Origin of the sequence: Advenella incenata (assembly GCF_004217095.1) — a bacterium.
Lineage (GTDB): Bacteria > Pseudomonadota > Gammaproteobacteria > Burkholderiales > Burkholderiaceae_B > Advenella > Advenella incenata.
In genome coordinates this window covers 2,021,247-2,078,917 of sequence record NZ_SHKO01000001.1, presented here as the reverse complement: position 1 = coordinate 2,078,917, position 57,671 = coordinate 2,021,247, and the positions used below count along the sequence as shown (strand labels likewise).

General features: G+C 54.9%; 54 protein-coding genes, 1 tRNA gene, 1 other RNA gene and 1 pseudogene (2 of these 57 cut by a window edge). 20 read left to right on the top strand and 37 right to left on the bottom strand.

What is annotated here, in order from left to right:
• The 4 genes from EV681_RS09400 to EV681_RS09385 form a co-directional block, all read left to right on the top strand.
• Positions 1 to 1,085, top strand: the 3' portion of a protein-coding gene (locus EV681_RS09400; protein ID WP_130303797.1) for an ABC transporter permease. It extends 835 nt beyond the left edge of the window; 1,085 of the gene's 1,920 nt are visible here — the last part of the coding sequence; its start codon lies beyond the left edge, outside the window; the stop codon is at positions 1,083 to 1,085.
• Positions 1,082 to 1,897: an ABC transporter ATP-binding protein gene (locus EV681_RS09395; RefSeq protein WP_128394355.1), complete on the top strand. Its 816-nt coding sequence runs from the start codon at positions 1,082 to 1,084 to the stop codon at positions 1,895 to 1,897. The genes EV681_RS09400 and EV681_RS09395 overlap by 4 nt, the downstream gene beginning before the upstream one ends.
• Positions 1,894 to 2,652 (top strand): ABC transporter ATP-binding protein, encoded by a 759-nt coding sequence (locus tag EV681_RS09390; protein WP_128394356.1) that lies wholly within the window; start codon positions 1,894 to 1,896, stop codon positions 2,650 to 2,652. The genes EV681_RS09395 and EV681_RS09390 overlap by 4 nt, the downstream gene beginning before the upstream one ends.
• A 316-nt stretch (positions 2,653 to 2,968) precedes the next feature.
• Positions 2,969 to 3,727: a helix-turn-helix domain-containing protein gene (locus EV681_RS09385; RefSeq protein ID WP_130303796.1), complete on the top strand. Its 759-nt coding sequence runs from the start codon at positions 2,969 to 2,971 to the stop codon at positions 3,725 to 3,727.
• 282 nt (positions 3,728 to 4,009) lie between these two features.
• On the opposite strand, the gene EV681_RS09380 is transcribed toward EV681_RS09385, so the two are convergent.
• From EV681_RS09380 to gyrA, 24 genes are all read right to left on the bottom strand, one after another.
• Positions 4,010 to 4,264 (bottom strand): hypothetical protein, encoded by a 255-nt coding sequence (locus tag EV681_RS09380; protein WP_128394358.1) that lies wholly within the window; start codon positions 4,262 to 4,264, stop codon positions 4,010 to 4,012.
• A 2-nt stretch (positions 4,265 to 4,266) separates the two neighbouring features.
• Positions 4,267 to 4,500: a FixH family protein gene (locus EV681_RS09375; protein WP_130303795.1), complete on the bottom strand. Its 234-nt coding sequence runs from the start codon at positions 4,498 to 4,500 to the stop codon at positions 4,267 to 4,269.
• Between the two features lie 14 nt (positions 4,501 to 4,514).
• Positions 4,515 to 6,011, bottom strand: a complete 1,497-nt coding sequence (ccoG, locus tag EV681_RS09370; protein WP_128394360.1) for a cytochrome c oxidase accessory protein CcoG — start codon at positions 6,009 to 6,011, stop codon at positions 4,515 to 4,517.
• 24 nt (positions 6,012 to 6,035) lie between these two features.
• The gene (gene ccoP, locus EV681_RS09365; protein WP_130303794.1) at positions 6,036 to 6,938 is read right to left on the bottom strand and encodes a cytochrome-c oxidase, cbb3-type subunit III; all 903 of its coding nucleotides are present in this window, start codon (positions 6,936 to 6,938) and stop codon (positions 6,036 to 6,038) included.
• Entirely contained in the window at positions 6,935 to 7,105 is a 171-nt protein-coding gene (locus EV681_RS09360; RefSeq protein ID WP_128394362.1) for a cbb3-type cytochrome oxidase subunit 3, read from the bottom strand. The genes ccoP and EV681_RS09360 overlap by 4 nt, the downstream gene beginning before the upstream one ends.
• A gap of 24 nt (positions 7,106 to 7,129) precedes the next feature.
• Entirely contained in the window at positions 7,130 to 7,789 is a 660-nt protein-coding gene (gene ccoO / locus EV681_RS09355; RefSeq protein ID WP_128394363.1) for a cytochrome-c oxidase, cbb3-type subunit II, read from the bottom strand.
• Positions 7,790 to 7,799: 10 nt separating this feature from the next.
• A complete protein-coding gene (gene ccoN / locus EV681_RS09350; protein ID WP_128394364.1) occupies positions 7,800 to 9,272 on the bottom strand; it encodes a cytochrome-c oxidase, cbb3-type subunit I in 1,473 nt (490 codons plus the stop codon).
• A gap of 200 nt (positions 9,273 to 9,472) precedes the next feature.
• Positions 9,473 to 9,679 (bottom strand): cbb3-type cytochrome oxidase assembly protein CcoS, encoded by a 207-nt coding sequence (gene ccoS, locus EV681_RS09345; protein ID WP_165392987.1) that lies wholly within the window; start codon positions 9,677 to 9,679, stop codon positions 9,473 to 9,475.
• A gap of 7 nt (positions 9,680 to 9,686) precedes the next feature.
• Positions 9,687 to 10,667: a P-type ATPase actuator domain-containing protein gene (locus tag EV681_RS09340; protein ID WP_242612180.1), complete on the bottom strand. Its 981-nt coding sequence runs from the start codon at positions 10,665 to 10,667 to the stop codon at positions 9,687 to 9,689.
• A 92-nt stretch (positions 10,668 to 10,759) separates the two neighbouring features.
• Positions 10,760 to 11,677, bottom strand: a complete 918-nt coding sequence (cysM, locus tag EV681_RS09335; protein ID WP_130303793.1) for a cysteine synthase CysM — start codon at positions 11,675 to 11,677, stop codon at positions 10,760 to 10,762.
• 152 nt (positions 11,678 to 11,829) lie between these two features.
• Entirely contained in the window at positions 11,830 to 12,468 is a 639-nt protein-coding gene (locus EV681_RS09330) for a ComEA family DNA-binding protein (RefSeq protein WP_165392986.1), read from the bottom strand.
• A gap of 229 nt (positions 12,469 to 12,697) precedes the next feature.
• On the bottom strand, positions 12,698 to 13,690 hold the full coding sequence (gene rfaD, locus EV681_RS09325) for an ADP-glyceromanno-heptose 6-epimerase (protein ID WP_128394369.1): 993 nt from the start codon (positions 13,688 to 13,690) through the stop codon (positions 12,698 to 12,700).
• Entirely contained in the window at positions 13,687 to 14,616 is a 930-nt protein-coding gene (rfaE1, locus tag EV681_RS09320) for a D-glycero-beta-D-manno-heptose-7-phosphate kinase (protein ID WP_130303791.1), read from the bottom strand. Before rfaE1 ends, rfaD begins: the two co-directional genes overlap by 4 nt.
• A gap of 4 nt (positions 14,617 to 14,620) precedes the next feature.
• Positions 14,621 to 15,841, bottom strand: a complete 1,221-nt coding sequence (lapB, locus tag EV681_RS09315; protein WP_130303790.1) for a lipopolysaccharide assembly protein LapB — start codon at positions 15,839 to 15,841, stop codon at positions 14,621 to 14,623.
• A complete protein-coding gene (locus EV681_RS09310; RefSeq protein WP_130303789.1) occupies positions 15,831 to 16,208 on the bottom strand; it encodes a LapA family protein in 378 nt (125 codons plus the stop codon). Before EV681_RS09310 ends, lapB begins: the two co-directional genes overlap by 11 nt.
• A 124-nt stretch (positions 16,209 to 16,332) precedes the next feature.
• Complete coding sequence (locus EV681_RS09305) at positions 16,333 to 16,695, bottom strand: integration host factor subunit beta (protein WP_128394373.1); 363 nt, start codon at positions 16,693 to 16,695, stop codon at positions 16,333 to 16,335.
• Between the two features lie 3 nt (positions 16,696 to 16,698).
• Positions 16,699 to 18,411 (bottom strand): 30S ribosomal protein S1, encoded by a 1,713-nt coding sequence (gene rpsA / locus EV681_RS09300; RefSeq protein WP_128394374.1) that lies wholly within the window; start codon positions 18,409 to 18,411, stop codon positions 16,699 to 16,701.
• A 535-nt stretch (positions 18,412 to 18,946) separates the two neighbouring features.
• A complete protein-coding gene (cmk, locus tag EV681_RS09295; protein WP_130303788.1) occupies positions 18,947 to 19,627 on the bottom strand; it encodes a (d)CMP kinase in 681 nt (226 codons plus the stop codon).
• Positions 19,624 to 20,961: a 3-phosphoshikimate 1-carboxyvinyltransferase gene (aroA, locus tag EV681_RS09290; RefSeq protein ID WP_130303787.1), complete on the bottom strand. Its 1,338-nt coding sequence runs from the start codon at positions 20,959 to 20,961 to the stop codon at positions 19,624 to 19,626. The genes cmk and aroA overlap by 4 nt, the downstream gene beginning before the upstream one ends.
• The gene (locus tag EV681_RS09285) at positions 20,958 to 21,869 is read right to left on the bottom strand and encodes a prephenate dehydrogenase (RefSeq protein ID WP_341273436.1); all 912 of its coding nucleotides are present in this window, start codon (positions 21,867 to 21,869) and stop codon (positions 20,958 to 20,960) included. Before EV681_RS09285 ends, aroA begins: the two co-directional genes overlap by 4 nt.
• Positions 21,866 to 23,002, bottom strand: a complete 1,137-nt coding sequence (gene hisC / locus EV681_RS09280; protein WP_130303786.1) for a histidinol-phosphate transaminase — start codon at positions 23,000 to 23,002, stop codon at positions 21,866 to 21,868. The genes EV681_RS09285 and hisC overlap by 4 nt, the downstream gene beginning before the upstream one ends.
• Positions 23,003 to 23,014: 12 nt before the next feature.
• Complete coding sequence (pheA, locus tag EV681_RS09275; protein WP_128394378.1) at positions 23,015 to 24,103, bottom strand: prephenate dehydratase; 1,089 nt, start codon at positions 24,101 to 24,103, stop codon at positions 23,015 to 23,017.
• Positions 24,096 to 25,229, bottom strand: a complete 1,134-nt coding sequence (serC, locus tag EV681_RS09270; RefSeq protein ID WP_128394379.1) for a 3-phosphoserine/phosphohydroxythreonine transaminase — start codon at positions 25,227 to 25,229, stop codon at positions 24,096 to 24,098. Before serC ends, pheA begins: the two co-directional genes overlap by 8 nt.
• A gap of 38 nt (positions 25,230 to 25,267) precedes the next feature.
• The gene (gene gyrA / locus EV681_RS09265; protein WP_130304056.1) at positions 25,268 to 27,985 is read right to left on the bottom strand and encodes a DNA gyrase subunit A; all 2,718 of its coding nucleotides are present in this window, start codon (positions 27,983 to 27,985) and stop codon (positions 25,268 to 25,270) included.
• Between the two features lie 495 nt (positions 27,986 to 28,480).
• Between gyrA and ompA the strand changes: the two genes are divergently transcribed.
• The 4 genes from ompA to EV681_RS09245 all read left to right on the top strand — a co-directional run bounded on the left by ompA (position 28,481) and on the right by EV681_RS09245 (position 31,234).
• Positions 28,481 to 29,041 (top strand): outer membrane protein OmpA, encoded by a 561-nt coding sequence (gene ompA / locus EV681_RS09260; protein WP_128394380.1) that lies wholly within the window; start codon positions 28,481 to 28,483, stop codon positions 29,039 to 29,041.
• 194 nt (positions 29,042 to 29,235) lie between these two features.
• The gene (ubiG, locus tag EV681_RS09255) at positions 29,236 to 29,961 is read left to right on the top strand and encodes a bifunctional 2-polyprenyl-6-hydroxyphenol methylase/3-demethylubiquinol 3-O-methyltransferase UbiG (RefSeq protein WP_130303785.1); all 726 of its coding nucleotides are present in this window, start codon (positions 29,236 to 29,238) and stop codon (positions 29,959 to 29,961) included.
• Positions 29,958 to 30,641 carry an HAD-IA family hydrolase gene (locus tag EV681_RS09250; protein ID WP_130303784.1) on the top strand — a complete coding sequence of 228 codons (684 nt, stop codon included), beginning with the start codon at positions 29,958 to 29,960 and terminating at the stop codon, positions 30,639 to 30,641. The genes ubiG and EV681_RS09250 overlap by 4 nt, the downstream gene beginning before the upstream one ends.
• Positions 30,638 to 31,234, top strand: coding sequence for an OmpA family protein (locus EV681_RS09245; protein ID WP_165392985.1), 597 nt, complete (start codon positions 30,638 to 30,640; stop codon positions 31,232 to 31,234). The genes EV681_RS09250 and EV681_RS09245 overlap by 4 nt, the downstream gene beginning before the upstream one ends.
• Positions 31,235 to 31,347: 113 nt before the next feature.
• On the opposite strand, the gene ssrA is transcribed toward EV681_RS09245, so the two are convergent.
• Positions 31,348 to 31,701, bottom strand: a transfer-messenger RNA (tmRNA) gene (ssrA, locus tag EV681_RS09240).
• 26 nt (positions 31,702 to 31,727) lie between these two features.
• A complete protein-coding gene (locus tag EV681_RS09235) occupies positions 31,728 to 32,279 on the bottom strand; it encodes a DUF1415 domain-containing protein (RefSeq protein WP_128394384.1) in 552 nt (183 codons plus the stop codon).
• 174 nt (positions 32,280 to 32,453) lie between these two features.
• Here EV681_RS09235 and EV681_RS09230 point away from each other — a divergent pair, with 174 nt between their 5' ends.
• On the top strand, positions 32,454 to 33,245 hold the full coding sequence (locus EV681_RS09230; RefSeq protein ID WP_130303782.1) for a hypothetical protein: 792 nt from the start codon (positions 32,454 to 32,456) through the stop codon (positions 33,243 to 33,245).
• Here the strand turns inward: EV681_RS09230 and rfbD are convergent.
• The 4 genes from rfbD to EV681_RS09210 all read right to left on the bottom strand — a co-directional run bounded on the left by rfbD (position 33,237) and on the right by EV681_RS09210 (position 40,919).
• Positions 33,237 to 34,205 (bottom strand): dTDP-4-dehydrorhamnose reductase, encoded by a 969-nt coding sequence (gene rfbD, locus EV681_RS09225; protein ID WP_130303781.1) that lies wholly within the window; start codon positions 34,203 to 34,205, stop codon positions 33,237 to 33,239. The genes EV681_RS09230 and rfbD overlap by 9 nt on opposite strands.
• 152 nt (positions 34,206 to 34,357) lie before the next feature.
• Positions 34,358 to 37,426 carry an efflux RND transporter permease subunit gene (locus EV681_RS09220; protein WP_130303780.1) on the bottom strand — a complete coding sequence of 1,023 codons (3,069 nt, stop codon included), beginning with the start codon at positions 37,424 to 37,426 and terminating at the stop codon, positions 34,358 to 34,360.
• A gap of 2 nt (positions 37,427 to 37,428) precedes the next feature.
• Positions 37,429 to 38,604 (bottom strand): efflux RND transporter periplasmic adaptor subunit, encoded by a 1,176-nt coding sequence (locus EV681_RS09215; protein WP_130303779.1) that lies wholly within the window; start codon positions 38,602 to 38,604, stop codon positions 37,429 to 37,431.
• Between the two features lie 104 nt (positions 38,605 to 38,708).
• Positions 38,709 to 40,919: a carboxy terminal-processing peptidase gene (locus EV681_RS09210; protein WP_130303778.1), complete on the bottom strand. Its 2,211-nt coding sequence runs from the start codon at positions 40,917 to 40,919 to the stop codon at positions 38,709 to 38,711.
• A 171-nt stretch (positions 40,920 to 41,090) separates the two neighbouring features.
• Here EV681_RS09210 and EV681_RS09205 point away from each other — a divergent pair, with 171 nt between their 5' ends.
• The 4 genes from EV681_RS09205 to EV681_RS09190 all read left to right on the top strand — a co-directional run bounded on the left by EV681_RS09205 (position 41,091) and on the right by EV681_RS09190 (position 43,592).
• Positions 41,091 to 42,317, top strand: coding sequence for a lytic murein transglycosylase (locus EV681_RS09205; protein WP_130303777.1), 1,227 nt, complete (start codon positions 41,091 to 41,093; stop codon positions 42,315 to 42,317).
• A gap of 133 nt (positions 42,318 to 42,450) precedes the next feature.
• Positions 42,451 to 42,527, top strand: a tRNA-Met gene (locus tag EV681_RS09200).
• Positions 42,528 to 42,745: 218 nt separating this feature from the next.
• A complete protein-coding gene (locus EV681_RS09195) occupies positions 42,746 to 43,231 on the top strand; it encodes a GNAT family N-acetyltransferase (RefSeq protein WP_207227022.1) in 486 nt (161 codons plus the stop codon).
• An 88-nt stretch (positions 43,232 to 43,319) separates the two neighbouring features.
• The gene (locus tag EV681_RS09190) at positions 43,320 to 43,592 is read left to right on the top strand and encodes a hypothetical protein (RefSeq protein ID WP_128394398.1); all 273 of its coding nucleotides are present in this window, start codon (positions 43,320 to 43,322) and stop codon (positions 43,590 to 43,592) included.
• Between the two features lie 29 nt (positions 43,593 to 43,621).
• Here the strand turns inward: EV681_RS09190 and EV681_RS09185 are convergent, their stop codons facing one another.
• Together EV681_RS09185 and EV681_RS09180 are read right to left on the bottom strand one after the other, a co-directional pair.
• On the bottom strand, positions 43,622 to 44,992 hold the full coding sequence (locus EV681_RS09185; protein ID WP_242612179.1) for a sensor histidine kinase: 1,371 nt from the start codon (positions 44,990 to 44,992) through the stop codon (positions 43,622 to 43,624).
• The gene (locus tag EV681_RS09180; protein WP_128394400.1) at positions 44,989 to 45,699 is read right to left on the bottom strand and encodes a response regulator transcription factor; all 711 of its coding nucleotides are present in this window, start codon (positions 45,697 to 45,699) and stop codon (positions 44,989 to 44,991) included. Before EV681_RS09180 ends, EV681_RS09185 begins: the two co-directional genes overlap by 4 nt.
• 230 nt (positions 45,700 to 45,929) lie before the next feature.
• Between EV681_RS09180 and EV681_RS09175 the strand changes: the two are divergent.
• From EV681_RS09175 to sstT, 4 genes and pseudogenes are all read left to right on the top strand, one after another.
• Positions 45,930 to 46,376, top strand: a pseudogene (locus tag EV681_RS09175) (tripartite tricarboxylate transporter TctB family protein); the annotation flags it as partial.
• A gap of 104 nt (positions 46,377 to 46,480) precedes the next feature.
• A complete protein-coding gene (locus EV681_RS09170; RefSeq protein WP_128394580.1) occupies positions 46,481 to 47,986 on the top strand; it encodes a tripartite tricarboxylate transporter permease in 1,506 nt (501 codons plus the stop codon).
• A 165-nt stretch (positions 47,987 to 48,151) separates the two neighbouring features.
• Positions 48,152 to 48,736: a DUF421 domain-containing protein gene (locus tag EV681_RS09165; protein WP_130303776.1), complete on the top strand. Its 585-nt coding sequence runs from the start codon at positions 48,152 to 48,154 to the stop codon at positions 48,734 to 48,736.
• Positions 48,737 to 49,011: 275 nt separating this feature from the next.
• Positions 49,012 to 50,250 (top strand): serine/threonine transporter SstT, encoded by a 1,239-nt coding sequence (gene sstT / locus EV681_RS09160; protein ID WP_130303775.1) that lies wholly within the window; start codon positions 49,012 to 49,014, stop codon positions 50,248 to 50,250.
• A 279-nt stretch (positions 50,251 to 50,529) separates the two neighbouring features.
• On the opposite strand, the gene EV681_RS09155 is transcribed toward sstT, so the two are convergent.
• Entirely contained in the window at positions 50,530 to 50,829 is a 300-nt protein-coding gene (locus EV681_RS09155; protein ID WP_165392984.1) for a barstar family protein, read from the bottom strand.
• Between the two features lie 20 nt (positions 50,830 to 50,849).
• The gene (locus tag EV681_RS09150; protein WP_242612178.1) at positions 50,850 to 51,428 is read right to left on the bottom strand and encodes a ribonuclease domain-containing protein; all 579 of its coding nucleotides are present in this window, start codon (positions 51,426 to 51,428) and stop codon (positions 50,850 to 50,852) included.
• Between the two features lie 116 nt (positions 51,429 to 51,544).
• Here EV681_RS09150 and EV681_RS09145 point away from each other — a divergent pair, with 116 nt between their 5' ends.
• The 3 genes from EV681_RS09145 to EV681_RS09135 all read left to right on the top strand — a co-directional run bounded on the left by EV681_RS09145 (position 51,545) and on the right by EV681_RS09135 (position 54,685).
• Positions 51,545 to 52,891 (top strand): MFS transporter, encoded by a 1,347-nt coding sequence (locus EV681_RS09145; RefSeq protein WP_130303774.1) that lies wholly within the window; start codon positions 51,545 to 51,547, stop codon positions 52,889 to 52,891.
• 28 nt (positions 52,892 to 52,919) lie between these two features.
• A complete protein-coding gene (locus EV681_RS09140; RefSeq protein WP_130303773.1) occupies positions 52,920 to 53,711 on the top strand; it encodes a CDP-diacylglycerol diphosphatase in 792 nt (263 codons plus the stop codon).
• A 431-nt stretch (positions 53,712 to 54,142) separates the two neighbouring features.
• A complete protein-coding gene (locus tag EV681_RS09135) occupies positions 54,143 to 54,685 on the top strand; it encodes a hypothetical protein (protein WP_128394406.1) in 543 nt (180 codons plus the stop codon).
• Positions 54,686 to 54,801: 116 nt separating this feature from the next.
• Here EV681_RS09135 and EV681_RS09130 read toward each other — a convergent pair whose 3' ends face one another.
• From EV681_RS09130 to EV681_RS09120, 3 genes are all read right to left on the bottom strand, one after another.
• Entirely contained in the window at positions 54,802 to 56,511 is a 1,710-nt protein-coding gene (locus tag EV681_RS09130; RefSeq protein WP_128394407.1) for an FMN-binding glutamate synthase family protein, read from the bottom strand.
• A 138-nt stretch (positions 56,512 to 56,649) separates the two neighbouring features.
• The gene (locus tag EV681_RS09125; protein WP_128394408.1) at positions 56,650 to 57,141 is read right to left on the bottom strand and encodes a hypothetical protein; all 492 of its coding nucleotides are present in this window, start codon (positions 57,139 to 57,141) and stop codon (positions 56,650 to 56,652) included.
• A 163-nt stretch (positions 57,142 to 57,304) separates the two neighbouring features.
• Positions 57,305 to 57,671 carry the 3' portion of a hypothetical protein gene (locus EV681_RS09120; protein ID WP_128394409.1) on the bottom strand. Its footprint extends 170 nt past the window's final position, so 367 of the gene's 537 nt are visible here — the last part of the coding sequence; its start codon lies off the right edge, out of view; its stop codon occupies positions 57,305 to 57,307.

Genomic DNA, 57,671 nt, shown 5'->3' with positions numbered 1-57,671 from the left:
TGACCCTGGTAGTCGAATTTCTGATCATGGCCGTTGTGCTCATCTTCAAACCCTGGGGACTGTTCGGCGCCCGTACCGGTACACCGCGCAGTGCCGCCATACCCGAAGCACCCTACCGTCCGGCTAGCGCGCTGCTCAAAATTATCGGCGTATGCGTAATCGCGATGCTCATCTGCGTGCCTCTGGCGATCGAGACCTTTCCCTATTTGCCGGTATTGATACAGGATATTCTCATTGCCATGCTTTTTGCCGCAAGCCTGCATTTCATCATGGGCGCTGGCGGCATGCACTCTTTTGGCCATGCGGCCTATTATGGCGTTGGCGCCTATGCGGCGGCATTGCTGCTGCAACGCTATGCCCTTCCCATGTCCTTTGCTATTGCGCTGGCACCCTTTGTGGCTGCCATCGCGGCGCTAATCTACGGCTGGTTCTGCGTGCGGCTGTCGGGCATTTATCTTGCCATGCTCACGCTGGCATTTGCCCAGATTACATGGTCCGTGGCATATCAATGGAATGACGTCACGGGCGGCTCCAATGGCCTGATCGGCATCTGGCCTGCCGCCTGGCTGGAAGAACCGGTCCACTTTTATTACTTTGTGCTTGCCATCGTGCTGCTCTCAATACTGGCGCTGCGCTGGTTATTGTTTTCACCGCTGGGCTATGCGCTGCGGGCCAGCCGCGACTCAATGCAACGCAGTGGCGCCATCGGCATCGACAGCATGCGCGTGCAGTGGATTGCATTTGTCATAGCAGGTTTTTTTGCCGGACTGGCTGGCGCCCTTTTCGTATTTTCCAAAGGCAGCATATCGCCCGAAGAGCTATATGTGAGCAAATCGATTGACGGCCTTGTCATGGTCCTGCTCGGTGGTATTCAATCGATCACCGGCCCCTTAAGCGGCGCAGCTTTTTATGTTTTGCTCCATGACTACATCACAGGCATTACCGAGTACTGGAAAGGGCTGTTCGGTCTGATTATCCTGTTGTTGGTACTGCTGTTCCCGCAAGGCCTGGGCGGCCTTGGAAATCGGATCGGACAGTGGTTTCACAAAGCGGGTCGGGCGCGGCCTGCAGGAAGGCAACCATGAATTTGCTTGAGGTCAATCATCTGAGTCGGCGCTACGGTGACTTTATTGCCGTGGACGATATCAGTTTTAGCTTGCAGGCCGGCGAACTGCTGGCGCTGATCGGCCCCAACGGAGCTGGCAAAACAACCACATTCAATATGATCGGCGGACAATTGCCGGTCACGCGCGGCAGTATCCTGCTTGCCGGCGAGTCTATCGCTAATTTGCCGGCTAGACAGATCTGGAAAAAAGGTGTGGGCCGCACCTTTCAGATTGCCGCAACCTTCAGTTCATTCACCGTGCTGCAGAACATTCAAAATGCCCTGCTCGCCTATCGACGCCGCACCTATCACATATGGCAGTCTGCCGACAAACTGTACCGGCAGCAGGCCAGTGCATTACTTGAACAAGTGGGCATGCTGGAGCAGGCAGATCGCCCATGCTCGGAGCTGGCCTATGGCGATATCAAGCGAGTCGAACTTGCCATGGCGCTGGCCAGTGAACCCAGGCTCTTGCTGATGGATGAGCCCACCGCAGGCATGGCTCCTCGCGAGCGCCAGGACTTGATGACATTAACGCGTGACATTGCCCAGGCGCGCAATACGGCTGTATTGTTTACCGAACACAGCATGGATGTAGTGTTTGGATTTGCCGACAGAATACTTGTGCTGGCTCGTGGCCAGCTGATTGCACAAGGTACCCCGCGCGAGATCCGCGATGATCCCAACGTGCGGCAGGTCTATTTCGGCACGGGCCTGAATCTGCAGCACGACGCCAGCCAACCTCCCCTCTCGGGCACCGGGACTGATACCGCAGAGGGAGTGCGCCCATGACCCATCTATTGCCCGCTACTGAGCCGGATCAGCCGCAAGCGCTATTGCAGGTGCAGAATCTGAACGCATGGTATGGCGCAGCCCATATCCTGTTTGACATCAACCTGACTGTCAGAAAAGGCGAAGTGGTAGCGCTGATGGGCCGCAACGGCGCCGGCAAATCTACGACCATTGAAAGCATCATGGGACTGGTGACCCACCAGGGAACAATTGAGTTTATGGGACAGCAAATTGCTGCCTGGAAGCCGCATCAGATTGCCCGGGCCGGAATTGGTTTCGTCCCTGAAGAACGCCGTATTTTTGCCGATCTGAGTGTCATGGAAAATCTCGATACCGGCTTGCAGGCGCCCCGCGTCTGGCCGGATGGTCAGGCGGTGGCTCATTGGTCGGTCTCATCGATTTTTGCACTGTTTCCGAATCTGGCCGACATGCGTACACGTCGCGGGGGACAAATGAGTGGCGGTGAACAGCAAATGCTTGCCGTGGCGCGCACGTTGATGGGCAACCCCTACCTGCTGCTGTTGGACGAACCCTCCGAAGGCGTGGCCCCCATTGTGGTTGAACAGATGATAAAAATGGTGCTTGCCTTAAAGGAGCAAGGCGTAAGCATTCTATTGTCGGAACAGAACATGGATTTTGCCCGGCAGGTCTGCGACCGGGTTTACATCCTGGAAAAAGGCCAGATCAAATACGAGGACACCATGGACGCACTGGCCCGTGACCCGCAGGCCAAAGCACATTTTCTGGCAGTCTGACATCAGAGCCGCGGCCAGTCAACAACACAGAACCCGCTTTATCTTTACGCCCACGACGACGCCCGCCAGGCAATGCTGGGCGCGCGCCTGGCGCGAAAACGATAGCCCGACTATGTTATAATATGTAAGAAAGATGAATAAAAATCGGGGGTTACACGATTAATCCCTCTTGCATTGCACGTTGTGATGGTTACCCGCTGTTCGTGTGGTGTCGTGTCGCTGCAAGCCACCCATCCGGCTGCGCTACTCGATCGTAAAAACTACAATTAACCGCCGCTCCGGCATTTTTGATTGCTATCAAGGTCAAGCGACTACCATGATTAAACATCAGCTTCTGGACAAGGATTCTGTTTACTGCAATACTTGTGTGCTGGGGCATATTTGCGTACCGCAGGGGCTCAATGCGCAAGATGTGGCACGACTGAACGAGTTGGTCAAGGAACGCATCCGTATCCCCAAAGGCACCCTCTTTTTTAAGGCCGGCGATAAGCTCACTGCCCTTTACGGTATCCGGTCCGGTTCCATGAAGCTGCAACTGGAAAACGAGTCCGGCCACATGCAGATCACCGGTTTTGTCTTTGCAGGTGAAATCATCGGTCTTGATGCACTGAGCGAGAATATGCATGTTTCCAACGCCATTGCCATGGAAGATACCGAGGTTTGTGTCATCCGCATGAGCGATCTGAGCTATCTGTCCAAGGAAATTCCGGCACTGGCCTATCGTGTCACGCGCCTGATGAGCCAGGAAATTTCGCGCTCGCACGGCATGGTGCTGTCGCTCGGCGCCATGCGCTCCGAACAAAGGCTCGCTGCATTCCTGATCAATTTATCGCAGCGCTTCGCCTGTCTGGGTTATTCGGGCAGTGAGTATGTGCTTCGCATGAGCCGTGAGGAAATTGGTAATTATCTGGGACTGACGCTTGAAACAGTCAGCCGCCTGCTGTCACGATTTGCCAAGGAAGGCTTGATCCGTATTCATCAGCGGGAAGTGCAAATTCTGGACTCCAATGGACTGCAGATGTTGATTCAAAACGAAAATATGCACCGCATGGACTCGCGCAAGGCGCTTGCCTGAACGAGCGTACTCTGCGATCCACAGGCCAATCATGGTGGTCGGCATTATCGCCGCATCAGAGTCCAGAATCAGCAGGCGATCGAACATAGGCAAACTGCTGTTCAGGTACAGGGACATCGCCATTCGGGTTTGACAACCAGCCAAGTCCAGACGCTGTCCAAAAAAGCCAGGCTATCTGAACATATCCAGACCGGCACCAACAATGCCGGACCAATCTAAACGGCAATCGCAATTGCCGGCCATGGCCGCGCTGTGATACAGAGATTGAACTGTTCCTGGCAGCTAATCGTCCAGTTCGGCTTGCCTGGAAAACAGCGATAGTTGATTGCCGCTGTTAGCCATGAAAAAGCTGAGTGTACTGGAGAAAGCAGCTGTCAGCCAGAAGAGAAAAAAACCGGCAGCATAGGCCAGCTCACTCGATATGCGGATGTGCCCGAACAAGGGAATATCCCGAGGATCAACCAGCGCAAACACCACCCCGCTGGCAAAGCCGGCAGCAAGAAACGACGGCCAGAGTATCCACATGATGGTACGCATGATCACTCCCGCTTGACATTAGCAGGGGCTGCCGGACCCAACTGCCCGGCGCCTTCACGGGTCACCACTAGCCCCTGCTTGCGGGCATCCAGCCGCACATCGTGGTCGGGATTATTCTGAAACGCCAGAACAATGGTAATCACGCAACCAATAATAGCGACAAAGGGACCGGCCATCAGCAGCCATGGCCAGGGCTCTCTGTACCACGGCCCGCTATCTCTTTCCTGCAGTTGCATCCTTGTGCTCCTTGTCAATTAGGGACAAAAAAAGTTGTATCCTGTTGAGCCGATAATGTGCCTTCGGTCTTATCCGTATTTTCGATATGCAGGGTCAATGGATGCAAGCCCTTGGCCGAGTCCTGTACCGGTATGCGAATGACCATGGGAACCCATTGATTGGAAAAGGCCGGCACCTCAATTTGTTGCGCGCTCTCTTCTCCGACCAGGACCGTCACTTGCGGGATATCTTTGGAAGTCGCTTTGAGGATAAACCTCTGGTCTTTTTCCGACATATTGATGACCTGAATACGATAGATATTCTCGATCATTCCACCCGGTATCTCCCGCCCAAGCACCCCACGGTCCCTTACGATATCAACCCTTAACGGTGAACGCAGTGAGAGCGAAACCAGCAAGCCGATAATGAAGATGCTCAGCAACGCGATATAAACATAAATGCGAGGCTTGAACAAACGCTGTCGAGCCTGTTTTCTGTCCAGTCTATCGAGCATGCCGCTTTCAGATGTATAGCGGATCAGCCCGCGTGGATAATTCATTTTGTCCATCACCTGATCACAGGCGTCGATACAGGCGCCGCAGCCGATGCACATATACTGCAGACCGTCCCTGATGTCGATTCCGGTCGGACAGACCTGCACACAGATGGTACAGTCAACGCAATCGCCCAGACCAGCCTGGCTGGGAATGATTTTCTTGGAGCGACGACCCCGCGGCTCGCCGCGGATCCGGTCATAGGTCACGACAAACGTGTCCTTGTCGACCATCACGCTTTGAAAGCGGGCATAGGGGCACATGTATTTGCAGACGGACTCCCGCAGAAAACCGGCGTTCCCCCAGGTTGCAAAGGAATAAAAGACCATCCAGAACCACTGCCAGAAGCTCAGTTCGAAATGCAGCAGTTCAACGCCCAATTGCCGAATGGGCGAGAAATAGCCAATGAAGGTCGAGCCCGTCCACCAGGCAACCACAATCCATAAAAAATGCTTGGTCGCCTTTATCCTGAACTTGCGCAAGCTCATCGGAGATTCATCGAGCCGAATACGGGCAACGCGATCACCTTCGATCTTGCGCTCTATCCACATGAAAATTTCGGTATACACGGTTTGCGGACAGGCATACCCACAAAACAGCCGACCGGCAAGCGCAGTAAATAGAAAAAGCCCATAGGCCGAAATGATCAGGATGATGGCCAGATAAAACACATCCTGCGGCCAGAGCACAATGCCAAAGATATAGAACTTGCGCTCGGTCAAATCGAACAACACCGCCTGACGTCCATTCCATTGAAGCCAGGGCAAGCCATAGAAAACCGCCTGCGTGGCAAGCACCAGAATAATCCGCCATTTGGCAAACACGCCGGTCACGGAGCGCGGATATATTTTTGCGCGGATCTCTTCGACCTGCATGCTGCTGTCGTCGGCAGAGACAGCCCGGGCCGGGACCAATCTTGGTGGTTGCCACGCAGGCACATCCTGATTGGCAGACTGCTCTGGTTGCTTATCTGACATGATTGACGATTCTTCTATGCATGATTATTTGTTGGATAAACCCCAAACATATGCGGCCAGCATGCGGATCTGATCTTCAGACAAAACATGTTTCTGTGCTGGCATCACACCCTGGCGTCCGTGCAGAATCGTATTGACAATAGCCTCCCGGGAACTGCCGCCGAGCCAGACGTTATCGGTCAGATTGGGTGCACCTAATGCCTGATTGCCTTTTGCATCCATGCCGTGACAGGCGAAACATACTTTCTTGAAACCCGCCTCGCCCGCGTGCAATAGCGTGGGATCACTGGCCAGACCGGAAAGAGAACGCACATAGTTGGCAATTTCGTTGGCCTCTGAGGGTGTAATCGCAGCAGCAAGGGGCGCCATTACACCATGGCGGCCTTCTGTGACGGATTTGACAATGACCTCGGGTGTGCCGCCGTAGAGCCAGTCGCCATCGGCCAGATTGGGAAAGTTGGGCGAACCTTTCGCGTCGGAACCATGGCATTGTGCACAGTTGTTCAGAAAGAGCCGCTTGCCGATGGCATTTGCCTCGGGATTGGCCGCCAGTTCCTGGACAGAATAGGATGAAAACTTGTCAAACAATGGCTTGATTTGTGCCGCCTGTTCCTCGCGTTCGGCGACGACCTGCTTGGCAGAGGTATATCCGAGCAGACCCGGATAGGAACCGAGCGCTGGAAACAGTACCATGATACTCAGCGCGATAACGCAAAGCCCGAGATACATGACCGTCCACCAGCGCGGAACAGGATTATTGAGTTCGCGCAAGTCTTCATCCCAGACATGCCCCGTATCTTCGACTTGCGGCGTTGCGCTCTTGAGCCATCGACGCTGGGTAAACAGCAGCCACACGCACCATGCCACCCCGGCCAGAGACACGATGGCAATGTAATAACTCCAAGAATTACTGAAAAAATCACTCATTTTTTATACCCTTCACCACGAGTTGTCGTTGCTTCGTCGGGGACGGCAAACGGCAGACGCGCTGCCTCTTCGTTATCGCTCACACGGTGCCTGGACCAGGCCCAGGCAATGATCCCAAAAAACGTCATAATGGATACGATGGTCATGATCCCGATTGCGATGTCCATGTGTTCACCTGTCCCCGTTCTGGTCTAGTTGGACGCTGTTGCGTCTTGTTCACGCATTGCAGCCAGGTATCCGACGCCCAGGCTTTGCAAATAGGCGATGATGGCGTCCTCTTCGGTTTTTCCCTTGAGTGCGGCCGGTGCATCGTTGATTTGCTGATCGGTATACGGCACACCCAGCGTACGCAATGCCTTCATGCGTGCCTGAACATTTTCATTGGACACGTCCTTGTTCTGCAGCCAGTAATAACCAGGCATATTGGATTCTTTGACCACGTCGCGCGGGTTGCGCAAGTGGATACGATGCCATTCATCCGAGTAGCGTCCGCCAACCCGGGCCAGATCGGGTCCGGTACGTTTGGACCCCCACAGGAACGGATGGTCGTAGACGAACTCGCCGGCTACAGAATACGGGCCGTAACGGGACACTTCGGACTGCAGCGTCCGGATCTGCTGAGAATGGCAGCCGACACAGCCTTCCTTGATGTAGACGTCCCGACCGATGAGCTCAAGCGCCTGCAGGGGTTCAACACCGGGCGCCGCCTTGGTGGTGTAGTGCTGGAAAAACAGTGGCACAATTTGCACCAGACCGGCAACGGCAACGACGAGGATCGAAAAGATAATCAGAAGCCCGACGTTTTTTTCCAGTGTTTCATGAGTAAACAAACGTTTTTTTTGATTCGTCATGATAAATCTCTTAAACAGCAGTAACGGGTTGAGCAATACGGGCATCGTGGCCGACGAATTCAGGTACTTGCGGGTTAACGCCTTTGCGTCCCTTGATGGTCATGACCATGTTGTAAAACATAACCAGCACGCCGCTCAGGAAACACATCCCGCCTACAATGCGGATGATGTACAGCACATATTTAGATGCCAGCGCCTGAGTAAAGGCGTAGGTCAGCGTACCGTCGACCTCTGTTGAACGCCACATCAACCCTTCCATCACGCCTGCAATCCACATTGATGCGATATACAGCACGACGCCGATGGTGGCCATCCAGAAATGAGCCTCGATCAATGATTTGCTATACATGGATTCGCGACCATACAGACGGGGAATCATGTAATACAGGCTGCCAAAGGTGATCATGGCCACCCAGCCGAGCGCACCGGAATGAACGTGCGCGACAGTCCACTCCGTGTAGTGGGAAAGCGCATTCACGGTACGGATGGACATCATGGAGCCTTCAAAGGTAGACATGCCGTAGAACGACAGCGCCACCACCAGAAACTTCAGGATAGGATCGGTGCGCAGCTTGTGCCAGGCACCGGACATGGTCATGATGCCGTTGATCATGCCGCCCCAGGAAGGTGCCAGCAGGATCAGGGAGAATGCCATACCCAGGCTTTGTGTCCAGTCAGGCAAAGAGGTGTACAGCAGATGGTGTGGGCCTGCCCACATGTAGGTAAAGGCCAGCGCCCAGAAGTGAACAATGGACAGACGATAGGAATAGATCGGACGATTGGCCTGTTTTGGCACGAAGTAGTACATCATGCCCAGAAAACTGGTAGTAAGAAAAAAGCCCACCGCGTTGTGACCGTACCACCATTGCACCATGGCATCTTGCGCACCCGCGTAGGCGGAATAAGAGTTGAACCAGCTATAGGGCAACTCGATGTTGTTGAAGATATGCAGGATGGCGATTGTCAGAATGAATGAACCGTAGAACCAGTTGGCCACATAAATGTGTTTCATCTTGCGCTTGACTACCGTCCCGAAAAAGACGATCGCGTAGGCGACCCAGACCAGCGTAATCAGAATGTCGATAGGCCATTCAAGCTCGGCATATTCTTTGCTGGTTGTGTAGCCGGCCGGCAGCGTGATCGCAGCGGCCACAATGACCAGTTGCCAGCCCCAGAAAGTGAACGAAGCCAGTGGTCCACAGAACAGGCGCGTCTGACAGGTGCGCTGAACGACATAATAGGAGGTAGCAAACAGCGCGCTACCGCCAAAGGCAAAAATAACCGCATTGGTATGCAACGGGCGCAGACGACCGTAACTGAGCCAGTCTACGACGTTCAGTTCCGGCCAAACCAGTTGTGCGGCTATGTAGACACCCACGAACATGCCGACAATTCCCCACACGACGGTCATGATGGTGAACTGGCGCACGACTGTGTAATTGAATATCTCCGCGTCTGCGGAGCGCGCATTCTGGGCACGCATAAAAATTCCCCTAAAAAAAACCTATTGTTCAATCTTAAATAGATCCCAACGTAGCGATTTGATAAATATCAAGCTGCTCCAAGACACTAGAGAAACAGGCGCAAAACCATGCGTAGTCAGCCGGGCTGTTACGAGGAAAACAACAGTTTGGTCTTGTGGCTGCCCAAACACCGATGCGTTGGCAACGGCGGATTCAGCCGCTACGATTTGACAGAAGTCACGCCAGGCGCTGAACTGCCCCGCTTGTCATCGGATGGCACACTGGCAGCGTCTTCGTCCTGCAATATCACGCTTGCGTTTTGGTCACTGTCTTCGAACTGACCCGACATCACAGCCCAGTACAGCACGCCGCCAATGCTCATAACGAACAAAAACGCCAGGAACACCAAGAGAAAGAATACGTCCATGGCAGCACTAGACCGATGAAGAGTTGATCGCGATCGCGCTGGCGCCGACAGGCTCGCCGATCGTATAGTTTTTATAGAAATGCCAGGCATAGAACGCGACGGCCAACGACGAAACCAGCATGGTTATGGCGGCAAGCCATGGCTGCACCAGACCAATCATGGCAAATGGAATCATAAGCAGGTGCCACAACAGCGAGCCGTAAAGCGCGCGGCGGGCAACACGGACAGTCTGCGTGCGCAAGGCAATATGTTCGCTCTGGCTCAGTGGCGGACTGCCAACAACGATGGCGCGCGCCGCTGCCTGTGCAGAAGGGACCGCCATGGCCATGGCGCAAGGACAACTCATGACAAACAGCGCAACCAGTACCGACAGGGCGTGGCCGGAGTCAATGTACAAGTACCAGATGAGCGCAGACACAATGGACAGCGCAATTTGTATACTGACGAAGTACAGCCCGACCCGGTCGGCCGTCTTGGCCAGCAGCCTGGACTCCTGATCGAAGCGCTGATCAAGCGCAGCGCCAGCCGATTGCCTGGCGGCAAGCGCCAGATAGCGCGCCGTAAGCACGAAGGCAACGAACATGGCAATGGATTCGAAATAGACTTCGCCGGACTGGCGAAAGGTCGCGATGGCACTGGGAACAAAGGCCACCACAATGCCCAGGCCAATCGGCCAGTTCATGGACTGCTGATGGGGGTCATGCGGGTCCCTGCCCAGAAAGCCACGCCAGATAGGCCAGGCGCAATAAAGCAGTACCGGCACGGTCAGCAGCAGGCTGCACCAGTTCATGACGATAATGGCGGTGTCCAGCGTATCGACTGTTTCTGCGTCTGCGTAGCTGGCGCGAAGATAACCCGGGAAGGCAAACATCATGACCTGCATCATGACCAGCCAGGCCAACCCGAGCCGGGCAAGCATGTGCCTGCGCTGCAGGCGTTCCTGAGCGCCCAGGTCGCTGGGGATCGAGAAAATGGAGGCGGGTTTCATACCACCGATCATAGTATCGATCCAAGAAAGCGATCTTGATCTATATCAAACTATTCGGCACCTGCAGTGCGTTGCGACCCAGCGCGACCCACTCAGACAGGGTTGAATACGCCCTGGGACAAATACCGATCACCACGATCACAGACGATGAAGACAATGGTGGCGTTATTGACGCGTTCGGCGGTGCGCAAAGCAGCCACCAGCGCACCAGCGGACGAAATGCCACCGAAGATGCCTTCGCTGGCAGCCAGATGACGGGCCATATCTTCGGCCTCCTGCTGCCCGATCAACTCAAGGTGGTCAACGCCTGCCTGGTTATAGATGGCCGGCTGATACTCTTCGGACCATTTCCTGATGCCTGGAATCGATGCGCCGGGAGCCGGTTGTGCGCCGATGATCTGGATATCTGCGTTACGCGATTTCAGGTAAGACCCGACCCCCATGATCGTGCCGGTGGTTCCCATGGCGCTCACGAAATGCGTAACCTGTCCGTCTGTCTGCTTCCATATTTCCGGGCCGGTGCCTTCGACATGGGCGCGTGGGTTATCGGGATTGGCAAACTGGTCCAGCACCTTGCCCTTGCCTTCGGCCTGCATCGACTGAGCCAGATCTCGTGCATACTCCATGCCGCCCTTGTCTGCCGGCGTCAGGATCAGTTGGGCGCCGTATGCATTCATCGACGCACGGCGTTCCACCGACAGGTTATCGGGCATGATCAGAATCATTTTATAGCCGCTGATGGCGGCCGCCATGGCCAGCGCTATACCGGTATTGCCGCTGGTGGCTTCGATAAGCGTATCGCCGGGCCGGATGTCGCCGCGCGCCTGCGCATGCCGGATCATGGACAATGCTGGCCTGTCCTTGACTGAACCGGCCGGATTGTTACCCTCGAGCTTGGCCAGAATCACATTGCCGCGCGCCTCACCCAAATGTGCGGGAATGCGCTGCAGGCGTACCAAGGGGGTGTTGCCGATGGTATCTTCAATGGTGGGATACGATTTTGTCATGATAGGTCAGAATGGAATGTGGGATACCCCGAAAATCCATGTGGGCATCGTAAGTTGCGAACGAACCCTGACGTCCCGAAGTGGGCTCAACAGGCGCTTGGTGAAGGTAATCATAGCATTCATCATCGCGCTTGCACGACTTATTCCCTGACCGGTCAATGGGTTTTGCGCTGTGCTGCGGTACTGACAGGCTCCTTACCCAAATCTGACGATGCGCTGTCTGCCCGCGGGCGTGGCCGGATCAACATGGGCATGGCCGGGATGGGCCTGCGTACCAGGCCATCACCGGCATGCTTCAGATCGTTTGCTGTCTCATTGCTGGCAACCGCGTTGCGCCTCACAGGCTTGGACTGGTCGGGATCAGAACGTGCAGGCGTGTTACCGGGTGATCGGGCACTGGCCGCCTGGTGCACAGAGCGCCCGGCAAGTGAACCCGCCCGAACGCCCTGTTCGCGCAATTTCTTCAGTTTTTTCGGCCCCACGCCTGCAACCCGGGCCGCCACATCCTCCATGGAGACAAAGCGGCCGTGTGCCCGGGCCGCCAGAATGCGGTCAGCCAATTTGTCGCCAACGCCCTTGATCGCACGCAGTTGGGTTCGCGTGGCCTGATTCAGGTCCAATGCATTAACGGAAGAAAACCCAAACACAAGAAAGCAACCAAACAGCCAGGATCGGGAGCAACAACAGCGGACAAATGGCATACGCAAGACAAAACGGAGAACGGTGAGATTGATGTCGTGTAGTGTGCCATAGCGGCGCTTTTGCGTCCCGAACAGGCAGATAGAAGTATCCACTAGTACAAGCCGGCGCGAACAATCCAGTGCGTTCGGATGCGGAGAAAGCATGAACAGGGCGAGGCATATGTGACTACCCTGGGAGATCATAAAAAAACCCGGGCGCACCTGATGTGCCCGGGTAAGTTCAATGAATCTGATAAACCTGATGAGTCTGGTACATCTGATCAATCTGAGATGCCTGCCATGGCCCGCCATAGACCTGGATGGCTCCTGCAAGCTGGACGCGCTATGCGTTATCCGAACGCAATCGGCGGATATAGCTGGATACGCCCTGCTCCACATCGTTCATCTCTGCCTTGAAACCGGCAGCCCGCAGTCGGGTGGTGTCAGCCTGGGTAAAGCTCTGATAGCGCCCTTTGAGATCATCGGGGAACGGAATATAGCGAATCAGCCCCTCGCGAACCAGCGCATCCAGCGACAGGCGCGCTTCGTTTCTCTCTTCCCGCAGGGTATTGACGACCGCGCAGGCGATGTCGTTAAAGGGTTGCGCCCGACCGGTACCGCAATTGAAAATGCCGGATTGTTCCGGGTGATCCAGGAAAAACAGATTGACTGCAACCACGTCATCCACAGAGATGAAATCGCGCCGCTGACCGCCATCTTCGTAACCATCCCAGCCGCCAAAAAGCCGCACATGGCCCTCCGACAGAAACTGGTTCATATTATGAAAGGCAACGGAGGCCATGCGACCCTTGTGCTGTTCATTCGGGCCATACACATTGAAGTATCGAAGCCCCACAACCTGTGCCGTGCGGTGTTCAAAACGCTCACGCACCACCTGGTCAAACAGGAACTTTGAATAACCGTATACATTCAGTGGCTTTTCGTTTTCAAGCGCCTCGATATAATCCGGGCCCGCGCCATACACGGCAGCGGAAGACGCATAAATAAACGGGATGCTGCGAGCCTGGCAGAAATTAAATAGCTCCAGCGTGACCCGATAGTTGTTATCCATCATGTAACGACCGTTTCTTTCCGTCGTGTCCGAACAGGCGCCCTGATGAAAAATGGCGGTCACCGGGCCGAACTGGCCGCTGTTGACCCGAGTACGAAATTCGTCCTTGTCCATATAGTCGGCAATAATTCCTGACCGCAGATTGACGAACTTGTCGCCATCAGTCAGATCGTCTACAGCCAGGATATTGGTAATGCCCCTGTTGTTCAGGCCACGCACGAGATTGCTGCCAATGAAACCCGCGGCTCCGGTTACGATAATCATGTCAGTTCCTCTGCACTTACTATAGATGTTCCAAGTTTACCTACTACTATACCACCGGCCTGATTCGCCCACTCGACGGCCTCATGCCAGTCCGCGCCAGCGGCGCGGGTTACGGCCATGGTCGCCAGAACCGTATCGCCGGCTCCGGAGACATCAAAGACCTCGTGCGCGGCAGCATCCACATGGAACCGCCCCGCTTCAGTGTATAAAGTCATTCCCTGTTCCGAGCGTGTAATCAGCAGCGCCTCAAGCGCGAGCCGTTGACGCAGGCTCTGGGCCGACAGCGTCAGCTCCTCTTCGGTTTTCCATTTGCCAACCGCCTGCTGCATTTCTCCGCGGTTCGGAGAAATCAGGTTTGCACCTGCGTAGCGGTCATATTCGTCCCCTTTAGGATCGACCAACACCGGTATCCCGCGTTCGCGCGCCAGTTTAATCAGCAAGGAGCAATGAGTGAGCACCCCTTTGGCATAATCGGAAAGAACCACAATGTCATGATCGTTTAGCAGGCGGCGATACTGTTGTTCCAGTTGCTGCAGGGTCTGCGCATCAGGCAGATAGTCAAAATCGATCCGCAGCAATTGCTGCTGACGCCCCAACACACGCATTTTCAGGGTGGTATGCATGGATGCGTCGATTAATAATTGGGTATCGATACCCGCTTCGCGCGCCAGCCTGGCAATTTGCTCGCCGGCCTCATCATCGCCCACGATGCCCAACAAGGTGACCCCACCGCCGAGTGCAACTATATTGCGGGCCACATTGGCCCCGCCGCCCAGCCGGTCTTCTCGTTTGGCCACTCGCACCACCGGTACCGGTGCCTCTGGCGAAATACGCTCGACTTCACCAAACCAGTAGCGGTCAAGCATCACATCGCCCACGACCAGAATACGGATCTGTCTGATTTTTTCTATCGGAAATGCACGCATACGACTATTCCTCTGGGCGGCGTGGCGAATAAGTTTCCCATGAGTTGCAGCCAGGACATTGCCAATAATAGGTCTGTGCCTGGAATCCGCAGACCCGGCAGGCATATTTGTCCATACGCCGGGTGTGCTTGTCAATCATGGTCCGCAATAATGACAGGTCAAAATCGGGCATATGTTGTTGCAGCTCGCCTTGCCCACCCGCACTCTGCTCTTGCGCCAGTTCGCTTTGCAGTACTTTATCAAAGCCCAGCAACGACGGATGCTGGCGCAGGGAGTCCTGGGCGAACTGCCAGGCGGGAGCGAACCCCTGCTTGCGCAATGCTGCAAAGACCACTTCGAATACATCCAGCGACGGATGCGCAAAATAATGGTCCCTGAGCAAGCTGACCGCCTGTTCATCCTGGCCACTGGCAGCGAAATTGTCCATGATCTGCTTGGCCACCAGGCCGGCGAACTCAGGCGAGCGCTCCAGCGCCGAAAGCAGCCATTGGCGCTCGGTGTTGCCATCGCCCAGGCGACGGGCCAGATAGGCGCGCAAAATGGCGATACGGGCGTAAGAAGCCTGGGATCCACCCTGCTCCATGTTGTGCCTGGCTTCGCGCTCTGCAGCGTCCAGCTCGGCGGCGACACGGTCAAAATCCGGCTCTTTCGCACTTAATGCGGCCTGCGCCCGTTCGCAATGGTAATGGACGCGTTGTGGCAACGGCTCATCGGTCAGTTCACGCAGATGCGCCGCGGCGGCAATCGCCTTTTCCCAATCGTGTTCGGCTTCGTAAATGCGAATCAGCGCCCGGGTCGCAGAAACGCCATAGCTGGTATTTTGCACTTCCTTGAAAGCATTTTCAGCGCGATCAAACATGCCCGCCTTGAAGTAATCCTGGGCGATCTCATGCAATGCATGTTCCCTGTCGGCTCGCGGCAAATCTGAACGGGAAAGCAGGCTTTGATGGACCCGAATGGCCCGCTCGATCTCTCCGCGACGACGAAACAGGTTGCCGAGCGCAAAATGCAGTTCCGTTGTTTCGGAATCAAGTTTGGCCACTTCGACAAACGCATCAATGGCCCGGTCATGGTCCTCGTTGAGCAGAAAATTGAGCCCGCGAAAATAGGAGTCGGGCAGATTCCTGCTTTCAGATACGATCTGCCGGACATCCACCTTGGCTGCGATCCACCCCAGTCCGAACAAAATGGGGATCAGGATCAGCCACCATGCCTCAAAGTCCAACTGCGGTCTCCCGGGCAGGCGTGTGCAAGGCGGTGCTTGTCGAGGCCACGCTGCTGCGAAGGCGCAATTCTTCGGCTTTGAGCGCTTCCAGCGACTGACGGGTATCAGCCACGTCACGGTTCAAACGCTCTACCTCGCCTTTTAGGCGCCCGACTTCACGGGTTTTACGCAAGCGTGTAGGAATGCTGACCAGCCACGCAAACAATGCACCAGCGAAAAATGCAAGCAATAGCACGACAATAAGCGGCACACCGGCAAACGTATAATCACCAAAAAAACGCACAGTAACGGGATCGGTATTTTTAAGTGCGAACAATAGCACCAGCAAAAAAAGTATGATTCGCAATGCCCAGACTATGTAACGCATTGGCCTGCTCCTGAAATTGAATTATTCGCCATTGTAATGCGAATTGATGGTCTAAAAACAAAAACCCCGATTTTGCAATCGGGGTTTTTGGACATCATAAGAAACGAACACCTACCTGATTTGATCAGAGATTGGCTACCTTGGCCGCCTCGGCGTCAAAATGGCCATTCTCGGACGCATTCTGCTTGGTGTCGTCAGCAGAGGTAAAAACAGAATCAACGCGCTCGCGCAATTCTTTGCCCGCCTTGAAGTGAGGCACCCGTTTACCGGGGACCATCACCTGTTCGCCGGACTTGGGATTGCGCCCAACCCGTGGAGCACGCGTTGACAGCGAGAAGCTGCCAAAACCGCGAATTTCAATGCGCTGACCTCTGGATAGAGCAACGGTCATGGCATCAAGCATCGTCTTGACAGCGAAGTCGGTGTCACGGGCAGCCAGCTGTGGATAGCTGGCCGCTAGTGCTTCAATCAACTCTGATTTAGTCACAGCTTAATCGTCTTTAGCTTGGTCGAGCTTCGCCTTGAGCAAAGCCCCCAGGTTAGTCGTACCGGATGACGCACTGGTATCGCTCATACGCTGCAGCGCATCTGCGGTCTCAGCATTGTCACGTGCCTTGATTGACAACTGGATTGAACGCGCCTTGCGATCAACGTTCAGGATCATGGCTTCGACGTTCTGGCCTTCTTTCAGAACAGTGGTCGCGTCTTCGACACGGCCGGCTGAAATTTCAGAAGCGCGCAGATAGCCTTCAACCTCAAGTGACAGCGTTACAACCGCACCTTTGGCTTCAACAGACTTGATCACGCCAGGAACAACGGCGCCCTTGTCGTTCGTTGCAACGAAGTTGTTGAACGGATCGCCTTCGAGTTGTTTGATACCAAGAGAAATACGCTCTTTATCGGTATCGATCGCCAGAACCACGGCATCAATCTCGTCGCCTTTCTTGAAGTTGCGCACGGCCTCTTCGCCAGAATCAGCCCATGACAGGTCAGACAGGTGAACCAGACCATCGATGCCACCAGGCAGACCGATGAATACGCCAAAGTCGGTGATGGACTTGATTGCGCCATGAACTTTGTCACCACGTTTGAAGTTGGTGGCAAAATCTTCCCATGGGTTTGCACGACACTGTTTCATGCCAAGCGAAATACGACGACGATCTTCGTCGATTTCCAGAACCATGACTTCAACTTCTTCGCCAAGGCTGACCACTTTGCGCGGATCAACGTTTTTGTTGGTCCAGTCCATTTCGGAAACGTGTACCAGACCTTCGATACCGGTTTCGACTTCAACGAACGCACCGTAGTCGGTAAGGTTGGTCACTTTACCGAACAGACGTGTACTTTGTGGGTAGCGACGAGCCAAACCAACCCATGGGTCTTCGCCCAGCTGTTTTACACCCAGGGAAACACGGCTTTTCTCTTGATCGAACTTGAGAACTTTGGCCTGAACTTCCTGACCAACAGACAGGACCTCGGACGGGTGACGAACACGGCGCCATGCCATATCAGTAATGTGCAACAGACCGTCGATACCGCCCAGGTCAACGAACGCACCGTAATCGGTAATGTTTTTGACAACACCGGTAACCACTGCGCCTTCTTTCAGGTTCTCCAGCAGTTTCTGGCGCTCTTCGCCCATGTTAACTTCAAGAACGGAACGACGTGACAGAACGACGTTATTGCGTTTGCGATCAAGTTTAATAACTTTAAACTCCATCGTTTTGCCTTCGTATGGTGTTGTATCCTTGACAGGACGCAGATCAACCAGTGAACCAGGCAAAAAGGCACGAATGCCGTTTGTCATCACGGTAAGGCCGCCCTTCACTTTTCCAGTGATGGTGCCGGTTACCATTTCGCCGGACTCGAGCGCTTTCTCGAGTGACAGCCATGCAGACAGACGTTTTGCACGATCACGGGACAGGATGGTGTCGCCGTAACCGTTTTCGAGTGAATCAATGGCAACAGAAACGAAGTCGCCTTCGGCAACTTCCAGTTCGCCCTGATCATTCAGGAATTCTTCGAGAGGGATGAGAGATTCGGACTTCAATCCCGCATTAACTACGACAAAGTTGTGATCGATACGGACCACTTCGGCTGAAATCACTTCACCTGATTTCATATCCTGGTTTTTTACGCTTTGAGCAAATAAATCGGCAAAGCTTTCGCCACCAGTGGCGTCTTGTAAAGAAATGGATGACATTAGAAAAATCCCGGGACCGTCACGGTCTCCTGGCCTTAAAAACACGCTTTGGCAGAACAGCCTGCCGCGGCGGAGTGAAAAAATCTTTCGCCTGAACCCAGACAAAAGCCCTTGAAATTCAACGATAACGCAGGTGACTTTCGCGCCTGCCATGACCGTTGAAAAAACTGCTCTGTGCCTATGGCGTAGCGATCATGCTGGCTACGCCAAGGAAATAGTGTGTACTGCAACTGCACCCCTGCCAAGGCTGCATTAGCGAGCAGGGACAGATTCGATAGGAATACGAACGACAAACGCCTGGGCGTCTGGGCGTCTGGCACTGCTGCCGGTTGGTGTATCGCGGCAGGCCGATAAGCTGCAGCCTATAGCGTAACCCCCGATAGCATTGCATACAACTACATGTAAACGCGCTGCTACCGCTCGCAAGCCAACAATGGCAGGCGACTGATCTGAACGCGTGATTGACGCCCGGTTGACCCGCTGCTCTGGCACCGGTTGGATCAAGCTCCCACCATAAAGCCCAATTGCCGGATTATTACGTTTTGTTACGCCAGTGAGCCAGGATGCGCTCGACGGTCTGATCAATTCCCAAATTGGAGGAATCAACCACCACGGCATCATCTGCTGGCTTAAGTGGCGCCACCAAACGGTTCTGATCCCGGTCGTCGCGCGCTTTCAAATCCTTTAACAAGTCGCCAAGATTAGCAGAAAAACCTTTTTCGATCAACTGGTTATAGCGTCTTTGCGCACGTGCATCGACGTCGGCAATCAGGAAAATCTTAAGAGATGCATCAGGAAATACGACTGTCCCCATATCGCGACCGTCGCAAACCAGGCCCGGAGCCTGCCGAAACGCCCGCTGGCGCTCCAACAAGGCATCGCGCAATGGCTGCAGCGGTGCTATCCGGGAGGCCATGTCGCCGATATGCTCCTGGCGCAGCTGCTCTGTGACGTCGTCGTTGTCAAGCAACACTTTGTCGCCCTGAAAACGGACATCCAGCTGTCTTGCAATATTGGACAGCGCCTGTTCGTCCGTATCGACTATACCGCGCCTGAGCGCTGCGAGTGCACTTAAGCGGTACAACGCGCCGCTATCGAGGACGGACCAGCCCAGCGCATCGGCCACCCGGGCAGCGACCGTGCCTTTGCCTGAGGCGGTCGGACCATCAATGGCAATAACCGGAATGCAACCATCCACCTGCGCCCCGCCAGTCATGACACCCCTTCCTGCGCCGTTGCGACCAGTGCATCATAAACCGAAAAATAGTCGGGAAACGTCTTGCTGACGCAGGCAGGATCCAGGATTGTGACGCCAACAGGCCCGAATACGGCCAGCGAAAAGCACATGGCCATACGATGATCGTCGTAAGTCGCAATGTTCGCTGTCTGCCATTTGCCGGGTGCGGGCGGCGTAATACGTATCCAGTCTGCCCCGGATTCGACCACCGCGCCCAATTTGCTCAGTTCAGTATGCATGGCATGAATACGATCCGTTTCCTTGACGCGCCAGCTACCGATATTGCGCAACATGCAGGGGCCGTCGGCATACAAGGCCAGCACAGCCGCCGTCATGGCCGCATCGGGAATCAGGTTGAAATCTTCATCGAATGCCGGCAAAGGATGCTCTGCAATGCTTTGTGCTCTCTCGGAAATCAGACACTGATCCTGATAGGTGATTTTTCCACCCAGCCGTTCAATAAATTGCGCAAACGCAATATCGCCTTGGATGCTGTCCCTGCCAATGCCGTTAATCTGCAACGGGCCCTGGCCAAGCAGTCCCAGCGCCAAAAAGTAAGACGCACTGGAGGCATCACCCTCGACAGCCACCGCTTGGGGACTGGTGTATCGGCTATCTGCAGCAATGGTAAAGCGCTGCCAGCCTTCCTGCACAACGGTGACGCCAAAGCGCGCCATCAATTGCAGCGTAATGGCTATATACGGCTTGGAGATCAGCTCTCCCTGGACCTGCAAGGTGACATCGCGGCCGGCACGCGCCGCCAGGATGGGAGCCATCATCAGAAAAGCGGTAAGAAACTGGCTGGACACATTGCCCTGAATCGGGATCGGACCATCAACATGCAGTTGCCCTGGCGAGATTTGCAGCGGCGGGTAACCTGTCTGGCCCTCGTAGCGGATCTGAGCGCCAACGGCCTGTAGTGCCGTGACCAGGTCTCCGACCGGGCGCTCATGCATACGAGGTACGCCATGCAGGCGGTAGTGGCCGCCGGCCATGGCCAGCGCAGCGGTCAGCGGGCGAAACGCCGTACCGGCATTGCCCAGAAACAGATCTGCCTGCGATTGTGGAAACGAGCCTGTGCCGTGCACCACAACCTGATTGTCGCCTGCCTGATCAATCTGCAGCCCAAGCGTGCGCAGCGCGGCAAGCATCACGCGTGTGTCATCGGAATCGAGCAGCCCATCAATGCGTGTACTGCCCTCGGACAAGGCCGCCAGCAACAGGACCCGATTCGAAATGCTTTTCGAGCCAGGCAGCGCCATCTTCCCTTGGACCCGTACCGCCGGCGCCAGATATTGACTTGCTTCACTCATGATGGTGGATTCTCCCAATCTTGCCGCGCCTGGGCCGCGGCTGCCAGCCATGCCTCGAACGCTTCATTGTTGCCGCTCTCCAGCATTTGCCGGGCCTGCTCCAGGCAGGTTTGAAAACGGGTAATTTCCTCTAGCATGCACTCACGATTACTGGAAAAAATATCGCGCCACATGACCGGAGGTCCGGCAGCGATCCGCGTGAAATCACGGAATCCGCTGCCAGCATACTTAAGCTTGCTATCGGTTTGTTCAGCGTCCAGCAGGCTGTACATATAGAGCGCCGACAGAAAGTGCGGCATATGACTGACCGCGGCGAATATGCGATCATGTTCGGCGGCACCCATCGAACTGACCGTGGACCCGCAGGCTTCCCATAACCGGGTCAGCAGATCGATCTGCTCCGGCGCATTCTCCTGTAACGGCGCCAGGATAACCTGCTTTTGTTCAAATAGAAAAGCATTGGCCGCGGCAGGGCCGGACGTTTCGGCGCCGGCAATGGGATGTCCCGGAACAAACTGCCCCACGCGATCGCCCAGCGAGCGTCGGGCCATGCCAACCACCTGCTGCTTGGTGCTGCAAACATCGGTAATGATCGTGCGTGGCGCTAAAAATGGCTTGATTGCATTGCATACCGATTCAAATGCAGAAACCGGCGTCGCGATGACGATCACGTCTGCCTGCGAGACCTGCTCGAAAGACGCAATGGTATCGATGATGCCCAGTTCCAGCGCCTTGTTGATGCTTGCCGGGTCGTGGCTGATGCCCAGCACCTTGTCGACAACGCCATTGCGCTTGAGCGACAATGCCAGTGAGCCGCCGATCAGACCGACGCCAACCACGGCCAAAACCGGAATCCGAAGCGGCGGCACCGCTGCCACTGCTTGCTCGCTGACCTTGCTTGCGATCACTTGCCCAGCACCTCTTTGAGCGCGCTGATGAATTTGGCGTTTTCCTCGGGCAATCCGATAGAAACGCGCAGATGCTCAGGCAGGCCATCGCCGACAACGGGGCGCACGATGACACCACGCTGCAGCAGCGCAGTATTGACTGCAGCTGCATCGCCCACCCGCAGCAAAATGAAGTTGCCGAAGCTGGGGACAAATTCCAGCCCCATTTCAGTAAACTGCGCCGACAGCCAGCGCTTGCCGTCACGATTCAATTCGTAGGTTTTCTCAAGAAACGCAGTGTCCTTGAGCGCTGCGATCGCGGCCACCTGGGCCAGCAAATTCACATTGAACGGCTGGCGAACGCGATTTAAATAATCAGTCATTTCCGGACGCGCAATGGCAAACCCCATGCGCATCCCTGCCAAGCCATAAGCCTTGGAAAACGTGCGGACCACGATGACGTTGGAAAAATCTCTTACCAACTGGGCACTGTCAAACCGCAACTGCGGATCCAGATATTCGTTATACGCTTCATCCAGCACCACGGTAACGCGATTGCCGTAGGTCGCATGCACTTTCTCAACAAAACTGCGAATCACATCGCCGCTATGGAAGGTGCCGGTCGGATTATTTGGATTGGCAATAAAGACCAGACGTGTATCGTCGCCAATGGCCTCGAACATGCCCTGCAGATCGTGGCCATAACTGGCAGCAGGCACTTTAATATGGGTGGCGCCGCGCGCCTGCGTTGCCAACTGGTACACAATGAATGCGTGTTCGGCGTAAACGCAGGAAGCCTGCTGGTCCAGGATGGCCAGCGAAATAATTTCCAGCAAGTCGTTGGAGCCATTGCCTACCGTAAGCCAATTGGCGGGAACCTGGTAATGCGCAGCCAATGCCTGTTTGAGTGAAAAGGCATTGGGATCCGGATAGCGACCCAGCGCCTGCCCTGGCACGCTTTCAAGAAATGTGCTGATCGCCTGGCGTACCGAGTCGGACATGCCCAGCGGATTTTCATTGGATGCCAGTTTGACAATACTGGCCGGATCAAGCCCGTATTCACGCGCCAGATCCTCGATGGGCTTTCCTGCCTGGTATGGCATCATCGCATCGACATTACTGGATATACCGAACCCATTGGCTATACCGGACATTCAAATCACCTTCTATTGCATTGGGTAGGAACCCAGAATTTTGAAAAATGCGGACTGCTGCTTCAGCTCTTCCAGCGCCCGTGCCACGTTCTCGTCAGAACAGTGGCCCAACACATCGACATAAAAATAATATTCCCACTGACCGGTGCGTGCCGGCCGGGATTCGAAACGGGTCATCGACACGCCATTGCGCGCAAAGGGGCTGATCATCTCGTATACCGCGCCTACGCGATTGGGTACCGCAAAAATCAGGCTGGTCTGATCTCGTCCGCTGGGCGCCGTTTCGATATTGCCAATGGCCAGAAAGCGGGTCTTGTTATTGGCGTCGTCCTGGATACCGGAAGCCACCAGCCCGAGATTCCAGAACACAGCGGCGGTTTCTCCGGCGATTGCCGCAACGCTTTCATCCTGAGCCGCATGTTTGGCCGCCTCGGAATTGCTGGCTGCTGGCACGATCTCGAGCGTCGGATGATGTTGCGAGAGCCACTTCTGGCACTGCGCCAGCGCCTGTGGATGCGCCATGATGCATTTGACGCCATCCATGGTGCCATGCTGGCTCATCAGACAGTGACGGATGGGAATGGAACGAACCCCATGCACCCTGACGGTTGAATTGAGAAACAGATCCAGTGTCCTGTTGACAGCCCCTTCGGTGGAGTTTTCAACCGGTACCATGCCAACATCAGCCTGCCCGGCCTCGACGGCACGAAACACCTCATCAAAGGACGGACACGGCAGCGCCTGGACAGAATGGCCGTAGAACTCCATGGCAGCCTGCTCGGAAAATGACCCTTCCGGGCCAAGATAGGCCACTGTCAGCCCTTTTTCCAGACCCCGGCAAACCGAAATGATTTCAGCCCAGACGGCCCGCACACCGGTTTCGGTAAAGGTGCCATAGCGATTGAGCTCCTGAAGGCGCCGGATAACCTGGGCTTCACGTTCGGGTTTGAGCACGGCGCTGTCGGCCTGATGCTCGTACTTGACTCGGCCTACATCGATTGCCGTTTGCGCCCGCTGATTAAGCAGGTCAAGAATATCGCGGTCAATCTGATCAATTTTGTCGCGCAGCGGTTTGAGCGCATCCTGTAGTGAATTATCCATGCGTACGCTCGAACTCTTTCATGAAGTCTATGAGTGTTGTAACGCCTTCCATAGGCATTGCGTTATAAATGGATGCGCGCACACCGCCAACGGACTTGTGTCCTTTCAGCGCCAGCAGGTGATGTTGCGCAGCTTCTTTCAGAAACTGGCTGGTCAGTTGCTCGCTGGCCAGCGTAAACGGCACATTCATGCGGGAACGGAAGGCCGGCTGTATAGGATTGGCGTAAAAGTCGCTGCTGTCTATCTGGGCATACAATGCCCGCGATTTGGCCAGATTGCGTTTTTCGATCTCGGCCAGTCCGCCCAGTTGGAGCAACCATTTGAACACCAGTCCGCAAATGTAAATACCGTAGCTCGGCGGCGTGTTGTAGCGGGAGCGCTCTTTTGCCACGTTCACATAATCGAAGGCCGACGGTGTGCATGCGAGCGCATGGCCCAGCATGTCTCTGCGCACAATCACCATAGTGACACCAGCAGGACCCGCATTTTTCTGCGCGCCCGCATACACCATGCCGGTACGGGAAACATCCAGCGGACGGGACAGGAAATGTGATGAGGCATCAAGCACCAGCGGCACATCGGGTACGCCCAATGCCTGCATGTCGGGCATCTGCGCAATTTCCACGCCGCCAATGGTTTCATTGCTGCAATAGTGCAAATAAGAAGCATCTGGCTGTACCTGCCAGGAATCAAGCGGCGGCACCCAGCTCCAGGCGCCATACGTTACACCATCGATCTGTCGGTCTGTATCGGCAGCAGCCGCCACCCGCGCATTGCCATAGCGTTGCGCCTCTTTATGCGACTTGACTGACCAACTGCCGGTCAGGACGTAATCGGCACTATTGGACGGATTACGCGCGATCAGGTTCATCGGGACAATGGCGTTTTCTGCCGTCGCGCCACCCTGCATGAAAATCACGGCATAATCGTCGGAGATGCCCAACAGGGTGCGCAGGTCGTCTTCAGCCTCGTCGCAGATTTGCGTAAATTCGGCGCCCCGGTGACTCATTTCCATGACCGACATGCCACTGCCGCGCCAGTCGAGCATTTCGGCTGCAGCCTGCTCCAGAACAGGCTTGGGCAGGACAGCCGGCCCGGCCGAAAAATTCCAAAATTGCGTACCCATTATTTACCCTGAAATTAAGGTGATTTACTCTGAAAAAATCAGGCCTCTGTATCGGTATCCGGTGTCGCCGAGCCTGAATCATCACCCGATGGCTTGTTACTGTCATCGGCTGGCGAATCTGGCTGCTCTGCAGCAGGCAACGGCGTAGCGTCCGCCTCAACGGCATCAATCTCCGCATCAACATCGGCATCGCTTTCCACCACTCGACGTACGCCGGACAAGCTGCTGCCGTCATCGACACTGATCAACGTGACACCCTGTGTCGCACGGCCCATTTCCCGCACTTCCGAGACTCGGGTACGAACCAGGACGCCACCGGTGGTGATCAGCATGATTTCGTCTGATGGATTCACCAGGACAGCACCCACGACCTTGCCGTTGCGGGCACTGGTCTGGATGGCGATCATACCCTTGGTGCCACGGCCGTGGCGCGTATATTCCGAAATAGAGGTACGCTTGCCGTAACCGTTTTCGGTTGCAGTAAGCACGCTTTGCGACTCGTCACCGGCCACCAACAGCGAAATAACCTGCTGATCGCCGTCCAGATTCATGCCGCGCACACCACGTGCGGTGCGGCCCATTGGACGCACGTCATTTTCGTCAAAGCGCACAGCCTTGCCCGCGTCGGAGAACAGCATGACGTCGTGTTCGCCGTCAGTCAGGTCGGCACCGATCAGATAATCGCCTTCGTCCAGCGCCACAGCGATAATGCCTGCCTTGCGCGGATTGGAAAAATCGGACAGCGGGGTTTTCTTGACTGTGCCGCGCGACGTTGCCATGAACACAAAGCTGGTGTCGGAAAATTCACGCACCGGCAGGACAACCGTGATTTTTTCCCCGTCTATCAACGGGAACATATTGACGATCGGGCGTCCGCGGGAACCGCGTGTGCCTTGAGGCACTTCCCAGACCTTGAGCCAATACACCCGGCCGCGATCGGAGAAACACAACAGAAAATCGTGAGTGTTGGCGATAAACAACTGATCGATCCAGTCGTCTTCTTTCATGGCCGTCGCCTGCTTGCCACGACCGCCCCGCTTCTGGGCGCGGTATTCGGACAAGGGCTGGCTTTTGATATAACCGCTATTGGATAGCGTAACCACCATGTCGGCAGGCGTTATCAGGTCTTCCGTATCCAGCTCGGTCGCGTTCATGACCATTTCGGAGCGCCGTACATCTTTGGCGTTAGTGGAAAACTCGGCCTTGATGGCAACCAGCTCGTCGGAAATAATCGAGGTAATGCGGTCGGGTTTGGCCAGGATATCCAGCAAATCAGCAATGGTGTCCATGATGCCACGGTATTCATTGACGATCTTGTCCTGCTCCAGCCCGGTCAGGCGTTGCAGACGCATATTCAGGATTTCCTGCGCCTGGATGTCGCTTAAACGATACAGTCCATCACTCTGCAGCCCGAAAATATCGGCCAGAGTTTCCGGACGATAGGCAGCACTGCCACCCAGCACGCTGCCATCGTCTGCCCGCAGCAGCAATTCACGCACCAGCGAAGAATCCCAGTTGCGCGCCATCAGTTCCTGTCTGGCGACTGGCGGCGTGGGTGCACCCTTGATGATCGCGATGAATTCGTCGATATTGGCCAGCGCAACGGCCAGACCTTCCAGCAAGTGCCCGCGCTCGCGCGCCTTGCGCAATTGAAATACCGTACGACGCGTGACCACTTCCCGGCGGTGGCTGAGGAAGTACTCGACCATCTGCTTCAGGTTAAGCAGTCGCGGCTGCCCTTCGACCAACGCAACCATGTTGATACCGAAGGTGTCTTGCAGTTGCGTGTGTTTGAACAGATTATTCAGAATGACTTCAGGGACTTCGCCGCGCTTCAGTTCAATGACCAGACGCATGCCGTCCTTGTCAGACTCATCGCGAATATCGGAGATACCGTCGATTTTCTTTTCATTGACCAGCTCTGCAATGCGTTCCTGCAGCGTCTTTTTATTGACCTGGTATGGCAGCTCGTCAACGATAATGGACTGACGGTTACCCTTTTCCATGTCTTCGAAATGGGTTTTGGCCCGCATCACGACACGGCCACGTCCTGTACGGTAGCCTTCGCGTACCCCGGTCATGCCGTAGATAATGCCGCCGGTAGGAAAATCGGGAGCAGGAATCAGTTCGATCAACTCCTCCAGGGTGCAGCCCGGGTTGCGCAGGCAATACAGACACCCGTCGATGACTTCGCTCAGATTGTGCGGAGGTATATTAGTTGCCATACCGACGGCGATACCCGAACTGCCGTTGATCAGCAGATTCGGTACGCGCGAAGGCAGCAACAGCGGCTCCTGCTCGCTGCCATCGTAGTTCGGGCCAAAATCGACCGTTTCCTGATCGATATCGGCCAGCAGCTCGTGCGCAATTTTGGCCAGTCGGATTTCGGTATAACGCATGGCGGCAGCACTGTCGCCGTCAACCGAGCCGAAGTTACCCTGCCCGTCTACCAGCATATAACGCAGGGAAAAATCCTGCGCCATACGTACGATGGTGCCATATACCGCCTGGTCGCCGTGGGGGTGATACTTACCGATAACGTCCCCGACAATACGAGCGGATTTCTTGTAGGCCCGATTCCAGTCGTTGTTCAACTCGTGCATGGCAAACAACACCCGGCGGTGCACAGGTTTTAGCCCGTCCCTGACATCGGGAAGCGCCCGGCCGACAATTACGCTCATGGCGTAATCCAGATAGCTTCGGCGCATTTCCTCTTCTAGCGATATTGGCAGGGTTTCCCTGGCAAAAGAATCCATAGTACTCATAACTTATTTTGATTTGATACAACGTCAGAAAATCCGGCAGGCGTTTTCCGGTCTCGCACGCGGGGCGAATCCGTCATTCTATCATTGTTACAGCCTATTCAGCGCACCAGAACATGCGTAATGTGAACATTTATGAGCACTTTGTACATTTGAGACTTTACTTTAAGTATTGGGCTTTAATTTTTCATTTCTTTCAGGTGCTTGCTTCGTACAACGGGCGTTTGCAGCAAATTTGAAACACGGTTTGTGGTTGAAATCCAACAAATTTGGTGCATAAGAGACAATATTGGAAAGTTCCCTTAAAAATGTAGGACTTAGTCTCGGCAAAGACTTCAAAAATCGCTTAAGATTGAACCACGAACAAGGGAAAACTAGTGCAACCCTTTGAATCCATATCCAAGCGTTGCTATACTGACCCTGAATTTCAATCTGCGGCGGGTTTCGCTGCGAGTCAACTTTTAGCTATCAAGCTCAACGAGGAGAAACATGAACAAACCCTCTAAATTCGCATTGGCATTCGCCGTTGTTGCAGCCGCAACGTCAGGTGTAGCATCAGCGCAAACCGTCGATAACTGGGTTAATCCATACGGTCTGGTCTGGATGAACGGCACGAATGAACACTGCTGGCGCGACAATTTCTGGACACCCGCAACCGCAGCTCAAGGTTGTGGCGCTCCTCAAGCAGAAGTCGTTGCCAACAAAGTAACCTTCAACGCTGATACATTCTTCGACTTCGACAAAGCAACACTTAAACCAGAAGGCCGTAACATTCTGGATCAAGTTGCCCAGCAAGTTACTCAATTGAACCTGGAATCTTTGATCGCTACTGGTCATACCGATTCTGTTGGTACCAATGTTTACAACCAGAAACTGTCTGAGCGCCGTGCTGCTTCAGTCAAGAACTACCTGATTTCCCGTGGTGTTCCTGCTGACCAGATCATTGCTTCCGGCCGTGGCGAAACACAACCAGTTGCCTCAAACACAACTCGCGAAGGCCGTGCTAAAAACCGTCGCGTAGAGATCGAAATCGTAGGTACACGGCGCTAATCCAGCGTCTCCTGCAAAAAGGCTCCTAGTAGCAGTAAAAAGGGCTCCTGTAAGGAGCCTTTTTTACGTCTGGCGATTGATCCCGGTGTGCTGTCTGGGCCGACTGCCGCGGCTTGCCGCCCCATCCATCGCCAGTGGTGTAAAATGCAACTATCACTCTCATACACACACGGTATCACTTTTCACCACTGCCTATGTCACAGACCAGCACGCCCTCTTCCCTGCCCGTCAATGCCAGTCAGGCCGAACTGGATAAATTTGGCGATCTTGCGGCAAAGTGGTGGGACCCCACCAGTGAGTTCAAGCCCTTGCATGCCATCAACCCAGTGCGCCTGGAATGGATCTCGTCCCTGGCCGGCGGCCTGGATGGCAAGACAATCATTGATGTCGGCTGCGGCGGCGGTATACTTGCCGAAAGCATGGCTGCCAGCGGCGCATCGGTTACCGGTATAGATCTGGCGCAAAAGTCCCTGAACGTAGCTCGCCTGCACGGTCTGGAAAGCGGCGTGCAAGTGGAATACCGAAACATCAGTGCAGAGCAGATCGCCAGCGAGCGGCCCGAACAGTACGATATCGTGACCTGCATGGAAATGCTTGAGCATGTGCCTGACCCGGGCTCCATTGTCCGCGCCTGCGCCACCCTGGCCAAACCGGGCGGACTGGTATTTTTTTCCACGCTGAATCGCAATTTCAAATCTTTTCTGTTCGCCATCGTTGGCGCCGAGTACGTGCTTAATCTGCTGCCACGCAATACGCATACCCATAGCAGCTTTATTCGCCCAAGCGAGCTGGCGACCAGCGCCCGCGCAGCGGGACTGGAACCCATGTCCATGAAAGGCATGCAATATAACCCCATTACCGATATCTACTCCCTGAGCAACGACACATCGGTCAACTATCTGATGGCGACCTACAAATGATCACCACTGTGCTTTTTGACTTTGACGGTACGCTGGCCGACAGCGCCCCTGACCTGGCACACGCTGCAAATCTGCAACGTCAGTATCGGGGAATGCCACCACTACCCTACGAGATGCTGCGCTGTGTCGCATCCCAGGGGGCGCGCGGACTGTTGCGGGTGGCATTGGCGCTTACCCCGGACGACGAAGACTACGAACCGACGCGCTTGCGATTTCTCGAGGACTACCGCGCCTGCATGACACGCAACACCACGCTTTTTCCGGGTATTGAGCAGTTATTCAGCAAGCTGGAAGAGTCAGGCCTGCGCTGGGGTATCGTAACCAACAAGGCCGAAGCGCTGTCGCTGCCCATGTTCGATTATCTGCAACTGACCGAACGCAGCGCAGCCAATGTCTGCGGCGATACGCTTGCCTATTCCAAACCGCACCCGGCGCCGCTGCTGCACGCTGCAAAACTGGCCGGCGTTGCGCCCGAAACCTGTATCTATGTGGGTGATGATGAACGTGATATCATCGCAGGCAAGGCAGCTGGCATGCCTACCGTTGCTGCCGCTTATGGCTATTGCGTTGATGCCAATGAAGTAAAGGCCTGGGATGCGGACGAAATTGCACTCCTGCCTGAAGATGTATGGGATGCCGTCGTAAAAATCAAAGAACAGGCAAGTATAGGAAAATCATGAAACTGAGCGCGTTTACACGGGCCACGGTGATTGCCACGGCCGGATTACTGCTAACGGCCTGCGCTTCGTTCGGCAATGGCGGCGCGGACAATCCGGGCGGTGGCATTGCCGTTGACACCAGCGGGCTTCCAGTGACACAGCGTAGTGTGACCACGCCAAGCAACTGGAACGAACTGATCGGGCAGATTCGCGCCTCCGATACGCAAAATCTGGGCATCCAGGTCAACCGCGTGCGCGATGGCAGCCTGCGCGTGATTTTACCCGGAGGAACGACCTTTCGTGGCGGCAGCGCGCGCCTGAACAACAAGATGAAACCGGTGCTCAACGCGGTGGCAGGCGCATTCACCCAGTCGCCCTACTTGCGTATCAAGGTAGTCGGACATTCAGACTCTCAAGGTGACTCGGTTACCAATCAGACACTCTCGATCACTCGGGCCACCGCCGTGGCCAATTATCTGATTCAACGCAATGTGAAAAGTGTGCTGATCGAGCTCGAAGGCCGGGGGTCAATTGACCCGCTGATGAGCAACACCACTGCGCAGGGACGCGCCGTAAACCGGCGGGTTGAGCTTTATCTTTACGAAATCCGCTAGAGAACAGGTATCCGGCATGAAGGGGATGCACTCCCTATAATGGAGCAGATTCTAATGCACCGCTTCGCCATGACAGGCAACCGCCAGTAATGACACGCACATTAGCCACGCAATGAAAAAGGGAGCCGAAGCTCCCTTTTTTATCCGTTCTGTTGCCAAGTGGATAAAGCTCCTAGCTAGCCAATATTAGGCTGCTAATGCGTAACTTTCGTCATTTGCATTTAAAGGTTTTGCTTGATTTACGGTCATCGCCTACCGGCTGCCGATCTTCCTATCTTTTCCTGTCGAAACCATGGCGTCCCCATCAGCAGCATACTTGAATCCGCCTTGCGGATGCAGCAGCAAATACACTGTTGGTGGAGACGGCGGGAGTCGAACCCGCGTCCAGAAAACATTCAGTCAACCAGATATACAGCTTAGATTACATAATACCACAAACTATGGGCAATTCACAATACTACAACCACTAGAAAAGCTATTGCATTTCAACAGGTTACTCCTGATCATCCTGCAACAGTCGGCGCCAGCCATCGACACCCAGCTCCTGGACCACCGCGACATTGCGCTGGAAAATCACACTGGCATCCGGGTACTGCTCCGCCGCCTTATCCAGGCTGTCTTCGCGCAACAGATGCAAAATGGGATATGGTGCGCGGTTGGTATAGTTGCTCAGATCGTCTGGCTCGGTATTGGCGAACTGGTAAAAAGGATGAAAACTGGCAAGCTGTATTTCACCGACCAGTTCCAGTTCATCGAGCACCGCTTCGGCAATATCCAGATAGTCGTTAAAGTCACTGAACTGCTCGAACATACAGGGCACCACCAGCAGTGTCGTGTCTGTCTGCTGCGCCGGCGTGCTCGCCAGCAACTGTAATTCCTCATAAAGCTGCGCCGTTAGCGCGTGTCTGTCCTGCGCCTGGCAAATGGCAATCCGCACCTGGTCTTTCACATAGACGCTTTTGGCGAAAGGACAAAGATTGAGGCCAATAACTGCTCTTTCAAGCCAGCGGCGCACACGATTTTCGATCTGGCTGATGTCGTTCATATATAAAAAAATTCCGAGGGTGTCGTCAAAAGCGCAGGCTGGAGAGCAATCTGACGGGATAGTAGCCCCATTTACCTTGCAGTTGCACTTGAGGCCGCCCAAGGTTGCTTAACTTGCTAAAATAGCCGGTTTACTTGGCATTATTCCGGGCAATGGCATCCGGGGCACCTACTCATGACAGATACTAGCACAAACGCGCTTTTCATTATTACCAGCGCCACCAACGCGCCTTATGCGGGCAGCGCAGACCAGCAGCAAACCGGTCACCCGGCCGGCAACGGCGCATCGGGCGAGCTCGCGCATGGTAACAGCCAGGCACAAGCCGGCGGTCAGTCAGCGCAGCGCTATGACAATCTGCTGGCTACAATCGCCAGCATCAATACCCACGCACCCGGCTCGCGCATCGCACTCGTGGAGTATTCTGCCTATCCCTTGTCTCAGCCACAGCATGATGCATTGATTGAGCAGGTGGACTATCTCATGAGTTACGCCGGCAATGAACAGATTCAGGCCTTTGACCACAATCTGGGCAGCAATCAGGCGATTGCCGCCTTCAGTGAACTGACCTGCCTGCAATGGTTTCTGCAAGTCGGGCAACACCACGAGCTGTACAAACCGTTCAAAAGAGTATTCAAAATGTCGCCCGGTGTGCAACTGACGTCAGCGCTGACCGATACCGTGCACTTTGCCGACAGAGCCCAGGGGCGCTACGTGTTTCCCAACGCCACACTGGCCGCCAATGCCGACGGTGCGCTGGCCTTGCAGTTTGCCAATAACTACTGGAGCATGGATACGACGCTGGTGCCGTCTTTTATTGCTTTATTGCAGGAAATGCTCGAGTCCATGCAGGCGCTGAACCAGCAGGGCCAGGCGGTCTGTGTCGAGAGCATGCTGTACAAATTTATTGACGCGAGCAAGATTTTCTACGATCTGAAACCAGCTATTGCAGGTCCTGCATCAAGATAGAATATGACCATCTTTGCCGCCTTCGCATAGCGCGTCCACAGTTGCATCAACGCCCTGCTGCCAGCTGGGCAACGACAGGCCAAGGGCACCGCTCAGCTTACCGGTGTCCAACCTGCTATTCAAAGGCCGTCGCGCAGGGCTGCCGTATTCCAGCGCACTTACCGGTACGACGCGATCGAGTGCCAGATCCAGCCCATTGGCCCGCATGCGTGCAAAAATATGGCAGGCATAATCAAACCAACTGGTCTGTCCGCTGGCGGCCAAATGATATAAACCATCTTCAATTGCCGCCGGATGGCTACGATATTTATCAATTGCCGCCGCAGTAATATCGGCGATCAGGCATGCGCTGGTCGGCGCGCCAATCTGATCGTTTACCACGCGCAAGCAATGACGACGCATGGCCAGTTGCATCATCTGCTGCAGAAAGCCCCTGCCCTGGCGGCCATATACCCAACTGGTGCGAAAGATCAGGTGCCTGCAGCCACTGTGCATGATGGCCTGGTCTGCAGCCAGTTTGCTACGTCCGTAAATATTGATCGGCCTGGCCACATCAGCTTCGATCCAGGGCCGCGTTCCCATGCCGTCAAAAACGTAATCAGTGGAATAATGAACCAACAGGGCGCCGCATTGGGCCGCTGCCCGCGCCAATGCAGCAGGCGCTTGGGCGTTGACGACCATGGCGGTGGCCTGATTTTGCTCGGCCTCATCTACGGCTGTGTAGGCAGCGGCATTCACAATCACATCCGGCGAGAAGGCAAGCGTGCGCTCGAACAACAGCGCCGGGTCCAGCAAATCCGCCTGCCACGGTCCATGCGGGCTGGCCACCTCGAGCGGCACTGCGGTCAGGCCGGCCCCGTGCTGTGGCCTGCCTGGCGCGATAACCTGTCCCAGCGGCGCCAGCGCAGATTGCAGCGCCTGTCCCACCTGGCCGGTTTTGCCGAAAAGCACAATTTTCATTGTACGGTCACCATTTCACCCACCTATCGTATTGTCCTTTGCTCGCACTGGCAGGTGCCTGCGCCGTTGTACCTGCTGCTAGCCGTGCGAAGACACGCCAGCAGGCTGCGTTAGCACGGTGCGAGCGCGACATGCGCCGCGGCTGCCACATCTCATTCCGGATCATTGAACAATTTGCCAGTATGGCGCCGGAAAAAACCACTCACATCATCCACAATCAGGAACACTGCCGGAATCACCAGCAGGCTCAGAAACGTGGAGGTAATCAGGCCCCCCAGCACAGCGATGGCCATCGGTGAACGAAATGCAGGATCCGCAGCGCCCCAGCCGACCGCCAGTGGAACCATGCCGGCGCCCATGGCAAGGGTGGTCATTAAGATCGGCCGCGCCCGTTTGTGGCAAGCGTCGGTAAGTGCCTCCAGGCGCGTCATGCCCTTCTCTTTGATCGCCAGAATGGCATATTCGACCAGCAGAATCGAGTTCTTTGTCGCGATACCCATGAGCATGATCAGGCCGATCAGCGACGGCATGGAAAAGCTCTTGTCAGCCAGCAGCAGGCCCACGAACGCACCGCCCAACGATAGCGGCAACGCGGCCAGGATGGTCAAGGGCTGAAGAAACTGTTTGAAAAGCAGCACCAGGACAATATAAATGCAGACAATCCCAATGACAATCGCCAGCCCAAAACTCTGGAACAATTCTTCCATGACCTCTGCATCGCCAATATCGATGACTGACACGCTGGCGGGCAACGATTTCATGGCAGGCAATTGCCTGACCTGCTTGACCACATCACCCAACGCAATGCCCGAAAGTTCAATTTCAAATGTGATATTACGGGCCCGATCATAGCGATTGATGACCGCCGGACCACCACCCAGGCGTACATCGGCCACGCTGCTTAACGGCACCGGCCCGTTTGCGCCGGGCACGCGTAAATTCTCGATGAAATCCAGGTCTTTGATTGCCCATTTTTCAAGCGCAACGACAATCGGAATCTGGCGCTGATCCAGATTGAGTTTGGACAATGCCACTTCGAAGTCGCCAGCCGTGGCAACACGCAGGGTATCGGCCATCGCAGCACTGGTGACACCCAGTTGCGCCGCATCATCGAAACGCGGATGCACTTCTATTTCCGGGCGTATGAGGCTGGCCGACGAAGAGATATTGCCCAGGCCCGCTATGGACCGCAATTGCCGTCCGACCTGTAGCGCCGTCTGCATCAGAACATCAGGCTGCTCGCTTGAGAGCACCAGCATATATTTCTCGCCAGAGCCGCCCAGCCCCACTTTGAGACGCACACCCGGAACGACTTCAAGGCGCCGGCGAATATCCGCCTCAATCTCCTGCTTGACCGCTCGTTCGTTGCGCGGCTGCAGCAGCACGGTCAGCGTGGCCTTGCGCTCTTCCTGGGTCTGGCCGCCGGCAAACGGGTCGCCTCCGGCAGCCCCGCCCCCGATACTGGTATACACCGACCGCACCGACGGATTCTCCATGACCAGTTGACGCACCCGCTCGGCCGTCTTCTCGGTTTGCGCCAATGGCGTGCCCGGCTGCATTTCCACATAGACCTGTGTCTGGGACAGATCATCAGCAGGCATGAAGCCCGTAGGCAGCAGCGGAATAACAACGATCGAACCGACAAAGAACAGACCAGCAATAAATACGGTAACCCATCGATGGCGCAGCGAGCGATCCACCCACTTCATATAAAGCCTCATCCATGCCGGATCTTTGGGCACCTGTTTCTTGCCTTTCAAAATGTAGGCACACATCATGGGTGTGAGCATACGGGCAACAACCAGGGAGGCAAAGACGGCCATGGCGGCCGTCCAGCCAAATTGCTTGAAGAATTTGCCGGCAATACCGCTCATAAAAGCCGTAGGCAAAAACACGGCAATCAGAGTAAAGGTGGTGGCCACGACGGCAAGGCCAATTTCATCGGCCGCCTCCATCGCGGCACGATAGGGAGACTTGCCCGACTGAAGGTGTCGCACGATATTCTCGACCTCAACAATCGCGTCATCCACCAGAATACCAACCACCAAGGACAAGGCCAGCAGCGTGACGCCATTGATCGTAAAGCCAAAGAAATACATGCCGACAAATGCCGGTATGATGGACAAGGGCAAAGCGACGGCCGATACCAGGGTCGCCCTGATATCGCGCAAAAACAGCCAGACGGCTAGCACCGCCAGCAGCGCCCCCTCATACAGCATAGTCATGGCCCCGTCATATTCAGACTGGACCGGCTCCACCATATCGAATGCAGTGCGGAAGGTCAGATCGGGATACTGGGCCTTGATCTGTTCCAGCGCCTGCATCACGCCCCGTCCGACATCCACCTCGCCTGCCCCGCGACTGCGTGCCACTTCGAACGCCACGACTGGCTTGCCATCCAGGAACGCGGCGGTGGTCGGGTCGGCAAAACTGTCGCGGACAGTGGCCACTTCGCCCAATGTAATGACTTTGCCGTTGCTCAGGGGAATGCGCAAATCGTCAAGCTCTGCCGCGCTTTTGACGGCGCCCAGCGTGCGAATGGGCTGCTTCTGAAGTCCCAGCTCGGCCTTGCCCCCCGACTGCTCCTGCTGCACAGATTTAAGCTGCCGGGAGACATCGGCAACCGTCGCTCCCAACCCCTGCAACAGTACCGGATCCATATCTACGCGAACCTGCCGATCGCGCCCGCCAACCCGGCTGACCTTGCCAACACCAGAGACAGTGAGCAGCTTGCGGGCAATGGTATTGTCTACCAGCCAGGACACATCCGTCACATCACGGCGTGTGGAGCTGACGGTAAATGCCAGGATCGGCTGCTGCGCCAAATCCAATTTGGTTACGATGGGTTCCTCGGTGTTGGCAGGCAAATCATTGCGCACCGATGCAACCGACGAACGCACATCATCAACCGCCTCCTGTATCGGTTTTTCCAGTTCAAACTGCGCAGTAATCGTAGCGACGCCGTCCTGCAAGGTGCTAAAGACATGATCTATGCCCTGCACCGTTGCCAGGTTATCCTCGATCTTGCGAGCAACATCATTCTCCAGTTGACTCGGCGTCGCCCCTTCCAGGACGGTCGTGACCACCACGGTGGGCAGATCGATATCGGGAAAATTCTGGATTCGCATGGCATGGAACGAATACAGCCCCATCAGCGTCAGCAGCACGAACAACATGCATGCGGGCAAGGGATTTTTTATTGACCATGCAGAAACGTTCATGTTCAGTTCCCAGCGGGACTGGCTTTGGGTGCAGGCTGGGAAGCCGGTGTACTGTCCGGCGCTGCTTGGCGAATCTGGCCTGCGGCAGGCTGCGGCGCTGCCGCTTCGACCACCCGCACCGTATCCTGATCATTCAGAAACGCCGCGCCTTGCGTCACAACCCGGTCCCCTTCGCGCAGGCCTGCAATCACCTCTATCGTATTGTTGGCAGCGCCACCGATTTGCACCTTGGTTTGTGCGACCTTGTTGTCGTCCCCAAGCACAAAGACAAAATTGAATCCGTCGCGCAGCACAAGCGCCTGACGCGCCACGGTCAACCCCTGTTTGGGGGGCAACTCGAAGCGACCGCGCAGAAACATGCCCGCCCGCAATTGCGGATCGGATGCCAGATCAACATAAACGATGCCCTGGCGCGTCTGCTCATCCAGCGTGGGCCCGATCTGCCTCACCCGACCCGCTACCTTTCTGTCGTTTGGCAAAACAACCTGCACCGGCATCCCTTCGCTGACCTGCATGAGATTGCGCATACCCAGTTGCGCCTGCCACTCCAGGCGATTGTCGACAACCAGATGAAAAATTTCCTGACCAGGATTGACTACGGCTCCGATGACTGCGTTGCGCACCGAGATGACGCCATCGGAGGGCGCCAGCAATTTCGTATAGGAGCTGCGTTGTGTCTGGGTTTGCAGTGCCGCCCTGGCCGCAGAGACGTCAGCCAGGGCATTTTTTTCACCCGACAGGGCCTGATCCACTTCGGATTGACTGATGGCGCCGCTGCCTCGGATTTTTCGGATACGGTCCGCATTGCGCTTGGCCGTATCCAGCGAAGCCTCGGCCTGCCGCAAGCGCGCCTGAGCCTGGGTCAGATCGCCGCGACTGGAGGTATCTTCAAACTCGGCCAGCATCTGCCCGGCTTTTACCCTGTCACCCACGTCGGCATACAGGGCTTTGAGGCGGAGACCGTTGGTCTGGGCGCTGACGCTGGCATCATGCCAGGCGCGAATATTGCCAGTGGCGCCGAAACCTGGGGTGATCTGTGTGGAATTGACTGTCTGGACCGTCACAGTCAGCGAGGGGCGTGAGGAAGGCTCCTGGGCGCCAGCCACGTCCGGAGAAAAGGCAATCAACATAGCTACGATGAATGCACACTGCATCAGCTTCATAAACGGAATCAGCACGGGTATCTGCCTGCTCGATTGCAAAAACAGACATATCGTACGGGTAAATGCGATATGTCTGTCTGCGCGAGTTGTGAGTCGTTGTAACCGAATGCGCCGAAAAATTACTTCTGTTTTGCCAGATCCGCCACGATGTTGGCCGCTTCCTTGATAGCAATATCCAGGCTTTCTTTGCGTTTTTTCTCATCCGCCAGCTCCTGGGTCAGGTTGCCTTCCCCTGCTGCCAGGCCATCATCAAGGCGGAATGAATTAACATCGGATTCACCCAGTTTTTTACGCCGCTCTTCAAACTGCGACTGCTCCATGGACATTTTTTCGCGCTCTTCCAGACGCGTGGCATAACGCAGTGAAATAACTTTCTTATCGGACGTCTTGCGGGCGTATGCCAGTTCGTCAAGCAACAGCTTCCAGCTATCCGATTGCTGCGTACGCTGCTCGTGCATGGTTTTGAGCGGTCCGATTTTTTCTGCAAGCGAATCGTATCCGCTGTACTTGGTCGGGGCAATCTTGCTCCATGGCATGGCGTTCTCATAGCTGGACTCGCCCAGTTCAGTCGGGTCAAAGGCCGATGGGAACACGATATCGGGCACGACACCCTTTTCCTGCGTGGAGCTGCCGTTGACACGGAAGAATTTCTGGATGGTCCATTTGAGCGAACCGAGCTCCTCGCCTTCATGGCGGCGCAGGAATTCATCCAGACCGCGAATAGTCTGTACCGAACCTTTACCCCACGTCGGATCGCCAATCACGACACCACGGCCATAATCCTGGATCACGGCGGCAAAAATTTCCGATGCAGAGGCCGAAATGCGATTGACCATGACCCCTACCGGTTTGTTCCAAACGAGTTTGCCCGTCGCACTGCGAACATTGGAAGTGGTTCCCTCGGCAGTGCTAACCTGGACAATCGGATTGGGACCACCCAGGAACAGACCACTCAGGTTGGCCGCTTCGCTCAGCGAGCCGCCACCGTTGTTGCGCAGATCAAGCAGAACGCCATCCACACCTTCCTTGTCAAGCTTTTCAAGAATCACCCGGACATCGCGGGTCAGACTTTTGTAATTGCTTTCGCCACGCGCTTTCGCATCAAAATCTTCATAGAAACTGGGGATCGTGATGATGCCGACTTTGCGCTTGTCCCCATTGGAACCCGCCTCAAAGATACGATAACGGGCAGCCTGATCTTCCATCGTTACTTTCTGGCGAACGATGGAAACGGTGGTGTGCTTGCCTTCCATGCCCCTTTCGGCCGGAATGATCTCGATGCGCACGGTTGTACCGCGTTTGCCGCGAATCAGCTTGACGATGTCGTCCAGGCGCCAGTCGACCACATCTTCCATGGGGCCCGACTCGCCCTGGCCAACGGCCACAATGCGATCACCCGGATTGAGTTTGCCGGATTTGGCTGCCGGGCCGCCCGGCACCACTTCACGAATCTGTCCGTATTCATCACGCTTTTGCAAGACAGCGCCGATACCATCAACCGACAGACTGATCTGTACATCGAAATTTTTCGCAGAGCTGGGGCTGTAATAGGACGTATGTGGATCGGTGCTGTTTCCGTACGCATTCAGGAACATCTCGGCAACGTCTTCGCCGTTCATGCGCATGATCTGGTTACGATTGTTTATATAGCGCTTTTTGAGTTTCTCGACAATCACGCTGTCTTTGCTACCCGCCAGTTTCAAACGCAGATAATCGTTCTTGATCCGCTTGCGCCACAAATCGTTAATCTGCTCTTCAGAGGTTGACCATTCGGCCTTCTTGCGATCCAGGTCGAAGGATTCTTCAACGTCAAAATCAAAAGGCTTGTCCAGCAAGGCCAGGGCATGATCGAAGCGCTGCTCGACACGATCGCGATATTTCTCAAACATGGCAAACGCTGGCGCTAGACGACCGGTCATCAGCATGGTGTGAATGTTCTGGCGCACCGGCTCGAACTCGTCGATGTCCGACTTGAGCAAATACAGCTTTGCCGGATCCATCATTTTGAGATATTCCTTGAATACCGCATGCGACATGTTTTCGTCCAGCGGCTTCTTGTCATACTCAAAGCGCGTCAGGATATTGGCCACGATAATCGCAGCCTTGGCCTGATCCACTGTTGGTTCCAGCGCTTTTTTCTCCGGCTTCTTCTGCGAGACCGGCGCTTTAGAAGCATCGGCCGAAGGGCTGCTGTTTTGAACCAGCAGCTGATGCTGCGTGGATTGCGACTGCTCAAGCCGTTCGATACGGTTCAGCGCTTCTGAGTCGGCATATACACAGGCCGAGGTAGCCAGAAGTGCCAGAGCCGTTGCCAATACTTTCAACTTCATACAATGCAATCTCAACGAGTGAATAGGATTATGGATACTGATTCTAACGAACTGCGGTCAATTTTACCCATGTTTTCCGCCAAACACATGAAATCACAAACAAAATGGCACATACGTTAGAATTTGACTTCAATCCATTACACGATTTGATCATCCTCAGGAGCCGTATTCATGCCTATCAGCCGCTCGCGCCGTTCTCACTCTCGCTCACTGCAGCGGCTCACTGTCTTATTGACAATTGGCATTCCGGGCGCCGCGCTCGCACAAAGCGGCGGCGATTTTGCTGCATGTATGCAAAAGCTGCAGCCACAGGCAGCCCGCGCCGGCATTTCCGCGCAATCCTTTGCTCAATTTACCCAAGGCGTCGCACCGGATATGAGCATTCTGGAAAAGCTCGACTACCAGCCGGAATTTCGCCAGCCGATTTGGGACTATCTGGCTGGCCTGGTCGATGAACAACGGGTTAGTGAGGGCAAAAACAACCTGGCCCGCCATGCCGATGTATTGCGGCGTGTCTCAGCACAGTACGGTGTGGACCCCGCAACCGTCGTAGCGGTCTGGGGTGTGGAAAGCAACTTCGGGCAGACGCAGGGTAAATATCCGCTGGTGCAGGCGCTAGGCACGCTCAGCTGTTATGGACGCAGGCAGGCCTATTTTCAGAAAGAATTTTTTGCAACGCTTCGCATTCTGCAATCAGGCGATATCCAGCCACAACGCCTGGTCGGTTCCTGGGCGGGTGCTTTCGGACACACGCAATTTATGCCTTCTACGTTCGAGCGACTGGCCGTGGACTTTGACGGTGACGGGCGCCGCGACCTGATGGACAACTCCGCCGATGCGCTGGCATCCACCGCCAACTTTCTTGCCAAGGGCGGCTGGCAGACCGGACAGCCCTGGGGATTCGAAGTGCGCCTGCCTGCCGGCATGAACACAGCGGGTGAAGGTCGACGCAATAAAAAATCCGTCTCGACATGGGCGGCGCGGGGTGTCACGACGATAGACGGCCAACCGCTGGATGCGCGTGTTTCAGGCAACCAGAAAGCGGGCTTGCTGACGCCAGCGGGCGCTGCCGGACCAGCATTCCTGGTATTTCGCAATTTCGATGTGATTTATGGCTACAACGCTGCCGAAAGCTACGCCCTGGCCATTGCGCATTTGAGTGATCGGCTGCGCGGCGCAGGCCCCTTTGTCACCGCCTGGCCTACTGATGATCCTGGCCTGTCACGAGCCGACCGGGTAACGCTGCAAAAAGCCTTGCTCAGCCGTGGCTACGATATCGGCGAACCCGACGGCCTGATTGGCAGCAAGACGCGCGAGGCCATCAAAACAGAGCAAAGCAAGCTTGGGCTGACGCCGGACGGACGCGCCGGGCAGAAAATCCTGCGTGCGCTGCAATAAAAGCTTGCACAGGAAAAAAAATCCTGATATAGTTTCATGCTTCATTCAATTGCACTGCAACCATGCCAGATTTTTTGGAAACAGTGCGGGTTTGAATGAAACCTCATTTTTATGAGGTGAAAGCTGTGAGAATGGCTCTTTAGCTCAGTCGGTTAGAGCGACGGAATCATAATCCGCAGGTCCCCCGTTCGAATCGGGGAAGAGCCACCATTTACACAGTTTTAAAATCTGGTTATATCAAACATTTAAGCCGCCTTGCTCGCGGCTTTTTTGTTGTCTGCTACAAATCCAACTACTTGCGGAGACTAAAGGTAGCTGTATTTTCGAGGTAGCTGCATTTGCGTGGGCGATAACCACTTATCCAGCCGAACCGAGCCGACCAAACCAGCATAGGCTTTCCAGCCCTTTGGCACAACCACACCTGAAATATGCAGCCCCTCATTGAACAAGTACCACCAACGCAAGCGCCTATTGATCTTTTGCTGCTGGCCGACCCATCCGAGCAGAAGATTCGCTCGTATCTTCCCCACTCGCAGTGCTTTGTCGCTTCCCGCGACGGAATGGTGATCGGCGCATGCCTGGTACAGCCGATGGGGGTCGCATGCTGCGAAATCATGAGTATCGCCGTGCATCCGGATCACCAGAAAACAGGTACGGGCACGTTGCTGCTTAAGTGGATCATCGATTTTTATCGGCGATCTGGTGCGCTACGATTGGAGGTGGGAACCGGATCATTCGGCTACCAGCTCGCCTTTTACCAAAAACAGGGTTTTCGGGTAACCGGCATTGAACGGAATTTTTTCATCGACAACTACGATGAACCCATCGTCGAAGACGGCATCCGGCTGTATGACATGCTACGCCTGACGCGGCGGCTGGACCAGGATAATGACCAGACGACGACCATTTCCTGATCCCAGGGCCAACTCACCGTTTCACCGCATTGAACGCTAATGGTTGCCGTATCTGCTGTATAGTGAGCAATTAAGCTGGGAGACAGCGATGGCATTTGAAAAATGGGCTGTACGTAAAGGCGATGCATTAGGCGTGGTCTACGAAGCTTACCGGGTGGGCAAACAGCTATCACTTGTGAAATACTACATGAACAGCCACCGGGATGGATTCGTTCTGGTCAAGGAAAACGCGTATGAAAAATTCGGACCAGAACGTCTGGATGCGCTTTTTGACGAGTGCTGGAACAGTCCGAAGGATTTCTATCAGATTGATGAAGACGGCGTAACCAAGGTCGGCAGACGCGCACCCTACTTCGGTTGACGGCCTGTATCTCAACCGGTGTCCGACGCCTACCCCTGCTCGATCGGAAACACAATTGTGATTCTGAGCCCGGGCCGGCGGTCCTCAAACGTCAGGGTTCCCTCATGCATGGTCACAATGGCCATAACGCTTTTGAGCCCGAGCCCAAAGCCGGTGGCATTGGGATCCAGTTGGTAGAAGTGTTTGCCCACATTGCCATATTCTCTGGCTGGAATCCCCGGACCGTCATCTTCTATCCGAATCGACAACTGCCCCTGCTCGCCCTGTAAACTGACCCAGACATGTTGGCTGGTATATTTCAGTGCATTATCCACCAGATTGGCCAGCATGCTGGCCAGCAGGTCTGCATCCCCCTGGATATGGCAGTCGCCCTGGACATTCAGTGACAACTGATGATGCCGGTCTTCGGCGAAGGCGCTGTAAAGGTCAATGACGTCATCGGCGATTGCGGAAAAATCACAGATGCGAAAGCGTTGCCGATGCACACCGGCTTCAATCTCGGAGATCTGCAGTAGCTTCTCAAACAGCTGATTCAGGTTTTCAATTTCCTGAACGGCAAAATGCGTGGCCTGCATCACTTCCTGCGCAGAATGACCGGGCCGCTGCACCGTGCGTAACCGGCTGATAATGCGCGTCAGGGGCGTGCGCAGATTATGCGCAATCGTATCGGACACATGACGAACGCCCTTCATGAGTGCCTCGATACGGTCCAGCATTGAGTTGATTTCGTAGCTCAGATGGTAAAACTCATCGTGGATTTCAGACAGTGGTATACGGGAAGACAGTTGACCACTGCTGATTTGCGTGGCTGTCTTGTGAATGCTGCTGACCCGGTAATCGAGTTCGCGCCTGAAAATGAATGTACCCACAATCACCAGCATCAGGGCAACAAACAGCGTGACCAGGCAGGCCTGTCCGATCAATGCGATGGTTCTGTTGGTCTCGGCCAGGTCCACACCGACCACCAGCGTGCTGCCATCATCCAGCATCGACACCTTGAACCTGCCGCTAAGCGCGACTCCCTCGTTGCTCACATCAGCTTCCGCGATCTCTGACAGCCGCGAGACCGGAGCAGCATCCAGGTTGCCGATCACCTTTTCACCAGTCTGATTAAGCAAAAGATACAATCCCTTGTCAGAATCGACATCATCGGACAGGGTAAAGGCCAGTGAACGGATCAACCGATCAGACCCGCCCGCTTCAAAATCGGTCACCAGCCGATGGGTCGTCGAAGCGATTTGCCGCTGCAATTGGGAATGCAACGCACCTACCACCTGCAAATAAATAAATGCCATCAGGACCAAGATGGAAAAGATGGCCAGCATTCCGTAATTGAATGTCAGCCGAAAGGAAATCGAATTCCATGTCCGGTCCAGAAAACGGACGAATTGACCAATCACTGCGCGATATCCTGCCCGGTCGTCTGCCCTTGATCCGCGAGGACGTAGCCCTCGCCCCATACCGTGTGAATCAGCTGGGTTTGAAAGCCTGTGTCGATCTTGCGTCGCAGGCGACTGATCTGAACATCAATCACATTCGATTGCGGATCAAAACGATAGTCCCACACCGTTTCAAGCAGCATGGTGCGGGTCACGACATTGCCCGCATTTTGCATCATGTGGACAAGCAGACGATATTCCCGGGGCTGCAGGTTGATGAGTTTGCCGCCACGTTCCACCTTCCGGCTGATCAGATCCAACTTGAGATCGCCAACCCGCAGTTGCTTGACAGTATCGTCGCTGCCGGCACGCCGGATCAGCGCCTCGATCCGGGCGATCAGCTCGGAAAAGGCAAAGGGTTTGGTCAGATAATCGTCGCCGCCCGATTTCAGACCACGAACGCGCTCATCCACGCCTGACAAGGCGCTAAGCACCAGCACCGGCGTCTTATTGCCCAGCGCGCGCAGCGTGGAAAGAATGGACAGGCCATCAATATTGCCGGGCAGCATCCGGTCCAGGATGATAATGTCCCATTGCTGCTCACTGGCGCGTCGCATGCCGTCTGCGCCATTGCCGCAGACCACAGCATCGTGCCGCAACTCATTCAGGCCATTGGCAATATATCGTGCGTTTTCATAATCGTCCTCAATGACCAAGCAGTGCCACATGAGCGTCCCCCCGTTCCTATGCATTTTGTCGGCTTTGCACCGCCACCTGAGCATCATACAATTTCATGCCGGCACGCGTGCCGTACCGACCAGAATTCCAATATACATTTTTATTCAAATGCAATCATGACAAAACGGTAATGTTTTCGTCATCCACTGCAAGACTTTTGTCTCTATACAATCTTCTGTCTATACACCTGCAATTTTAGTGGAGACTTAAAAGGTAAATTATGCAGATAAAAAATCAACAGGACTTCTGGTCCGGCCTGATGTTTGTGGCCATCGGCCTGGGCTTCGTTATATTTTCATACAGCTATGACATGGGCACACCAAGCCGCATGGGTCCAGGCTATTTCCCTTTCTGGCTGGCCATCTGTATGGCATTGCTGGGCGCGATTGTTACCGTCAATTCCCTGCGCGGCAAGCCGGCCGAGGACAGCGCCGTCGGCCATTTCGACTGGGATATTCTATTTCTGATTATTGGCAGTATCAGCCTGTACGGCATTATGCTGGATCACCTGGGGCTGTACATTGCCACTCCACTGCTGGTCATTTTTTGCAGCCTGGCCAGTCATGAATTCAGCCTGACAATTGCTGTGGGCAATGCCATCTTCCTGACCGTGTTTGCCTGGCTGGCCTTCGTCAAAGGCCTGGGTCTGATATTCCCGCTTTGGCCTGAACCCATTGCCGAATGGAGCACCCTGGCGCAGATCACGATCCCGCTGGGTATCGTGATTGCAGTTGTCATGCTGATACGTCGGATCAAAGGAAAATAATCATGCTGGACTTATTACAACATCTGGCCCTGGGGTTTTCGGTCGCTTTTACGCCTGAAAACCTGGCCTATGCCCTGCTCGGATGTATTCTGGGCACCCTGATCGGCGTTTTGCCCGGTATCGGCCCTGTACCCACGATTGCCATGCTGCTGCCGTTAACCTACATTCTGCCGCCGACCGCCGGCCTGATCATGCTTGCCGGTATTTACTACGGTGCACAATATGGCGGCTCGACAACGGCTATTCTGGTAGCCCTGCCTGGCGAGACCTCAGCGGTGGTTACCGTACTGGACGGCCACCAAATGGCCAAGAACGGTCGGGCCGGCGCTGCGCTGGCAATCGCTGCGATGGGTTCGTTCTTCGCAGGCTGTTTTGCGACCCTGTTGCTGGCCGCCTTTGCGCCACCACTGGCCGAGGTTGCCTTCAAGTTCGGGCCGGCCGAGTATTTCTCGCTCATGGTACTGGGTCTTGTCGGCGCCGTGGTACTGGCCTCTGGCTCCCTGCCCAAAGCGATCTGCATGATTCTGCTGGGTCTGCTGCTCGGTATGGTAGGGACCGATGTCAACTCAGGCGTGGCCCGCTTTGACTTCGGCATTCCCGAACTGCAAGATGGCATTGACTTTGCCGTGGTTGCCATGGGTGTTTTCGGTCTGGCCGAAATCATGAACAACCTGGCGCAGAAAGAAAACCGGGTAGATATTACAGACAAGATTGGTGCGCTGTATCCGAACCGGCAGGAATTGCGTGAAGCAGCACCGGCGTGTATCCGCGGCACCCTGCTTGGATCTGCGCTGGGTATTTTGCCCGGTGGCGGCGCCGTATTGTCGTCCTTTGCCTCTTATACGCTGGAAAAGAAAATATCCAGGGAGCCACATCGTTTCGGCAAAGGCCATCCTGCCGGCCTGGCGGGACCTGAGTCGGCCAATAATGCCGCTGCGCAGACGTCCTTCATCCCATTGCTAACGCTGGGTATCCCCGGCAATGCCGTGATGGCATTGATGGTAGGTGCAATGACCATCCACAACATTCAGCCAGGACCGCAGGTTATGTCCAGCCATCCGGAACTGTTCTGGGGTCTGATTGCGTCCATGTGGATCGGCAACTTGATGTTGGTGATTCTGAACCTGCCGCTGATCGGCCTGTGGGTCAAGCTGTTGAAAGTCCCCTACCGTGTCCTGTTCCCGGCTATTGTCCTGTTCTGCACTATCGGAGTGTACTCGCTGAACTATAACGTGTTTGATATTTACATCATGGCCATTTTCGGTATCGTGGGCTATGTGTGGAGCAAACTCAAATGTGAAGGTGCCCCGCTACTGCTCGGATTGGTGCTGGGTCCGATGATGGAAGAGAATTTCCGTCGCGCCCTGCTGTTGTCCCGCGGCGAATTCAGTACGTTCGTCACTCGCCCTCTGTCCATGTCATTGCTTATCCTGGCCGCTGCGCTGGTGGTGCTGGTCGCACTGCCCTCGATTCGCAAGAAACGCGAAGAGACCTTCGTCGAAGAAGAGTAAACTGCAGTTGCTGGCTGACCGCGCCTTGCGGTTCGCCTGACTGCAGACAACAACCGCCCTGTGCCGCTACCGGTACGGGGCGTTTTTTTATGGACGCGGATCGCACGGTATACTTTGCAGACTAGCCCCTGTTTGTATCGTTCCTTCTTTCACAGGAATTTCCCTATGAGTATGCTCAGTGACGTATTTCAAATGCAGCAAACCTTCGGCGAGGCCTTTTTGCGCAGCACGGCCATTTACTGGGGTATTTATCTGCTGTTCAGGTTCGGCGGGCGGCGTAACATCGGCTCACTGGGCTTTGCCGATATCGTCGTTGTGATGCTGGTATCGGAAGCCGTCGGCAATGGGCTGTCCGGATCTTCAGATACGGTCACAGATGGCCTGATAGTGGCCGCCGGTATTGTTCTGTGGTCATTCCTGGTTGACCGTCTGGGATATTTCTTTCCAGCAGTAAGCCGTGTGCTTTCACCTGACCAGCTGTTGCTTGTCAAGGACGGTATCCTGCAACTGAAAAATATGCGCCGCGAATATGTCACCCGCGCCGAATTGCTGGAGCAGCTACGCATTAACGGGATTGATGAGTTGATGCAGGTCAAACGCGCGTTTCTGGAAGCCAATGGCGAAATCAGCGTCATCAAGGTGGACAAGCATAACAGCGCTGGCGGTACAGGCAGCGCCAGTGCGCAACCCGAAGCCGGTCAGCACGCCACAATCGCAGCGACCCGGACCTGGGACGATAGCGACCAATAGCCGGCGAAATCGACCTTCCTGCGCATAAACCCGTTTTGCCCTGACGTCATCATTTCGAAACACAAGCGGCAAAAAAGCAGCTAACATGACGCCCAGTGCACTTTTTCAGGGCAATCCTGAGCGGCGCTTCCCTTTTTTACGTTGCCCGACAGCAACGCTTCTATCGTTTTCCTGCAGCGACGGATCAGCCTTTGCCCGCGCGTACGCGTTCGGCCTGACATAGTGGTTGTGCTGCCCACGGTTCTGCGGGATCACATGCATTTTGGAACAATGTCATGAATTTGCAGCATTTATTGGCCGCTATCGCTCGCGGTAATCTCGTTCGGCAGATCATCATCGGTCTGGTTCTTGGTATTTTATTTGGCGTATTTTTTCCACAGGCTGCCCAATCGAGCCAGATTATCGGTACCTTCTTTACCGGCGCCCTTAAGGCAGTCGCACCGGTGCTGGTCTTCGTGCTGGTCATAGCGGCAATTGCCCAGCATCGCAGTGGCACTGAAGTCTATATCAAGCCAATTTTATTACTCTATGTACTGGGTACGTTTGCGGCGGCATTGATTGCCGTCGTGGCCAGCTTTGCCTTTCCGACGACGCTTACACTGGTGACCAGTCAGGTCACGCAAAGTGCCCCGGCAGGGATTGTGGAAGTATTGCGATCGCTGGTGCTCAACCTGATAGATAACCCCGTCAATGCCATCCTGACAGCCAATTATATCGGTATTCTGAGCTGGGCCATTTTATTGGGCATCAGCCTGCGTCACGCGAGCGCCGGCACCAAGGCTATCCTGAACGACGCAGCGCAAGCAGTGACCAATGTCGTGCGCTGGGTAATCCGCCTGGCGCCATTGGGCATTTTCAGTCTGATTGCAGTTACTGTGGCCACAACCGGCCTGGGCGAGCTCAAAGCCTATGGCCGGCTGCTGCTGGTTCTGGTCAGCTGCATGCTGTTTGTCGCCCTGGTGGTCAATCCACTTATCGTGTATTTCAAGCTTCGCCGCAACCCCTACCCGCTGGTATTCCGGTGCCTGGCTGAAAGCGGCGTCACCGCCTTTTTTACGCGCAGTTCAGCCGCCAACATTCCGGTGAATCTGCTCCTGTGCAAAAAACTGGGCCTGCACGAAGATACCTACTCGGTGTCGATCCCGCTGGGTGCAACCATCAATATGGCCGGGGCAGCCGTTACCATCACTGTTTTGACATTGGCTGCCGTCCATACATTGAACATTCCGGTTGATATTCCGACAGCACTGTTGCTCAGTGTGCTGGCAACAATCGGCGCCTGCGGCGCCTCGGGCGTGCCCGGTGGTTCGCTGCTGTTGATTCCGATGGCCTGCAGCCTGTTTGGCATCAACAATGACCTGGCCGCACAAGTGGTGACGGTCGGCTTCATCATCAGTGTGGTGCAGGACTCCTGTGAGACCGCACTCAACTCATCCACCGATGTACTGTTTACAGCCGCCGCGGACAAAGCCATGCAAAACCCGGGAGCAGCAGAACGCGAAATTGCACTCTGAAACCGCATGCTGCATGAGCAGCACTGACAAACAGCAAACCGGCTCATGGGTCTGCCCATGGCCGGTTTTTTTTCTGCAGTATATTCGATGAAAAGGAACACCGGCAAAGGCGCCCTCTGCGCACTATGCCCGTCTGCGCTGATCAACCCGTCTAGCTGAACATGCTGCGGTCTTTACGCCTGGCCAGACCGATATAGCGCGCGCCACATAGCTGTTTGCAGGACGTCAACGCCAGACCAGCCGTGAACAAATTAGCCTTGTTCTATCACGCTTACAGGCTCAGTCCAGTTCAAGCTGCACGTCGTCACGTTCGCCGGCCACCGCCCTGAAAATATCCAGCAATCCTTCATAATACAATTCGCCCAGCTCGATCGCGCTTCTGGCATGACCGTGCCAGACAATCCGGTAAGGGCCCTTTACATCCGCACTCAGGCTATCGTAGAGCGCATCAAGATTGCGGCCGAAATACTGGGGCAGATGCAGCGCGATTTGCAATTGGTCATAAACATCATCAATCGAATGAATATGCGTTAATTCGCAGGTCTTGAGCGGCGCGGGGGTGCGGCGTACGGTCTTCATTCTCCTGCGTTTCGAAGTTCTCATCGACATGCTGGCACCTTGTGAAATGTCTCATAATGATCCACGGTCACATACTGCTGGCCGGCCTGGGCAAAGACCAACCGTTTGGCGTTGCGCTTTTTTCCACGGTAGTCCAAATCGGCTTCTTTCCATTGCCCCCGTGGCAGGCGACGCTCATAATTGCCAAAATGGTCACCGCCAATAGATTTACCACGCAATGCAGGTATATCGGAAAAATACTGCCCTGGCGACCAGCCTGCTTGACGGGCCTGCTTCTTGGTTACAAAGTTGGCAGGCAACTGCTTGCGGGATGTCAGCGAGCGCACAATGTCGGTCAGTTGCGCAGTATCGATCTGGCCGCCGAGCGTGGCCTTGTTGAACGTATCGAGCACGACTTCACAGCGATCGGCGCCGCCAGCCAAAGCGTTACCGTCCTTGACAGGAGCCGAGCCGGGCGCAGCCCAGCCCATGGCATACGCTGGCGCGCAGAATGCTAATATTAATGTCGACAGGAACCGTTGCATATCGCTACTCGCAAACGTGTTTTTGGTGCTCAGAGTGTAGCCGATTGTGTTGACAGAATGACGAAATTCTGACACATCCAATGATACATTTTAACTAAACTGCTATTCCTTAACCACGAACCGGCAATTTGGTTTAATGTTGCGACTGTTGTTTCTGTCCGGCCAATTCCGCTGCTGTAACATATATTTTCATGACAAATCCCTCTTCCCACGATACTGCCAAAGACGGCGCTGCGGCCGACGATGCGACCCATATCATGCTGCAACGGCGTTTTGCTCCGTATTTCTGGACACAGATATCGGGTGCGGCCAATGACAATCTGTTCAAGTTCGCAGTCACGATCATGCTTACGTATCATGTTTCGGTAAGCTGGCTGCCGCCGGAAATGGCTGGCGTCGTCATCAATGGCATGTTCATTATCCCGTTTTTGCTGCTGTCCGCAGTGAGCGGACAAATGTCAGATAAATTCGAGAAAGCGCGATTCATGCGCTGGATCAAAACGGCTGAAATCGGGATTATGGGGCTGGCCGCTTTTGCGCTCATTTACCAGCAAGTGTACATCCTGCTGCTCTGCGTGCTGCTGATGGGCATCCATTCCACCGTTTTCGGACCGGTCAAGTTTGCCTATCTGCCGCAGGTCTTTCACGGCACCACCCTGGTCAGCAGTAATGGCTGGGTCGAAATGGGCACTTTTGTCGCGATTCTGCTGGGCAATATGGCGGGCGGATTCATGGCCGGCATAGAAGGCTTCGGCTACCATTATGTGGCGGCCTGTTGCGTATTGATTGCGGTCGCAGGCCGGCTCTGCTCAGGGCTGGTTCCGCCTACGCCCGTATCTTCTGCCGATCTGAAATTGAACTGGAATCCGATCGGCGGCACCATAGAAAACCTCAAGTACGCCTTCCATGACCGGCATGTGTTCAAAAGCATTCTGCTGATCAGCTGGATGTGGTTTTTTGGTGCGGTGTATCTGAATATATTCCCGGTTTTTGCCAAGGAAATCCTGCGTGGTGACGAACAGGTTGCCACGCTGCTTCTGGGCGTATTTTCAATCGGCGTTGGGTTTGGCTCTGTCCTTTGTGGCTGGATCGGCAAGAAAGGGCTGAACGTACTCAAGCTTGTCCCCGTCGGCGCCGCCGGCATGACCATCTTTTCCGTTGCGCTGTATTTTCTGGCCCATGATTTGAATGCCACGCATCTGCTGGCGCTGCACGAATTTGTCAGGCTACCCGCAAACTGGCTGTTAATCACCGGGTTGTTCCTGCTGAGCATGTCGGCCGGACTGTACAGCGTACCGCTTTATGTGCTGATCCAGCAAAAAACACCGAAAACCCATTCCTCGCGTGTGATTGCCGCCAACAACATCATGAATGCCATTTTCCTGGTGGCCAGTTCGGTCATTACCGGCCTGCTTATTGCCTTTAGTACCGTGCCGCTGATTGTTCTTTTTCTTGGCATCGCCAACGCCATTTTCGTATTTGTCGTCATGCGCTCTGACCATTCGTACATTACTGAAATGCGCGAACCCATGGAGTAATGGCAAGCACACCGAACAAGGAGTAAATATGTCTGTCCGGTCCCGTTGCGGGTTTACCGCCACTTTACTTTTTGCTGGCGGTCTGCTGACAGCATGTAACAGCGCTTCGGTTCCCGAACCAAAGGCGGCAGTACCTACCAAACAGGTGGCACGCGGCGACATACTCTGGCATTTTGTGCATGACCAATGCGTCCCCAATCAGCTGGCTGGCAAGAATCCTCCGCTGCCGTGCATCAAAGTTGACATGGACAACGGCTATGTCATCTTCAAGGATAAAAACGGCCCCCTGCAGTATTTGCACATGCCCACCCGCCACGTGACAGGTCTGGAAGATTCTGCGCTGCTGAGCGCAAGCCGCACGCCATATTTTGCACAGGCATGGCATGCCCGCCGCTATATGGACCGATTGCTGGGCAGAGCCATCGCAGTGCAGGACTATTCCTTTACCGTCAATTCAAAATCGGGCCGCAGCCAAAATCATCTGCATATCCACATTTCGTGTATCCGCCCCGCCCTGCGCGAGCGCCTGGCCGGCTTGCAATCGCAGCTCAATTCACAGTGGAAGCCGATGCCTGGAGGCATCAATGGCCATCCATACCAGGCACGAACCGTGTCGCTGGACGAGCTCGAGCAGCATGGCGCCATTGCATTGACCATTGCCTCACTTGCACACGCGCGGCAGGACATGGCCAATGTAAGTCTGGCCCTGTACCCCCTGTCCGAACAGCAGTTTGTGCTGTTTGCAACCCACCGCCCGGGGGCGTCGGCTGAAGGAGACTTTCAGGACCATCGCTGCCCGCAATTGTTGGCTGGGCGTTAGGCGATCCGGCGCGATTGCTTTTGCTCTCGTCCATCTTGCAGTTTGTGCTATTTGTGACGTGTGCTGCGCCTTGCGGGCTCTTTGGCATTAAATTAAGGGTGCATGCCCAGCCCTGAGCGACCCACAACGGCAATGAGCGGCTTGCGGCAACCGCAATTGCCGGCAATACCCTGAAAAAGCCGGCGCAAAAATCGATGCAAAAGCCGCCGAGTGACCGCCGACAGGATACCGTCAGCCTCTTATTTTTCTGCGAAACAGGCAAATTGTGACAATTCCAACACCCTGCTTGCCGCCGTAGGATGACCGTATGATTTCGTAAATATGTTTATCGGTTACTGAATTTTCTGACCGCCACAAATAAGTTATAGTATATTGATTCGTCATAGTCAGGAACGGCGGTTCGTACCCCGTAAACAAGCGTAAGGATATACATGAAATCGTTCATAAAGTTGCTCATTTTGTTGCTGGTTGCAGCAGCCATTGCATTTGGTGCATGGAAAATTATTGAGACAACACTTTTCAATGACGACGATGTCGAACCACCCCAGCAGTCAGAACTGCGTCAGCCTCCTCCCGCGCCGGTGCCGCCACCGAAGCAGGACGATCCCTATCAGAATGCGCAAGGCGAAGACGCCAGCAATGATACGACGCCCGTCACGCTTACCTGCATCGATGCAAGCAAGATCATTGCACAGCTCTATGATATGCGCGTAAACGGCAAAACGCAGGACGAAGCAAACGAAGCCGTCAGCAACAACACGGCCATTCCAGACGAACGTGTCTCTTCATTTATTGAGTTTGTTGAGCTGCTGTGGTCTACTCCCAGGGATAAAATCGCAGAAAAAAATCGTTTTATCAAGGATTTCACAGCAAACTGCGAAAAACTGGCTAAAGCGGCCTCGTCTGCGCCAGCAACCCCTGCGCCTGCAGCGCCGGATACACCTGCCAAGCCTGCTACGCCCGCTGCCCAATAAGCTACAACAGCAGCCGGCACTGAAAGCCCGGGGCCCTGCGTGCAAAGTGGCATATCTAATATGTTCGCCTTGCACTGCAGTGCACCACGATGCATCGGTGCCAAGCAGCATTCTAATTAAAGCGGTTGCAACGCGTTATAGACCGGCGCGTCCTTTTCTGCCGATTTCTCACCGGCCTGATAACCGGTATTGACTTCGCTGGCAACCAGATCAATGGAGCGCGCAGGCTGAAAAGAATGCGCCTGAGCCAGCGGCCAGCAGATCTCGAAAATCTTCAGTCGATAATTGCCCTTGAGCAAATCGCCCTTTTCCAGCTCCGGATAAATGGCCGATAGCACTTTGACCTCGGAACTGGATATGCGCCGCACCACATGATGTGCCCGCAATTGTTCGGGATGAGTCAGTCCGGCAGCCTGCAGCAACTCAGCCAGAGCGTGCACCGAATTGCGATGAAAATGGGTTACCCGGTCGGCCTTGTCCGTCACAACAATGGCGCGCTGCCGCGATGGATCCTGGGTCGCCACGCCGGAAGGACACTTGCCGGTATGACAGGCCTGCGCCTGAATACAGCCTACAGCAAACATAAAACCACGTGCGCTGTTGCACCAGTCGGCGCCCAGCGCCAGCGTTCTGAGTATATCAAAGGCGGAAATAATTTTTCCCGATGCACCAATCTTGATGCGTTCGCGCAAACCGGCCCCCACCAAAGCATTGTGTACCAACCTTAACGCTTCTTTGAGCGGCACGCCCATATGATCGACGAACTCCACAGGTGCTGCCCCGGTTCCACCTTCGGAACCGTCCACCACAATAAAGTCTGGTGTAATACCAGTTTCCAGCATGGCCTTGACGATGGCAAACCACTCCCAGGGATGACCGATACACAGCTTGAAGCCAACGGGCTTGCCACCGGACAACGTGCGCAAGCGCTGGACAAATTGCAATAGTTCAACCGGTGTGCTGAACGCCGAATGCGCCGCGGGCGAGTCACAATCGACGCCTGGCGTGACACCACGCACCTGTGCTATTTCGGCTGTGACTTTGGCACCCGGCAGGATGCCGCCATGCCCCGGTTTGGCACCCTGCGACAACTTGATTTCAATCATTTTTATATTGGGCAATGTCGCTTTCTGGGCAAATGCGCTATCGGAAAAATGTCCGTTTTCGTCCCTGCAGCCAAAGTAACCGGAACCAATGTTCCAGATCAGATCACCGCCGGCTTCAAGGTGATAACTGCTGATCCCGCCTTCTCCTGTATCGTGGGCGAACCCACCGGCCTTGGCCCCGCGATTGAGAGAGCGGATGGCGTTGGCAGATAGCGCGCCGAAACTCATTGCAGAAATATTGAACACCGAAATGTCATAGGGTTGACTGCACTGACCTTGCCCCACGGTAATCCGGAAATTGCGGTCAGGAATATGGCTGGGCATCATGGAATGATTGACCCATTCGTAATCATCGCTGTAGACGTTCTCGATCGTGCCAAAGGGACGCTTGTCAATTTGCTGTTTGGCCCGCTGGTAAACAATAGAACGCTGGGCACGCGAAAAAGGCAGCGAATCGGTATCGCTTTCGATGAAGTACTGACGCAACTCAGGCCGAATAAATTCCAGCAGAAACCGCAAATTGCCGATGACCGGATAATTGCGCTTGACCGAATGGCGAGACTGAACGAGATCATGGATGCCAATCAATGTGAGTAGCAGGCAAACCAGCGCAGCCACATACCACACCGCGGACACGGTCATGCCAAGGGCCAGGCACACCACCGTGCCAAGAATGACAAGGAAAAATGCCAGGAAGCGGACTGGAAAAAACGACAGCATTGTGCACCTTTTATTGGACATCGGGTAGCATAGAATACGCCTTATACATGACAAGATCAAAGGTCGTAAAAAAGCCTCGCCGCAGGGCGAGGCTTGTATTGCCACTTACAAGGCAGGTGGCAATGCACGCAGCCGATATTATTTGGCTGCTGTTTTTGGTGCGATGGCCTCGACAACGGATCCCGCAACCTGATCATCCCGGACCATGAAGAGGAAATCGTTATTCTGGCGAATACCTGTGAGGGAAGCCAACTGACCACCTACGGTTGTCGCATAGCCCTGTTCCTTGGGCGCTGCATTCAAAGCAGCAACACCGGCGGGATTCAGAGACAGTTTGACAAAAGAGCGGCCCTGACTGTCGCGAACACGGTCAACACTCGTCAGATTGGTACGAGTAATGATCGGTGTTTTGCTGACATAAATGGTCTGTTTCTCACTCAGCTTAACAGGACGATAACTTTTGATGACTTTGTCAGAAGCCAGGAATACGTCTACTGCAGTACCTTTAGCAGCAGGGGTCTGTGCAGTGGTGCCGGGATTGCTCTCGGTACCAGTCTTCATTGTGTTACATCCAGCCAGAACCGCAGCCAGAGGAAGCACAATCAACGCAACTTTTCTGGATAATTTCATAGTATTTCCTAATTAAAACTAATTTGAGAACAACTTCGCATAAAGTCGTCCGATTACGTTACAACAGATTCAGAGAAAAAACAACGCTCAAATGTTAACAATGTTCAGAGTGAACACTGCACGCAACGCAACCGGCACGACAAAACCGAAGACCCAGGCGATATTACTTTTTACCGCGAATAATGTCTGCTGCCGTCTTGGCATTGTTCAGCGTGGCCATGGGCATCAGCAGCACGCCGTCATCCACGGCACCAGGTGAAGCAATTGTCGTCGAAAAAATGGAATCATTCAGGCTGGCCAAAACCATTTTTCCCTTGATGGCTTTACCGGAAATTTCGGCATTCAGCTTGCGGGCGCCTTCGGGTGTGACGCGCAGCCCCAACGCGGGACGATCACCGGCCTTGGTCACGAAGACGTTCTTGATATCGGCACGGGTGAGAATTGGGCCGACCCCCTGGTAAGTCTGGTCTCCAACCTGAAGTGGAATCGTTTTGGCTGACTTGCCCTTGGTCGCTTTTGGCTGGGCAGTT

What these genes read in the sequence shown, in the direction of transcription:
- rfaD (WP_128394369.1), bottom strand. Translation starts at nt 13,690, where the DNA reads ATGATTATCGTAACCGGAGCCGCGGGTTTCATTGGCAGCAATCTCGTG.
- hisC (WP_130303786.1), bottom strand. Translation starts at nt 23,002, where the DNA reads ATGTCCGGTATAGCCAATGGGTTCGGTATATCCAGTAATGTCGATGCG.
- ccoP (WP_130303794.1), bottom strand. Translation starts at nt 6,938, where the DNA reads ATGAGTGATTTTTTCAGTAATTCTTGGAGTTATTACATTGCCATCGTG.
- EV681_RS09125 (WP_128394408.1), bottom strand. Translation starts at nt 57,141, where the DNA reads ATGAAATTATCCAGAAAAGTTGCGTTGATTGTGCTTCCTCTGGCTGCG.
- ccoO (WP_128394363.1), bottom strand. Translation starts at nt 7,789, where the DNA reads ATGACGAATCAAAAAAAACGTTTGTTTACTCATGAAACACTGGAAAAA.
- EV681_RS09360 (WP_128394362.1), bottom strand. Translation starts at nt 7,105, where the DNA reads ATGGACATCGCAATCGGGATCATGACCATCGTATCCATTATGACGTTT.
- EV681_RS09140 (WP_130303773.1), top strand. Translation starts at nt 52,920, where the DNA reads ATGTCTGTCCGGTCCCGTTGCGGGTTTACCGCCACTTTACTTTTTGCT.
- EV681_RS09180 (WP_128394400.1), bottom strand. Translation starts at nt 45,699, where the DNA reads ATGTGGCACTGCTTGGTCATTGAGGACGATTATGAAAACGCACGATAT.
- rfaE1 (WP_130303791.1), bottom strand. Translation starts at nt 14,616, where the DNA reads ATGCGTGCATTTCCGATAGAAAAAATCAGACAGATCCGTATTCTGGTC.
- EV681_RS09195 (WP_207227022.1), top strand. Translation starts at nt 42,746, where the DNA reads ATGCAGCCCCTCATTGAACAAGTACCACCAACGCAAGCGCCTATTGAT.
- aroA (WP_130303787.1), bottom strand. Translation starts at nt 20,961, where the DNA reads ATGAGTGAAGCAAGTCAATATCTGGCGCCGGCGGTACGGGTCCAAGGG.
- EV681_RS09390 (WP_128394356.1), top strand. Translation starts at nt 1,894, where the DNA reads ATGACCCATCTATTGCCCGCTACTGAGCCGGATCAGCCGCAAGCGCTA.
- EV681_RS09230 (WP_130303782.1), top strand. Translation starts at nt 32,454, where the DNA reads ATGACAGATACTAGCACAAACGCGCTTTTCATTATTACCAGCGCCACC.
- rfbD (WP_130303781.1), bottom strand. Translation starts at nt 34,205, where the DNA reads ATGAAAATTGTGCTTTTCGGCAAAACCGGCCAGGTGGGACAGGCGCTG.
- ompA (WP_128394380.1), top strand. Translation starts at nt 28,481, where the DNA reads ATGAACAAACCCTCTAAATTCGCATTGGCATTCGCCGTTGTTGCAGCC.
- ccoS (WP_165392987.1), bottom strand. Translation starts at nt 9,679, where the DNA reads ATGGACGTATTCTTTCTCTTGGTGTTCCTGGCGTTTTTGTTCGTTATG.
- EV681_RS09145 (WP_130303774.1), top strand. Translation starts at nt 51,545, where the DNA reads ATGACAAATCCCTCTTCCCACGATACTGCCAAAGACGGCGCTGCGGCC.
- rpsA (WP_128394374.1), bottom strand. Translation starts at nt 18,411, where the DNA reads ATGTCATCCATTTCTTTACAAGACGCCACTGGTGGCGAAAGCTTTGCC.
- sstT (WP_130303775.1), top strand. Translation starts at nt 49,012, where the DNA reads ATGAATTTGCAGCATTTATTGGCCGCTATCGCTCGCGGTAATCTCGTT.
- gyrA (WP_130304056.1), bottom strand. Translation starts at nt 27,985, where the DNA reads ATGGATTCTTTTGCCAGGGAAACCCTGCCAATATCGCTAGAAGAGGAA.
- EV681_RS09310 (WP_130303789.1), bottom strand. Translation starts at nt 16,208, where the DNA reads ATGCGTTACATAGTCTGGGCATTGCGAATCATACTTTTTTTGCTGGTG.
- EV681_RS09130 (WP_128394407.1), bottom strand. Translation starts at nt 56,511, where the DNA reads ATGCTGTCGTTTTTTCCAGTCCGCTTCCTGGCATTTTTCCTTGTCATT.
- EV681_RS09220 (WP_130303780.1), bottom strand. Translation starts at nt 37,426, where the DNA reads ATGAACGTTTCTGCATGGTCAATAAAAAATCCCTTGCCCGCATGCATG.
- EV681_RS09375 (WP_130303795.1), bottom strand. Translation starts at nt 4,500, where the DNA reads ATGCAACTGCAGGAAAGAGATAGCGGGCCGTGGTACAGAGAGCCCTGG.
- EV681_RS09190 (WP_128394398.1), top strand. Translation starts at nt 43,320, where the DNA reads ATGGCATTTGAAAAATGGGCTGTACGTAAAGGCGATGCATTAGGCGTG.
- pheA (WP_128394378.1), bottom strand. Translation starts at nt 24,103, where the DNA reads ATGGATAATTCACTACAGGATGCGCTCAAACCGCTGCGCGACAAAATT.
- serC (WP_128394379.1), bottom strand. Translation starts at nt 25,229, where the DNA reads ATGGGTACGCAATTTTGGAATTTTTCGGCCGGGCCGGCTGTCCTGCCC.
- ccoG (WP_128394360.1), bottom strand. Translation starts at nt 6,011, where the DNA reads ATGTCAGATAAGCAACCAGAGCAGTCTGCCAATCAGGATGTGCCTGCG.
- EV681_RS09210 (WP_130303778.1), bottom strand. Translation starts at nt 40,919, where the DNA reads ATGAAGTTGAAAGTATTGGCAACGGCTCTGGCACTTCTGGCTACCTCG.
- ubiG (WP_130303785.1), top strand. Translation starts at nt 29,236, where the DNA reads ATGTCACAGACCAGCACGCCCTCTTCCCTGCCCGTCAATGCCAGTCAG.
- EV681_RS09380 (WP_128394358.1), bottom strand. Translation starts at nt 4,264, where the DNA reads ATGCGTACCATCATGTGGATACTCTGGCCGTCGTTTCTTGCTGCCGGC.
- EV681_RS09205 (WP_130303777.1), top strand. Translation starts at nt 41,091, where the DNA reads ATGCCTATCAGCCGCTCGCGCCGTTCTCACTCTCGCTCACTGCAGCGG.
- EV681_RS09385 (WP_130303796.1), top strand. Translation starts at nt 2,969, where the DNA reads ATGATTAAACATCAGCTTCTGGACAAGGATTCTGTTTACTGCAATACT.
- EV681_RS09245 (WP_165392985.1), top strand. Translation starts at nt 30,638, where the DNA reads ATGAAACTGAGCGCGTTTACACGGGCCACGGTGATTGCCACGGCCGGA.
- ccoN (WP_128394364.1), bottom strand. Translation starts at nt 9,272, where the DNA reads ATGCGTGCCCAGAATGCGCGCTCCGCAGACGCGGAGATATTCAATTAC.
- EV681_RS09340 (WP_242612180.1), bottom strand. Translation starts at nt 10,667, where the DNA reads ATGAAACCCGCCTCCATTTTCTCGATCCCCAGCGACCTGGGCGCTCAG.
- EV681_RS09135 (WP_128394406.1), top strand. Translation starts at nt 54,143, where the DNA reads ATGAAATCGTTCATAAAGTTGCTCATTTTGTTGCTGGTTGCAGCAGCC.
- cmk (WP_130303788.1), bottom strand. Translation starts at nt 19,627, where the DNA reads ATGACTGGCGGGGCGCAGGTGGATGGTTGCATTCCGGTTATTGCCATT.
- EV681_RS09235 (WP_128394384.1), bottom strand. Translation starts at nt 32,279, where the DNA reads ATGAACGACATCAGCCAGATCGAAAATCGTGTGCGCCGCTGGCTTGAA.
- EV681_RS09395 (WP_128394355.1), top strand. Translation starts at nt 1,082, where the DNA reads ATGAATTTGCTTGAGGTCAATCATCTGAGTCGGCGCTACGGTGACTTT.
- EV681_RS09250 (WP_130303784.1), top strand. Translation starts at nt 29,958, where the DNA reads ATGATCACCACTGTGCTTTTTGACTTTGACGGTACGCTGGCCGACAGC.
- EV681_RS09155 (WP_165392984.1), bottom strand. Translation starts at nt 50,829, where the DNA reads ATGAAGACCGTACGCCGCACCCCCGCGCCGCTCAAGACCTGCGAATTA.
- EV681_RS09165 (WP_130303776.1), top strand. Translation starts at nt 48,152, where the DNA reads ATGAGTATGCTCAGTGACGTATTTCAAATGCAGCAAACCTTCGGCGAG.